The sequence below is a fragment of the Phenylobacterium sp. genome, from assembly GCF_041920015.1.
GTDB lineage: Bacteria > Pseudomonadota > Alphaproteobacteria > Caulobacterales > Caulobacteraceae > Phenylobacterium.
The window spans coordinates 1-55612 of sequence record NZ_JAYRST010000007.1 but is presented as its reverse complement, the minus strand read 5'-3'; the positions used below and the strand labels follow the sequence as shown (position 1 = coordinate 55612).

The window sequence follows — 55612 nt, the reverse complement described above, 5'->3', positions numbered from 1 at the left end:
CGCTGACCGGGCCGAAGAACCCGGACGGCCCTGCCGACCCGATCATCGTCCACCCGGACGTGCGGCGGATGCTGATGGACTCGCGAGCCCTGGTCGAGGGCGGCCGCGCCTTCCTGTTCTGGACCGCGCTGCAAGGCGACCTGGCCCACGCTCATCCGGACGAAGCCATCCGCCAGAAGGGCGCCGACTACATGGCGCTGATGACCCCGGTGGTGAAAGGCTACCTGACCGACAAGGGGCTGCAGGTCTGCTCCAACGCCGTCCAGGTGCACGGCGGCTCGGGCTTCACCGAGCATTTCCCGGTCAGCCAGTACATGCGCGACGTGCGCATCGCCCTGATCTACGAGGGCACGAACGGCGTCCAGGCGCTGGACCTGGTCGGGCGCAAGCTGGCGGCCCAGGGCGGCCGGGCGGTGATGAGCTTCTTCGCCGAGATCGACGCCTTCGTCGAGGCCAACGGCGCCGATGCGGACCTCAAGCCGTTCGTGGAGGGCCTGTCCGACGCCAAGGGCAAGCTGCAGGAGGCGACCATGTGGCTGATGCAGAACGGCCTGATGAACCCCGACAACGCCGGAGCGGCCTCGAGCGACTACATGCACCTCTTCGGCCTAACGGCGCTCGCCTATATGTGGGCGCTGATCGCCAAGACCGCGAACGCGAAGATCGCGGCGGGCGACGCCGACCCCTTCTACGCGAGCAAGCTGGTGGTCGGCCGCTATTTCGTCGAGCGGCTGCTGCCCGACGCCGGCGCGCACCTGGCCAAGCTGAAGACCGGATCGGAATTGATGATGGCCCTGCCGGCCGAGGCGTTCTGATGGCCAGCTACACCGCCGACATCGCCTGGGCCCTTCGCGACGGCGAGGACTTCGCCAAGGGCCGTTACAGCCGCGGCCACGTGATCAGCTTCGACGGCGGCCTGATCGTGCCGGCCTCGGCCTCGCCGCACGTGGTCGGCAAGTGGGCGGTCGAGGAGGCGGTGGACCCCGAGGAGATGTTCGTCGCCGCGCTCTCCAACTGCCACATGCTGACTTTCCTGCACAAGGCGCGGCTGGCGGGCTTCGTCGCCGTCGCCTACCGCGACCACGCCAGCGGGACGATGGAGGAGGTCGCCCCCGGCCGCATGGCGGTGACCCGGGTCACGCTTTCTCCGCAGATCGAATGGCGGGGCGAGGCGCCCGACGCCGACCAACTGGCCGACCTGCACCACCAGGCCCACGAAGAGTGCTTCATCGCCAATTCGGTGAAGACACAGGTGACGGTGGCCGCCAGACCCTCCTCCACTCGTCCCGACGAAAGCCGGGATCCAAGCAGCAGCTCCGGCCTCGCTTAGCCGCTCGAGTCAGCCTGGGTCCCGGCTTTCGCCGGGGTGACCGGGTGTTGCGCCAGCATCCCCTCCAGCCGCGCCGTCAGCGCCGCCGCGTCCTTAAGGTCGCATTCCCAGATCGTCTCGACCCGCCAGCCGGCGGCGGTCAGTTCGGCGGCGGTGCGCGCGTCCCGGGCCGCGTTGCGGGCGACCTTGGCGGTCCAGTACTCGCGGTTGGCCTTGGGCACGCGCGACCCTCGCGCGCAGTCATGACCGTGCCAGAAGCAGCCGTGGACGAAGATCGCCAGCCGCCGACCGGCCATGACGATGTCGGGCGTGCCGGGCAGGTCCTTCCGGTTCAGCCGATAGCGCGCGCCCAGCGCCGTCAGCGCCTTGCGCACCTTCAACTCGGGCGAGGTGTCCCTGCCCTTCACCCGGCGCATCACCGCCGAGCGCTTCTCCCGCGTGAAGACGTCGGTCAAAGCCCGTCGAACAGAGCGGTCGAGAGGTAGCGCTCGGCGAAGCTGGGGATGATGGTCACGATCAGCTTGCCGGCGTATTCGTCGCGCGAGGCGAGGTCGAAGGCCGCGGTCAGGGCCGCTCCCGACGAAATGCCGACCGGAATCCCCTCCTCCTTGGCGAGGCGTCGCGCCATGGCGAAGCTGTCGTCGTTGGAGACCTGGACGATCTCGTCGATCACGCCGCGGTCGAGGATCGAGGGCACGAAGCCCGCGCCGATGCCCTGGATCTTGTGCGGCGCCGGCTGGCCGCCCGACAGCACCGCCGAGGCTTCCGGCTCGACCGCGACCATCTTCACGCCCGGCTTGCGGGCCTTCAGCACCTGGCCAATGCCAGTGATGGTGCCGCCGGTGCCGACGCCGGAGACCACCGCATCGACCTTGCCAGCGGTGTCGTTCCAGATTTCCTCGGCGGTCGAGACCCGGTGGATCAGGGGATTGGCCTCGTTGTCGAACTGCTGGGGCATGACCGCGCCGGGGATCGCCTCGACCAGCTCCCGGGCGCGGGCGACCGCGCCGGCCATGCCGCGTTCGGCCGGGGTCAGCTCGAGCTTGGCGCCCAGGATGACCAGCATCTTGCGCCGTTCTATCGACATGCTCTCGGGCATGACCAGAGTGATCGGATAGCCCTTGGCGGCGGCCACGAAAGCCAGCGCGATGCCGGTGTTGCCGCTGGTCGGCTCGACGATGGAGCCGCCGGGCTTCAGGCGGCCGGTGGCCTCCAGCCATTCGACCATGGCCACGCCGATGCGGTCCTTCACCGAGGCCAGCGGGTTGAAGAACTCCAGCTTGGCGACGACCTCGCCCTTGGGCTTCAGCGCGGCGGTCAGGCGCGGCAGGCGCACGATCGGCGTGTCGCCGATCAGGTCCAGGACCGAGTCGAAGATCTTCCCGCGGCCCGAACGCTGGTAGCGGGCGGCGTCGTAGCTGGCTTCGGTCATGGCGTCCTTCCGTCTTGGCTGGCCAGTTCGGGCTGATCTTCTTTGAGCTGGCTTGCGCGCTAACCTATTCACCCGCACCGGATTTGGAAGCGCACTTCTTCTGACCGAAGGCCCAGCCCCTCTATTCGGCCGCCGCTGCGACGGGCGGGGCGAGCAGCGGCTCGAGAATCTGGGCGGCCAGCCAGCGCACCACAGGGACCGCGACCCCGTCGCCCACCACATGCAGGGCGCCGGTCGCCGCACGCGGCAGGCGGTAGTCTTCCGGTAGGCCCATCAGCCGCGCGCCTTCCCGCGGCGAGACCAGGCGCGAGCGGACGCGGCCGTCCTCGATCACCACCAGGGTCTGGCGCGAGGAGCCGCCGCGCGGCGTGCGCAGGCAACCAGCCAAGCCGTCGAACCGCACCTCCGCCCGCTGGACGCGGACTCCGGTCTCGACCCGCATGCGCCGGAAGACCGCGCCGACCCGCCGCTCGCCGGCCGCCCGCGCCGCTTCGATGCGCGCCAGATGCTGCGGCGCCATCAGCGCCAGCAGAGCGCGGGTGCGCGCCTCGTCGTTCCAGACGACCGCTTCGTCCGGCTCCAGCAGGCTGGCGAGGTCGGCGTTGCGCGCCGGCGGCGCCTCACCGCGCCACCAGACCCACCGCCGCGCCAGGTCGCCCGGCAGCCGCGCCTGCGCCTCGCGAACCGCGCGGGTATGAAAAGGGCTCTCGCCGGTCAGGCCGGGCGTAGGAGGGATTCGGCTGGCCACCACGAAGACCCGTGGGCGCGATTGCGGGACGAACCGGGCCGCATCGATTTCCAGCGCCCCGAACACATAGCCCTCGTCGGCCAGGGCCTGGCAGAGGGCCGTGAAATCCGCCCCGCCGTGCGAGGTGAGCAGGCCGCTCACGTTCTCGATCACCACCAGCCGCGGCGCCGCCGGCCCCAGGGCCTGGATCAGCCGCCAGAACCCGAAGAAGGCCGAGGAGCGCCCGCCCGCCAGGCCGGCCCGGCCGCCGGCGAGGCTGAAATCCTGGCAGGGTGACGACGCCCAGGCGAGATCGGCGTAAGGCGCCAGGCGGGCGGGTTCGACCGCCCAGACGTCGCCCTCGTGCAGATGCGTCTCGGCGTCTTCGAAATTGGTGCGATAGGTCGCCGCCTTCAGCGGGTCGAAATCGTTGGCGAAGGCGCAGCTCCAGCCTTCGCCCAGGCCGATGCGGGCCATGCCGCCGCCGGCGAAGAATTCGTAGAAGGTGCGGCCGCGACTCATGGCGCGGCAAGTCTACCCGCCGCGCCGGAGCGCGCCAGACCTGCCTGGGGGAAAGGGCGGGACGGAACCGCCCGTCTGCTCTATCCGTATGCGCCGGGTCTAGCTTCGGAGACGCCCAGATGCGCGCATCGATCCTCATCGCCGCCCTGGCGCTGGCCGCCTGCCAGCCGCAGGCGCCGGATGGCTCGCTGGCCCAGCCGCCGGCCGATGCGCCGCCGCTTCCAGCCGAGCCGGCGCCCCCGCCCGCAACGCCCGCCGCCTTCCAGGGCGACATCGACGCCCATGGGACCGAGCCGTTCTGGGCGGTCGAGATTCGCCAGACTCAGATCAGCTTCAAGACGTCCGACGCCAGCATCGTCTTCCCGGCGGGCGGCATGGCGGTGGCCGATGGCGCAGCGGTCTGGGAGAGCACGGCCGGAGACAAGCCGATCAAGATCACCCTGCGCGAGCAGCCCGGCTGTTCGGACGGGATGTCGGACCTGAAGTATCCGCTGGCCGCCGAGGTCGCCCTGGGCGGCACGACCTACAAGGGTTGCGCCGCCAAGACGTCGGAAAAGCCCAGGGAAGGCGGCTGACCCTTCCGTAACGGCGCCCTTGACCCGCCCGCGGCCGGAGGCGGCTAATCCCGCCCGACCGACGACGACCCAGGAGGCTGCGATGGAACGGGCCCATGATCTCGTGATCCGAGGCGCGACGCTGGTGGACGGGTCCGGCGCGCCGCCACGCGAAGCCGACGTGGCGGTCAAGGACGGCAAGATCGCCGCCGTCGGCAAGGTCGCCGGCCGCGGGACCGAGGAGATCGACGCCCGAGGCATGCTGGTCACGCCCGGCTTCGTCGACATCCACACCCACTACGATGGCCAGGCGACCTGGGACCAGCGGATGCAGCCGTCCTCCTGGCATGGCGTCACCACCGTGGTGATGGGCAATTGCGGAGTCGGTTTCGCACCATGCCGCCCGGAGGACCACGATCGGCTGGTGCGGCTGATGGAAGGGGTCGAGGACATTCCATTCCCGGTGCTTTCCGAGGGCCTGCCCTGGAACTGGCGAAGCTTTCCCGACTATCTGGGCAGCCTGGCCGGGCGGGCGTTCGATGTCGACATCGGCGCCCAGTTGCCTCACGCCGCCCTGCGGGTGTTCGTGATGGGCGAGCGCGGCGCCAACCGCGAGGAGGCGAGCGCGCAGGACATCGCCGCCATGGCCGCGATCGCCCAGGAGGCGGTCGAGGCCGGCGCCTTGGGGTTTTCCACCTCGCGCACCCTCAACCATCGCACCAGCGACGGCCAGCCGACCCCGACCCTGACCGCCTCGGAGGACGAGTTGACCGGCATCGCCATGAGCCTGGCCGCCGCCGGCAAGGGCGCACTGCAGTTCGTTTCCGACTTCGCCGACCCGGAGGCCGAGTTCGCCATGTTGCGGCGGATCGTCGAGCGTTCGCGCCGGCCGCTGTCGTTCTCGCTGGTCCAGAGCCCGGTCCAGCCAAATCAGTGGCGGCTGCTGCTGGAACGGCTGGGCGAGGCTGCGCAGGCTGGCCTGCCGATGAAGGCCCAGGTGTGCGGACGCCCGGTCGGGGTGCTGTTCGGCCTGGAGCTGACCCTCAATCCCTTCAGCCACCATCCGGCCTATCGCGAGATCGCCGCCGAGCCCCTGGCCCGCCGGGTCGCGGCCCTGCGCGATCCGGATTTCCGCGCCCGCCTGCTGGCGGACAGCGGCGAGGCGACGCCCGCCTTCGCCGCCAACATGACCCGCAACTGGAAGGTCATGTTCCTGATGGGCGAAAACCCGGACTACGAGCAGACGCCCGACCGCACGGTGCTGGCGCTCGCCAACGCCCGTGGCATGGACCCTGCGGAGCTGGCGCTCGACCACATGCTGACGGACGACGGGCGCGGCATGCTCTACCTGCCGTTCCTCAACTATGCGGACGGCAGCCTCGATCCGTCCCATGCCATGCTGAGCGATCCGAACACCGTGCCGGGCCTGTCGGACGGCGGCGCTCATGTCGGCATGATCTGCGACGGCTCGTTCCCCACCTCGAACCTCACCCACTGGACGCGCGACCGCACGCGCGGCGCGCGCTTGCCGCTGGAGGCCATGGTGCGGATGCAAAGCCACGACACCGCCCAGACGCTCGGCCTTTTTGACCGCGGCCTGGTCGCGCCGGGCTACCGCGCCGATCTCAACGTCATCGACTACGACCGGCTGTCGCTGCACGCCCCCAGCGTCGCCTACGACCTGCCTGCGGGCGGGCGACGGCTGATTCAGCGGGCGGAGGGCTATGTGGCGACCATCGTCGCGGGCCATGTCACCTATCGCGACGGTGAGCCGACGGGCGCTCTGCCGGGCCGCCTGCTACGCGGCGCCCAGGCCGCACCCGCGGCGATCGCGGCCGAATAGCGCCTTCACCCCTGTCCCGACGCAGGCCATAAGCGGGGAATGGCCGCCTCCCTCGCGCCTCAAGCCTCTTTCGACGACGCGCCGGACCTGGAACGGGCGCGCGAAATCCTGCGCCGCACCTTCGGGCACGCCGATTTCCGGGGCCGGCAGGCCGAGGTGATCACCGAGGTGCTGGCCGGACGCAGCGCCATGGCCGTGCTGCCGACCGGCGGCGGCAAGAGCGTCTGCTACCAGATCCCGGCCATGCTGCGGCCGGGGCTCGGCCTGGTGGTCTCGCCGCTGATCGCCCTGATGACCGACCAGGTGGCCGGGCTGCAGCAGCTCGGCGTCGCCGCCGCCAAGCTCGATTCGACCGGCGATCCGGCCGAACGCGCCCAGACCTGGGAGAAGATCGAGCGCGGCGAACTGGACCTGCTCTATGTGTCGCCCGAGGGCCTGATGCAGCCGTGGATGCTGGAGCGGCTGGCCCAGGTTCCGCTAGCGCTGATCGCCATCGACGAAGCCCACTGCGTCAGCCAGTGGGGTCACGATTTCCGGCCCGAATACCGGATGCTGGGACGCCTGGCCGACATCTTCCCCGGCGTGCCGCGGCTGGCGGTCACCGCCACCGCAGACACCCGCACGCGCGAGGACATCCGCGCCGAGCTAAGGCTGCAGGAGAGCTGCGAGTTCGTCGCCAGCTTCGCACGACCCGAACTGGCCCTCAGCGCCGAGCGCAAGCGCGGCGCCGGCCATAAGCGGGTGCTGGAGCTGGTCGCCGCACGGCCAGGCCGCTCGGGCGTGGTCTATGCCGGCTCGCGCGACGGGGTGGACAAGCTGGCCCAGGCCCTGCGCGACGAGGGCGTGCCGGCGCTCGCCTATCACGCCGGCCTCGACAAGGCGGTGCGCGCGCAGCGGCTGGAGAAGTTCCTCGAGGCCGACGAGGCGGTGATGGTCGCGACCATCGCCTTCGGCATGGGCGTCGACAAGCCGGACGTCCGCTATGTGATCCACGCCGATCCGCCCGCCTCGGTCGAGGCCTATTGGCAGGAGATCGGCCGCGCCGGCCGCGACGGCGAGCCGGCCGAAGGCCTCACCCTCTATGGCGCGGCCGACATGGCCTGGGCGCTGCGCCGTCTGGACAGCCGCGACGTGGACGAGGGCGTCAAGCAGGTGCAGGCGCGCAAGGTTCGCCAGCTTTACGCCATGCTGGACGGCACCACCTGCCGATCCGCCGCCGTGCGCCGTTATTTCGGCGAGGAGGGCGTCCAGGCCTGCGGCCAGTGCGACATCTGCCTGGGCGAGGTCGAGACCATCGACGCGACGCGCCCGGCCCAGATGGCGCTCTCGGCCGTGCACCGGATGGGCGGCCGCTACGGCCGCGGGCGCATCGTCGACCACCTGCTGGGCAAGACCAAGGACCCGTCGGACTTCGAGGCCGGCCTGACCACCTTCGGCATCGGCGGAGACCTGAGCGCCGTCGCCTGGCGCGACCTGATCGACCAGCTGCTGTTCGACGGCCTGTTGCGCGAAGATCCCAATGACGGCCGCCCGCTGATCGGCCTGGGCGACGCCGAAGGCGTGAAAGCGGTCTATCGGGGCGAGCGCCAGGTGGCCCTGCGCAAGCCGGCCGAACCGGCTCCGTCCTCGCGCACGCGCAGTTCGCGCCGCAAGGGCCGCGACGCCGCCCCGCCGGTGGGGCCGCACGACGTCCCGGTGTTCGAGGCCCTGCGCGCCTGGCGCCGCGACGAGGCCGCGCGCCAGCATGTGCCGCCCTATGTGATCTTCCACGACCGCACCCTGGCCGAGATCGCCACGCGCAAGCCGGCCGGCCTGCGCGACCTGGCCGCGCTCTCCGGCGTGGGAGAGGGCAAGCTGGAGCGCTATGGCGTGGCGGTGCTGCAGGTGCTGCGGTCGATGGAGACCTGACGCGGCGCCGGCCGTAATCACCGCTTAACCTTGGCGGCGATAGCTTGATCCTCCTTCTTACGGGGCGAAGGACATGGCCAGCCGGGGCGCGATCCAGTCCATCCTGACCGAACCGGATTCCACGGTTGCGCTCGCGCCCGCCGTCCCGGCGCTGTTGCCTGTCGCCCGCCCGTCGCTCCCTCGCTTCGAGGCTCTGGCCCCCTATCTGCGGCGAATCGACGAGGGACGCTGGTATTCCAATTTCGGGCCGCTGCTGAACGCGTTCGAGGCTCGCCTGGCCGACCGCTTCGGCCACGGCGCGCAAGTAGTCACCGTGGTCAATGCGACCCAGGCCCTGACCCTCACCCTGCTGGCGCTCGACCTGCCCCGCGGCGCGCTGTGCATGGTCCCGTCCTACACCTTCGTGGCCACCGCCCATGCGGTGGTCGCCGCTGGACTGACGCCCTGGTTCGTGGACGTCGATCCGGCCGACTGGATGCTCTCGCCCGGCGCGGCCCGCGACCTGCTGGCCGCGGCGCCCGGCGAAGTACGCGCCGTCGTTCCGGTCGCCGCCTTCGGCGCCGCGCCCGACATCGCCGGCTGGAAGGCCTTGCGTGAGGAGACCGGGATCGAGGTGGTGATCGACGCGGCCGCCGCCTTCGACACCGCCTGCGACTGCGCCCTGCCCACCATCGTCAGTCTGCACGCCACCAAGGCGTTGGGCGTCGGCGAAGGCGGCTTCCTGGCCACGAACGACGTGGGCCTGGCCGAGCGCGTGCGCCGCCTGACCACCTTCGGCTTCCATGGCGAGCGGCTGGCCCTGGTTCCGGCCACCAACGCCAAGCTATCGGAATACGCCGCCGCCGTCGGGCTGGCGGCGCTGGACGACTGGCCCACCACACGGCTGCGCTACCTGCGGGCCAGCCAGTTCATGCGCATGGCCCTGTCGCAGACCAAGATCGGCTTCCAGCCCGGCTGGGGCGCCGACTGGATCACCAGCGTCTGCGTCGTGCGCCTGCCCGCCGGCGCCCGCGCTGCCGAAGTCGAGGCCCGCCTGGAGGCGGACAGCGTACAGACCCGCCGCTGGTGGGGCGAGGGATGCCACGCCAACCCCGCGTTCCGGAGCCATCCGCACGCCGACCTGACCGCGACCGAGGCCCTGGCCGCCTCCGTGCTGGGCCTGCCCTTCGCCGTCGATCTCGATGCGCATGAAGCCTCGCGCATCGCCCTGGCCCTCGAGCGCGCGCTGGACGCCGGTCGCGGCTGATCGGCCAAGCGTCCGTGACCGCGCCGCATCCCTATCTCAATCCCCGCTATGTCGCGGCTCTGGAGGACGGCCTGCCCGCGCTGGCTGTGCCCGAATGGCGATCCTGGGCGATCCCGCGGCTGGTCCCAGGAGGCGGCCAGGACGCCACGGGCGTCTATCCGATGACGCCGCTGGCGGCCGACGCCGACCTGGAGGACGGCCTCGCGCGCTGCCGCGCCGCGGGCCTGGTCTCGCTGGTGATGGTTCCCGATCCGCTGGCCGCCCCCGATCCGGCTGCGCTTCAGCGGGCCTTTCCGATCTGCCGCCCGTTCAAGACCCACTACCTGATCGACCGTTCCACGCCCTTCGCGCCCAGTCGCCACCACCGCGAGCGCATCCGGCGGGGCCAGAGGCGATGCCGGATCGAGCTGACCTCGCTGGACCGCCACATGGATGGCTGGCGGGCGCTCTATGCGGAGCTGTCGGCAAAACGGGAGATCGCCGGAACCGCCGCCTTCCGGCCAGACTATTTCGAGGCTCTGGCCGCCGATCCAGCCATCTGCGCCTTCGCCGCCTTCGTCGGCGACGACCTGGCCGGCATGACCCTGTGGTTCGAGCATGACGGCGTGGTCTACAACCACCTCACCGCCTCGAACGCCGCCGGCTACGCCAATGGTGCGAACTTCGCCCTCTACGCCGCCGCCGTGGAGCATTTCACCAGCGGCGTCGTCAACCTGGGCGGGCCGGCCGGCATGAGTGACGCCGACGACGGCCTGGCGCAGTTCAAGGCGGGCTTCGCCAACGCCCGCACCCAGGCCTGGCTGTGCGGCGCGGTGCTCGACACCGAGCGCTACGAGCGCCTCGCCGCCGGGCGTGAGACGAGCGCCTATTTCCCGGCCTATCGCGCCCCGGCCTGAACCTGGCGGACGGCGCGCACGACTCGCGCCATGTCCTCCTCGCCGTAACGATGATCGCAGGGCAGCGACACCAGCCGCCGCGCGAGGTCGTGCGCCGGCCCGAACCTCTCCGGCGAAGGCAGGTCCGCCCAGTGGCGGGCGCAGAAGACGCCCTGCGCCGCCATCCCGCGCACGAAGGCCGCGGCGTCGGCGACCAGGATCGGAAAGGCCAGGGGCGGCCAGTTCGGCGGCTCCGGCCACAGGGCGATATCGGCCAAGGCGGCCGCCAGACAGCCGGCGTTGCGCCGACGCGCGGCGATCAAGGGTTCGGCGAGACAGCCGCGCAGCGCCTGCGCCGTCCGCGGCGACATCGCCGCAGCATCGACCGTGAACGCCGCCTCCTGGGCCTGGAAGGCGGGAAACCAGGTCTCCGGCGCCTGGCCGTCGGGGTCGCCAGCGCGGGCCGCCTGGGCCCCGGCTTCGGTTCGCGAGGGCGGCGCGGACGGTTGGAGAAGCTTCGTCTCGGCCACCAGCAACCCGCCGTCGCCGACCCCGATCAGCTTGCGCGGGCTGAAGAGCCGCACCGCACCCCAGGCCGGCCCCGGCGCCAGGGCCTGGGCGCGATCCTCGATCCACAGGACGTCGGGCCGCGCGCGGACCAGGGCCTGGAAATCCTCGCTCGGCGACCGGCCGAAATAGGCGATCCCGACCACCGCATCGCCCGACCGCACCGATTGCAGATCTTGGAGCCGCGGCTCCAGCCGCTCGTCCACCGCGTACCAGGCCGCCTGTCGCCGGCCCGCTATAGCGCCCTCCATCAGGGCGGGGCAGGCATAGGCCGGCAGCCAGACCCGGCGCACCTCCCTGTCGGCCAGCAGCGCCGCCAGGGCGCTGCGCGCCGAGGAATAGGCCGCCCAGTTCGCACCGGCGGTCCAGAAATCCCAAAGGCTCTGGCCAGAAACTTCGTCCGTAGACGGAAGAGGCAGGACGCTTCCGATCGTCCTCACGCCAGCCAACGCGCGAACATGGCGCGATAGGCCGCTTCCAGCCGGCGGGCGAACCCGGCCTCGTCGCGATAGGCCGAGGCGTCGAAGCCCTGCCGGGTCCGCGCCCGCAAGGCGTCGAGGGCGGCATGGTCGGCGGTCAGGTCCAACGCCCGCGCCACATAGTCGTCCCAGCTTTCGGCCACCAATTCGGGCAGGCCGCATGGCAGCACCGCAGGCAGGCCGATCCGCGAATAGAAGTCGTCGCCCTTCAGGGTCAGCACCGGCACGCCGTTGGCCAGGGCGTCGCAGGTGGTGGTTCCCCCCGGACAGGGCGAAGGATCGAGCGCCAGGTCGATGTCCTGAAATTCCCTCAGATAGTCGAGGCCGCTAGTGTGGCCGCGGAACTCGAGCTGATCGGGGTCCGCGCCCCAGCCGGCGAAGCGGGCGCGCGTCGCGCGTTGCAGCACCGGATCGACGAAATAGCTGTATTTCAGCACCAGCCGGTCCCTCGGCCGCGCCCGCAGGATCTTCGCCCAGGCCTCGACCGTCGCATCGCTGAGCTTGGCCGGGTTGTTGAACGAGCCGTAGACCACATGGCCGCGCGCCAGGGCCGGGGTCGGAACCAGGTCCGGGCGGTTCGCCGGCGGGCGATAGGGGACCATGATCTCCCCGAGATTCCAGATTTCCTCGCAGAACGCCTCTGCGGTGCCGGGCGCATCCATCGACTGTGCGTGCAGCACATAGTCGATGCACGCGAGCCCCGTGGTTTGGACGAAGTTGATCCAGGCGACCTGGATCGGCGCCGGACGGCGCGCAAAGACCGGCAGGCGACCGCCCGCATTGTGCCCCCAGATGTCGACCAGGATGTCGATGCGGTCGGCGCGGATCATCGCCGCGGCCGCCTCGTCGTCCAGCGCGCCGATCGCCCGGGCGGTGCAATGGCCGGGCAAGGCCGCTTCGAAGGCCGGATCGACGCAATAGAGGAACACCTCCACCGCCTGCGGATCATGAGCTTCCAGCACCGGACCGATGAACTGGGCCACCTGGTTGCGGGTGAAGCTCGGCCCGAGATAGCCGACGCGCAGGCGCCGGTCGGCCCGGCGCTCGACCGCGAAATCCGGCGACGGGAAGGCGGCCGTATCGGCGTAGAGCTGGCCCCAGCGGCGCCCCTCCGCCAGCACCCGTTGCAGTCGGTCCTCTGCATGGAACAGCGCATAGAGCAGGAATTCATGCGCCTCGGCGTCGGAGAACACCTCGGACACTGCGGTGAAGACGTCGGTCGCCTCCTTCATCCGTCCCTGGTGCTGCAGGGCCAGGCCGTAGGCGATGAAGTTCTCCGGCTCCAGGTTGTCGAAGTCGAGCCCTCGGCCCAGGCAGACGCTGGCCGCGGCCATCAGCTTGGCGGCGTAGAACTTCATGCCGATCTCGCGGCAATAGGCCTTGTCCCCACGCAGGCGCGCCATGTCGGCCCCCGCCGCCCGAATCGCCGCCGTGCCGTGCAGGTTGCGGGCGTCGTCCAGCGTCTGGGCCGCGAGCGCCGGCTCCCCCGCCGCCGTCAAGGCGCTGGAGAGCCAGTAGCGCGACTCCCAATCGACGGGATCGGCCTGGGCCGCTTCGTGAAAGAGGTTGGCGGCCTGGACGGGATCGCCGGCGGCCAGGGCCGCGCGGCCCTGCGCCATGCGGTCGCGGGGAATTGGGTCTAGGGCAGCGGACACGAAGGGCTCCAGCCGGATTTGCGCCACCTTCGGCCGCCCCGCTTTCCAGATTGTTAACCATAAGCTTCGACCTTCGCCGCTGGGCCTTTGCGAGGCGTCTCTTGGTCGAAACCATCCTGGTCTTTCCCGCCGGCTTGCCCGACGCCCAGCGCTTTCGCGCCGAGGCGCAGGGGCGCGGCGCGTGCGTCATCGGCGCCTCGTCACTGGGATTCGACGCCGCCGCCGCCGACTACGAGGCCTGGGAAACCCTGCCCTATGTCCACGAGGACGGTTTCGCCCAGGCCCTGGGCGAGGCGGTGCGCCGGCGCGGCGTGCAGGCGGTGTTCTCGCCGCATGAGGTCGTCTCGGGCGTCCTGACCGACGTGCTGGAGACCGTGGCGCCGGGCGTGCGGCTCATCGCCCCCAATCCCGCCCTGGCGACCGAGCGGGCCTATGAGGCCCTGGCGGCGCGCGCCGAGAATTGCGAATCGCGCTGGTTCGCCCTCTCGGACGGCCATCCGCCGCTGACGAGGATCGAACGGGCGGGCCTGCTGCGGCTGCTCGACACCATTCCAGGCATGTCCGACCTCGACAAGGCGGCCGCCCTGATCGGCGCCATGCGCCATGCGCCCGAGGGGGACGTGGTCGAGATCGGCTCATGGTGGGGGCGCTCGGCCGCCCTGCTGGTGATGCTGGCCAGGCGCTGGGACATCGGGCCGGTGCTGTGCGTCGATCCATGGGCCAACAGCCACCTGGACCAGGGCGTGGCCGTGCTCGACCAGGCCAGCGCCCGGATCGACGCCGAGGCCGCCTTCCGCATCTTCCAGATCAATCTCGCCCCGCTGGCCGGCGGACGGCTCAACTATCTGCGGGCGCCTTCGACCGAGGCCGCCCGGGCCTATCGGTCCGGCCTGACGGTAAGGACCGAGACCTTCGGGACGACGACCTACGAAGGCCGCATCAGCCTGCTGCACATCGACGGCAACCATGCCTATGAGAGCGTCGCCGCCGATGCCGAGGCCTGGGTTCCCAAGGTCAAGCCCGGCGGGTGGATCGTCTTCGACGACTATGTCTGGGCCTTCGGCGACGGGCCGCGCCGGGTGGGCGACGCCTGGCTCCAGCGGCTGGGCGACAAGGTCGCGCTCTCCTTCGTCATCGGCACCGCCCTGTTCGTGAAGCTGGCCCCATGACCCTGTCCGACGCCTGCCCCCTTCCCGCCATCGACGAGGCCGAGTTCGACCGCCTGATCGCCACGCGCGGCTGGGTGCGGTTCCCCGGCGTCCTGGACGAGGCCCAGCTCGCCGCCCTGCGCGAAGACGCCGAACAGGTCTATCACCGCCGCCGGGCCGTACAGGTCGCCAACGGCGTGGCCGCCGGCATGGAGGGCACGGCTCATCATCTGCTCGGCGAGGGAACCAGCCTGGACGCCTTCGTCGCCGACCTGCCGCTGTGGCCGTTCGTCGAGCGGCGCTTCGGCGGCAAGTTCATCCTGCTGAACTTCGGAGCGGCTCTCAATCTCCCGGGCGGCGGCGCCTATACGCTCAAGCCGCATCGTGACGTGCGGGCCTATACCGCCAGCTATCCCTTGTCGCTGAACATGCTGGTCATGCTGGACGACTTCACCGCGCAGAACGGCGCGACCCTGATGCTGCCCGGATCTCAGCACGTTGAAGCCATGCCGAGCCACGCCCATTTCCAGGCTCACGCGGAACACGCGGTCGGCCGGGCCGGCGACATCCTGCTGTTCGACAGCCTGCTGGTCCACGCCGCCGCGCCGAACCGCAGCGACCGGCCGCGCCGCGCGCTGACCCTCTGCTTCGGGCGGCCCTTCATGAAACCGCAGATGGACTGGCCGCGGTTCCTGGCTCCGCTGCGGGCGGAGGACCATGGGCCCAAGGCCCGGCAATTGCTGGGCTACGACGCGCGCGTGGCGGCCAGCCTCGACGAATATTACCAGCCGCCCGAGCGCTGGACCTTCAAGCCGGATCAGAGATGACGCCACTGGACACCGCCGCCGAACAGGAAAGGCTCGACGCCGCCCTGGCCTCCTACGGCGAGACGGCCGCCCCCTTCGACGCGGCGATGCGCGGCTATATGATGCGGACCTTCGAGCCGTTCTGGCGCGAGGGGGCCTGCCTGCAGGTCGGCTGCGCCCACGGCGACCAGACCAGCCTCCTCGCCGCCCGTTTTGCGGACCTGACGGTGCTGGAGCCCACTGCGGCCTTCATCGCCGAAACCCGCCGCCGGGTCGGCGACGCCGTGCGGTTCGAGCAGGCCTTCATCGAGACCTACGCGACCGAGCGCCGGTTCGACACCATCGTCTTCTCGCACGTACTGGAGCACGTCGAGGACGCTGCCGCCTGCCTGGCCAGGCTCGCGGCCCTGCTGACCCCGACCGGCCGGCTGTTCACCGTCGTACCGAACGCCGAGGCGCCCTCGCGCCGGATCGCCGTGAAGATGGGCGTGCTCTCGCACCTCGAGGCGCTGAGCGCCGACGACATCGCCGCCGGCCATCGCCGCGTCTATCGGCTGGACACCCTGGCCCGCGACGTACGCGCAGCCGGTCTGCCGATCGTCCATACCGGCGGCATCTTCTACAAGCCCCTGGCGAACTTTCAGTTCGACGCCCTGATCGGCGGGCCGCTGGTGGGCGAGGCCTTCATGGAAGGATGCTATCAGCTCGGCCGCGAGGACGCGGCCGCCTGCGCCAGCATCTATGTCATCGCCGAGGCGCCCAGATGAGCATTCCCGGACGCAAGGTGCGCCTGCGCGCCGTGGAGGAGGCGGATCTGCCGCAACTGCAGGCCTGGGCCAATGACGAGGTGCTGTGGTCCAACCTAGGCGGCTGGCGCTTCCCGACCAGCTTCGATTCGATCCGCACCTGGTTCTCGGGGCTCAAGAGCGACCCGGCCAGCCTGCGGCTCGTCATCGAAGGGCTGGAGGACGGCGCCCTGCTCGGCACGGCCAACCTCGTGGACATCGACTGGAAGAACCGCCACGCGACCCACGGCGTCATGCTGGGCGATCCCGCCGTGCGTGGGCGAGGCTATGGCTTCGACACCGTCATGGCGGTGATGCGCTACGCCTTCGAGGAGCTGAATCTCGAACGGCTGGACAGCGACATCATCGAATACAACCAGGCGTCCTACCGCCTCTATGTCGGCAAGTGCGGCTGGAAGGAAGAAGGCCGCCAGCGGCGCTGGCATTTCCGCCAGGGCCGCTATTGGGACAGGATCATCATCGGCGTCACCCGCGACGACTACGCCGCCGTGGGGCTGGAAAAACTTGGGCGACACCCGCGACGCCTCCGCCGCGGGGGTCGGTCCCGGGGTTTACTGGACCTGACCCGACCGCCGGTCAGGAGGAGAGTTCCAGCCCTTCCAGCCGGTCGGCCGCGCGCCAGTCTTCGAGGATCTTCACGAAGGCGATCGACCCCTTGCCATAGGAGCCGTTGCGCGCCGCCAGCTCCGAGGGCTGGCCCTCGTTGTTGTAGTAGCCGGGGGTGCATTCCTCGGCGAACTTGGCGCGTTGCAGGGCCGAGGAGATGATCTCCTGCACCCAGGCGTCCTCGGCGTCCTTGGACGCTTCAACCACCGTCACGCCGCGATCCTCGCAGGTCTTGAGGATGTAGGCGATGTGCTTGGCCTGCTCGTTGATCATGTGCGGGAAGTTCACCGTGAACCCCGACTGGGCGTTACTCATGATGAAGCAGTTGGGGAAGCCGCGGCTGTGCAGGCCGTGCAGGGTGGAAATGCCCTCCGCCCACTTCTGCGTCAGGGTGACGCCGTCCTTGCCCTCGATCTCGTAGCCCGCCCGGCGCGCATAGGAGGTGCCGACCTCGAAGCCGGTGGCGAAGATCAGGCAGTCCAGCTCGTATTCGACGCCGTCGACCACCACGCCCTTCTCGGTGATCGCCTCCACGCCGCGGCCGGCGGTGTCGACCAGGGTGACGTTCGGCCGGTTGAAGGTGGCGAGGTATTCGTCGTGGAAGCAGGGCCGCTTGCAGAACTGGTTGTAATAGGGCTTCAGCGCCTCGGCGGTGGCCTGGTCCTGGATCACCGAATCCACGCGGGCGCGGATCTGCTCCATCTTCTGGAAGTCGGCGAGCTGGACCAGGGCGGCCGGGTCCTGCACCCCCTGGTTGGCCGCCTTGTTGCGGGCGATCATGCCGAGGTTGCGGATGATGTCGGTCCAGCCGTCGGCGACCAGGTCCTCCTCGGCGAAGCCGCCGCTGACCAGGACGTTGAAGTTGTCCATCCGGGCCTGCTGCCAGCCCGGCTCAAGGCTCGCGGCCCATTCCGGATCGGTCGGACGGTTGTTGCGCACGTCGATCGAGGACGGCGTGCGTTGGAAGACGAACAGTTCCTTGGCGCCCGCCCCCAGGTGCGGCACGCACTGCACCGCCGTCGCCCCGGTGCCGATGATGCCGACGCGCTTGCCGGCCAGGCCGGTCAGGCCGCCGTTCGAATCCCCGCCGGTATAGTCATAGTCCCAGCGGCTGGTGTGGAAGGTGTGGCCCTTGAAGCTCTCCACGCCCGGAATGCCGGGTAGCTTCGGCCGATGCAGCGGGCCGTTGGCCATGCAGATGAACCGCGCCTTCATGGCGTCGCCGCGGTTGGTGGAGACGATCCAGCGATGGGCGGCCTCGTCCCACTTCAGGCCGGTGACCTCGGTCTGCAGGCAGGCGTTGGAATAGAGATCGTACTGCTTGGCGATCGCCCGGCAGTGGGCGAGGATCTCCGGCGCGCGGGTATATTTCTCGACCGGCATGTAGCCGGTCTCCTCCAGCAGCGGCAGATAGACGTAGCTTTCGACGTCGCAGGCCGCGCCCGGATAGCGGTTCCAGTACCAGGTGCCGCCGAAGTCGCCGCCCTTTTCGATGATGCGGATGTCCTTGACCCCGGCCTCGCGCAGGCGCGCGCCGGTCAACAGGCCGCCGAAGCCGCCGCCGATCACCACCACCTCGACCTCGTCGGTCAGCGGCTCGCGGGTGAAACCCGGCTCGATATAGGGGTCTTCGAGATAGTGGGCGAAGCGGCCCTTCATCTCGACATACTGCTCGTTGCCGTCGCCCCGCAGGCGCTTGTCACGCTCGGCGCGATACTTCTCGCGCAGCTTGACCGGGTCGAAGCCCAGGCCGTCGACCGTCGCCGCCTCTGCTGAATCCGCCATGGCTTCCTCCCAAAACATACCGTTTTATCTAAAATCTCTATGCCGTGGCGGAAGGCAAAGGGAAAGCCGTTTTCGCACGCAAAGGTGTTACAGGCTGCGCCCGCCGGTCCCGCCTAGCGGCGAAGGCGCCGACCGATGGCGGCCCACGGGTCTTCGGTTCGCCATGCCGCCCTTCCCCTAGGGAAACCCAAACCGACGGGCGCCGCACCGAATTCCGCTCGTAGCGTCTAGCTTACGGTATGCGGCCATGCCTAAGCTGGCCGCATGAACCCGCGTATCTTCGTTCTGACCATGGTGACGTTCGCGTTCGGGTCGGGCGCCTTCATCTTCGCCGGCCTGCTCGAGACGCTGGCGGCCGACCTGGGCGTAACGACGGCCGTCGCCGGCCAGTTGCAGACGGTCTTCGTCCTGACCTCGGCGGTGCTGGGCCCGGTCGCGGCCTGGCTGTTCGGCCGGGTCGACCGCAAGTTCATGGTCATAGCCGGCCTGTCGCTCGGCCTTGCGCTGCACATCGCCTGCGCCCTGACGCCGAACTTCGAGGTCCTGATGGTGCTGCGGGCCCTGGCGGGCCTGGCCGGAGCGATGTCGGGGCCGGCGGCCAGCGTCGCGGCCGCCTCGCTGGCGCCGCCGGAGCGGCGCGGCTCGGCGCTGGCCATGGTCTCGGGCGGCATGACGCTCGCCTTCGTGGTCGGCATCCCGATCGGCAGCGTGGTCGGCGACATCTTCGGCTGGCGCGCCACCTTCCTGACCGCGGCCACCCTGTCGGCCATCGCCCTGGCCGGCGTGCTGCTGTTCCTGCCGCGCGTGCCGGCGCCGCCGAAGCGGGCCGGCGGAACCATGGACCTGCCGGCGATCTGGCCGCTCTACCTGACCACCTTCCTGGCCTTCGCCGCCAACATGACCCTCAACCTCTACATCGCCCCCATCGTGCGGGTCGGGGCGGGCGTCACCGGCGCCGGCGTCGCCGCCTTCCAGTCGATGATCGGTTTCGGATCCATCGCCGGCCTGTGGCTGGGCGCGCGGGCGGCCAACCGCGACATGGGCCGGAGCTGGATCCTGATCGGCTTCATGATCCAGGCCACGGCGATGAGCATCCACCTGGCCGCCACCAATCACGTCGCGCCCGCCGGCTGGCCCAGCGCGGCGATGGTCGGCCTGGGCATCTTCGTCGCGGCCACGGCGCTGTTCTCGATCACCCCGGTGATCCAGGCGCGGCTGATCGACATGACCGGCGGCGCGCCGGTCGCCCTGGCCCTGAACGGCTCGGTGATCTCGGTCGGCCAGGCGCTGGGCTCGGCCATGGGCGGGCTGGCCCTGGCGACCTACGGCGTGCCGGCGATTCCGGCCGCGGCGCTCGGCATGTCGCTGGCGGCGCTGACCACCCTGGCCTTCGTGTTCCCGAGGCCGCGTGCGGCGCCGGCCGAGCAGGCCGCCCCGTGAGGTCGGACGCCGTTCGAGGAGCGCCGAACGGCCTGACCCCTACTGATTAGTAGGGATGACGGGTCCCTCCGCCTCCCTTAGCCCCGCCGACACACTGCTGTTCGATGAAGGTGGGGCTTTAATGAGCAAGACGACAACCATGCTGGGCGCGCTGGCCGCCCTGGCGCTTTCCGCAACCCCGGCGCTGGCCGCGACCCTGGTGACGCCCGATGTCGCCAACAACGGCAACGACGGAGTGATGTTCGACGTGAAGGTCGGCGGCGTCGACGTGACGTTCGAGAGCCTGACCACGACCCTTTGGGGCCGCAGCGCGCGCAATGTCGGCTATGAGATCTACACCTATGACGGCGGCCTTTCCGGCCATACCGACAGCCTCGCAGGCTGGACGCTGCGCTATTCGTCGCTGGTCCGCATCCCGGACGGCCAAGGCGACCGGACCTTGGACTTCAACGATTTCACGGCGGCGGCCGACAGCACGGTCGGCTTCTACATCCTGGCCCTGGACCGGGTTTACGGGTCAGTGATGTTCGCCGACACGCCCGGCGACGCGGTCGGAGCGGTGCGCGCCGGCGACAGCGCCATCACCCTGCTCAGCGGCTACGGGGTCGGGAAGTGGGGCCTCAACACCGGCAAGAGCTTCGTCGGCTCGATCACCTATACCGCCGCGGTCAGCGCCGTGCCGGAACCGGCCGCCTGGGCGATGATGATCGTCGGATTCGGAACCGCGGGCGCGCTGCTGCGCCGCCGACCGGAAGCCGTATCGGCAGCCTAAAGCCCTGCGTCGCCGGCGTCAGACGTCCACCTCGGCGTCCAGGGCGTTGTCCTGGATGAACTCGCGGCGCGGTTCGACCAGGTCGCCCATCAGGCGGGTGAACATGTCGTCGGCGTCGTCGGCATGGGTCACCTTGACCTGCAGCAGGGTGCGGGCGTCGGCGTCCAGGGTGGTTTCCCAGAGCTGGTCTGGATTCATCTCGCCCAGCCCCTTGTAGCGCTGGATCGACAGGCCCCGGCGGCCGGAGTCCATCACCGCATTGAACAGGTCCAGCGGGCCGCGGACCGTCGTGGTCTTGTCCTTGCGGGTGAAGGCGGCCACGCCTTCGAAGGTCTCGGCCATGGTCATGGCTCGTTCCGACAGGCGGCGCGCATCGGCCGCCTGCAGCAGCAGGTCGTCCAGCACGATGCGCTCGGACACGCCGCGGCGGATGCGCGAGAAGGCGTAACCGCCGGTCGCCGCCGCCTCGCCGGTCCAGGCGCCGTCGCCTTCCTCGGCATAGAGGTCGAGGCGGGCGGCGGCCTTGGCGAGGTCTCCGCCGCCGTCCTGCAACAGGCCGGCCAGGGCCGCCTGTTCGATGGCGAAGGCCGGGGCGCGGGCGGCCAGCCGTTCGATATTGGCCTTGGCGCCGCGGGCCGCCTGGACCAGGGCCAGCAGGTCGGCGCCGAGCAGGCGCTCGCCGCTGGCGAGGTCGAGGGTCGCCCCGTCGACGCCCTCGTCCATCAGATAGGCTTCCAGCTCGGCGTCGTCCTTCAGATAGCGCGACTGGCGGCTCTTGGTCGCCTTATAGAGCGGCGGCTGGGCGATATAGAGATAGCCGCGCTCGATCACCTCCGGCATCTGCCGGTAGAAGAAGGTCAGCAGCAGGGTCCGGATGTGGGCGCCGTCGACGTCGGCGTCGGTCATGATGACGATCTTGTGGTAGCGCAGCTTGTCGATGTTGAAGTCGTCGCGGCCGATCCCGGCGCCGAGCGCGGTGATCAGGGTGCCGACCTGGTCGGATGACAGCATCTTGTCGAAACGCGCGCGCTCGACGTTCAGAATCTTGCCGCGCAGGGGCAGGATCGCCTGGTTCTCGCGATTGCGCGCCTGCTTGGCCGAGCCGCCGGCGGAGTCGCCCTCGACCAGGAAGATCTCGGACTTGGCCGGGTCCTTCTCGGAACAGTCGGCCAGCTTGCCGGGCAGCGAGGTGATGTCGAGCGCCGACTTGCGGCGGGTCAGCTCGCGTGCCTTGCGCGCCGCCTCCCGCGCTGCTGCGGCCTCGGCGATCTTCTGGACGATCAGCTTGCCTTCGTTCGGATGCTCCTCGAACCAGGCGCCGACCCCTTCGCCGACCAGGCTTTCCACCGCCGGCCGCACCTCTGACGAGACCAGCTTGTCCTTGGTCTGGGACGAGAATTTCGGGTCGGGCACCTTGACCGACAGCACGCAGGTCAAGCCTTCGCGCGCGTCCTCGCCCGACAGCGAGACCTTCTCGCGCTTGGTCGCGCCGGAGCTCTCGGCATAGCTGGTGATGATGCGGGTCATCGCCGAGCGGAACGCCGCCAGGTGGGTGCCGCCGTCCTTCTGCGGGATGTTGTTCGTGAAGCAGAGGACGTTCTCGTGGTAGCCGTCGTTCCACCACAAGGCCAGGTCCAGCTCGACATTGTCCTTGCGGCCGCGGACCACGATCGGGGCCTTGACCAGCGGGGTCTTGGCCTTGTCGAGGTGGCGCACGAAGGCCTCGATGCCGCCTTCGTAGGACATGACCTCCTCGAACGGCTCGGCCTCGCGGTGGTCCTTCAGCCAGATGGTCACGCCGGAGTTCAGGAACGCCAGTTCGCGCAGACGGTGTTCGAGCGTCTTGCGGTCGAACTCGATGAACGCGAAGGTTTCGGTCGAGGGCAGGAAGGTGACCTCGGTGCCCGACAGCGGCTCGCCGTTCGGCCGCAGCGGCGCATCGCCCACCACCTTCAGCGGAGAGACCGCATCGCCGCGGCGGAACTCCATCTCGTGGGCCTTGCCGTCGCGATAGATCTTCAGGCGCAGCCAGTCCGACAGCGCGTTCACCACCGAGACACCGACGCCGTGCAGGCCGCCGGACACCTTGTAGGAATTCTGGTCGAACTTACCGCCGGCGTGCAGTTGGGTCATGATGACCTCGGCCGCCGAGACCCCCTCGCCCTCGTGGATGCCCACCGGAATGCCGCGGCCGTCGTCGGTGACGGTGCAGGACCCGTCGGCGTTCAGGATCACCTCGACGCGGCTGGCCCAGCCGGCCAGGGTCTCGTCGATGGCGTTGTCGACCACCTCGTAGACCATGTGGTGCAGGCCCGAGCCGTCATCGGTGTCGCCGATGTACATGCCGGGGCGCTTGCGCACCGCATCCAGGCCCTTCAGGACCTTGATGGACTCCGCGCCATATTCGGCCTGGCCATTGGTTTCCGGGCCGTGGTTTTCGCCTTGGGTCTCGTCGGTCATTCGGTGTCCAGAATCGCCAGGCCCGAGGCGTCCACATGGACGCCCTGGGCGCGGCCCTTCAAATCCTCGAAGAGATGCTCGTCGGTGCCGGTCAGGAACGCCTGCAGCCTGAGCGCCTCGATTTCGTCGAAGAGCGCGGCCCGCCGGCGGCGGTCCAGATGCGCTGCGACTTCATCCAGCAATAATATAGGGTTCGGAGCCGATTCTGCACGCGAAAGACGCGCCGCCTGGCCCAAAACCAGGTTCAAAATCAGGGCTTTCTGCTCGCCGGTAGAGCATTCGGCGGCTGGGCGGTCCTTTTCGGCGTGAACGACCGCCAGATCGCCCCGGTGCGGCCCGGTCAGGGAACGTCCAGCGGCGGCGTCACGCTCACGCGCGGCGGCCAGGGCGCGGGCCAGCCGAGCCTCGATCTCAGCGAGATCCACCCCCTGCGCGGCCATCCGCTCCCAGTCGCCGGTGAGCGTCAGTTTCGCCTGCGGGAATGGGCGGTCGCCGCGGCTGTCGATCTCCTCCTGCAGCGCCGCCAGGGTGCGGGCGCGAGCCTCGGCCATCAGGGTTCCGGCCTGGGCCATCCGCGCCTCCAGGGCCGAAAGCCAAGCCGGGTCGAGCGGGCCGTCGGTCAGCAGGCGCAGGCGTTCGCGCTGGGCTTTCTCGTAGGCGCTGGCGTGGACCGCGTGGCCGGGTTCGGCGGCGAACACCAGCCGGTCGAAGAACCGGCGCCGGTCGCTGGCCGCTTCGAGAAACAACCTGTCCTGGGCCGGGGTCAGCCAGACCTGGCGCTGGTGCTCGGCCAGACGGCCGGGCGGGACGGGCTCGCCCTCCAGGCGCACGCTGCGGCGAGCCGCGCCCGGGGTTTCGACACCGGTCCCCACGCGGATCGGCTCGCCCTTCTCCTCGATCACCGCAGCGACCGCCCAGGCGCGGCCCTGGTTCTCGCCAGGCTGCCGCCGGCCGAGCTCGGCGCTGGCTGCGCCGCGCAGGCCGCGGCCCGGAGTCAGCAGACTGACCGCCTCCAGGAGATTGGTCTTGCCCGCGCCGTTCGGCCCGATCAGGAACACCGGCCGGCCGTCGAGGGCCAGGTCGGCCCGCGCATAGGAGCGGAAGTCCGTCAGGGACAGGCGGGTGAGAACGGTCGTCACCGGCGCGTCATAGCGGGTTTCGCCGGGCAGGGCGAAGGGCCTCGCGTCGCGCCCGGACCCGGAGCGGTCGGCAAAGGGATTCCACTTTACCGAGCGGGCCTCTAGGCTCACTCAGGGGTGCGTATGGCTTTCAAGACGATCACAGGCCTGGCGGCGGCGAGCTGGGTGGCGGCCGCGGCGGCCAGCGCTGCGCCGGCGCCGTCCGTCGTGGTCAACCCGGACTGGCTCGAACAGCCGAACGGGGCGGACGTCGCGGCGCTCTATCCCGAGCCGGCCCTGACCTTGCGGATCGAGGGCCGCAGCGCGGTGGCCTGCAACGTCGATCCCTATGGCGCGCTGACCGATTGCCGGCTCGACGGCGAGAGCCCCGGCGGGCTGGGCTTCGGCGAGGCCGCCCTGGCCCTGACGAAGAAGTTTCGGATGAAGCCGAAGATGGTCGACGGCCGGGCGGTGGCCGGCGGCTCGGTGCGCATCCCGGTCCGCTTCGCTCTGCCGCCCGAGGCCGCGCCCACCCCCGAAGCGGCGGGCGCGCCTCCGCCCGCTCCGGCCCGCAACGCCGCCGCCCGGCTGGTGGCGGCGATGGGCGGCGTGGAGGCGTTTCGCCGCGAAGCCAACGCCAAGGCGTGGAACAGTCCTGGCGTCGCCAGGGAAACCGTCGAGGCCGCGCACAAGGCCCTGGCCGATCGCGCGCCGGACGCGCTGCGCGTCCTGGAGGACGGCCTGGCCCAAAGCCTGGCCACGAACTTCTCTCCCGCCGAGCTCGCCGGCCTCGACGCCTTCCTGGCGCGCCCGACGGGCGAGGCGGCGGTCCGCGACCTGGGGCCCGAGCGGCGCCTCGGCGCCATTGTCGCCATGGCGGGGTCGGAGGTGGTGAACCTGGCGCGTGCGGCCTTCTGCAAGGCTCGAAATTGCGACCTGGCGCCCAGCGTGGCCCTGCTGAGGGAACTGGACGCCGGCCCCAAGCCGACCATCGAGGCCCCGAAATGGAGCGAGACCCCGACCCTGGCCCAGGCCTGGGCCGCGCAGCCGGGGGCGTCGAAGGCGCTACGGATTTCCGGCTGGAGCCTCCTGACCTGCAAGGTCGGGGCGATGGGGTTCGTCGAGGACTGCTCGTCCCGCGCCGAGCATCCGAAGGGCCTCGGCTTTTCGGATGCGGCCCTGTCGCTGACGGGACGCTGGCGGCTGGACGCCGAGCAGATGGCCCAGGGCGCGGCCGGGGAGACGGTGGCGGTCTGGACCGCCTTTCCCAGTCCGCCGCCGCCCGATCCGGCGCCGATGGCGCAGCCTGGTTCGCCCGCAGCCCTGGCCGCGGCGCGCCTGCTGGTCGACGCCGACCGCGAGGTGGTCCTCGCCAGCGGTCATGCGGCCCTGGAACAGATGATCGCCATGGTCGGCGCCTCGCCCGAGGCGGCGGAGGCTCTGCGGGCGGCCTATGAGGCGTGGAAACCCAGCCTGCTGGAGCGGTTGGCCGCCGACTACGCCGCGGCCTATTCCGAGGCCGAACTGCGCGAGCTGGCCGCGTTCCGCCGAAGCGACGCCGGCCGCGCCTGGGCGGCCAGACAGGGCAAGGTCATGTCGGACATGAGCCGCCAGATCGCCGCGGGCAGCCAGGAGATCGTACGCGCCGCGGCCCGCGACTTCTGCAAGGGCCGCGGCTGCACGCCGCGCTGAGGGTTACACCCGCAGCGGCATCAGGACGTACTGGACGTCCGCATCGACCGGGTCGAGCACCAGGGCCGGATCGTTGGGGCCGCCGAAGCGGAACTCGGCCGTCTCGCCGGCGATCTGGTCGGTCACATCGAGCAGGTAGCGGGCGTTGAAGCTGAGCTCGAACGCCTCGCCAGCATAGTCGACTTCGAGTTCCTCGACCGCCTGGCCGGCTTCCATGTTGCGCACCGTCAGGATGATCCGGCCCGGCTCGATGGCCATGCGCACCGAGCGGCTCTTCTCGGCCGAGATGGTGGCGACGCGGTCCACCGCCTTGGCGAACAGCTTGTTGTCGACCAGCATCACCCGGTCGTTGTCCTTGGGGATCACGCGGCTGTAGTCGGGGAACGAGCCGTCGATGACCTTGGAGGTCAGGGCCGCGCCGTTGAAGTCCAGGCGGATCTTCTGCGGGCTGACCTGCAGGTCGACGTTCTCGCCAGCGTCTTCGAGCAGGCGGCGGGCCTCGCCGATGGTCTTGCGCGGCACGATGACGCCGGGCGCGCCGGCCGCGCCTTCGGGCGCGATCATTTCGGCGAGGGCCAGGCGATGGCCGTCGGTGGCCACGGCGCGCAGCTTCTGGGTCCCGCCGTCGACGACCGTGTGCAGGTAGAGGCCGTTCAGATAGTAGCGCGTCTCCTCGGTGGAGATGGCGAAGCGGGTCTTGTCGATCAGGCGGATCAGGTCGCCCACATCGACGCCGACGCGGCTGGAAAGGCCTTCCGACGACATGACCGGGAAGTCGCCCGCCGGCAGAACCGGCAGGTTGAACCGCGAGCGGCCGGCCGCGACGGTCAGGCGCGGATCCTCGCCGGTGAAGCTGAGCGAGACGTCCGCGCCCTCGGGCAGCTTGCGGACGATCTCGTAAAGCGTATGGGCCGGAGCGGTGATCTGGCCCGGCTGGTCGACCTGGGCCATGGCCTCGTCGATGATCTCCATGTCGAGGTCGGTGGCCGAGAAAGTCAGGCGGTCGCGCTCGGCCGAGAGCAGGACGTTCGAGAGGATCGGGATGGTGTTCCGGCGCTCGACGGCGCTCTGCACGTGCCCCAGCGCCTTCATCAGCGCCGCCCGTTCGATCGTAAGCTTCATGTCCAGGTCCGCAATCTTTCCGCCCCCCGCCGACGCCGCGCGGGGCTAGGGACATTAGCCGAAAAGCCGCCGGGTTAAAGAGGGGGCCGCCAATCTTGACCGCCAGGAGGCGCAAAGCCTTCAGGCGTCGGCGATATCGAAACGGACGGCCGAGCGGCCGAAGTCGACGGCCACGGTCTCGAACTGGGTCAGGAGGTCGATGCCCAGCATGATCGTCGGCGTCTCGTGCAGGTTCCACAACCGGAAGACCGGCATGTCGGCGAACACGACCGGCACGTTTCCCAGATTGAGGCCGCCCAGCCGCATGAAGGGCAGATAGAGCTGTTCGCCCTGGAACGACTCCCCGGCGATGGAGATCAAGCCGACCTTGGTCGCGCGGCTGCGGGCGGTGGGGTCCTGGCGCTCGATCAGGCGGCGCAGGGCGCCGTTGCCGAGCGAGAACTGCGAGCCGGAATCGATCATCGCGCTGATGTCGCGGCCGTTGAGGTCGGCGTCGACGATGGTGAGCTGGCCGGACTTGCGGCGCGCCGGCACCACCACCCGGCCGCGGGCGCTGTCCTCGTGCCGCGACCTGGTGATTTCCAGGGTGGAGCCGGCGAATCCCATCACCAGGCGCTGGCCCTTCAGCCAGTCGATCCCGAGCACGCCGTCGATCGCGAAGGCCTGCATCGGCAGGACCGGCGCCTGAACGTGGCGGCGCTTGCGCTCGCCGATGTCGAGCCGGTCGACCACCACGCTGGGGCGGCTTCGCTTGCCGACGATGGTGTGGACCTGAAGTTCGCGGCCGCGCGGCAGGTCGAGCCTGTCGGCCAGGGCCTGGGAGACGCAGGAGACGTTGGCGCCGGTGTCGACCATGAAGCTGAACGGGCCCTGGCCGTTGATCATCACCGGAGCGCTGATCTGGTCGAAGACCTGCCGGGAAATGGCGACGGAGGTGGGATTATCGTCAGGTTCCGGACCCGGACTCTCAGGAATCTGCCCGAAGGCGAATCCGGGCGCCGACGCGAGGAGGCCGCCGGCGGCCATCCGGCTGAGCATGAGGCGGCGAGTCTGTGACCCGGCCAGCAATTGCGGCTCCCTGTTCCTGCCAGGCCAAGCCTAGGCCCCGATCGGGAAGCTGTCCATTTCAGGCCCTGGAATGAACCCGGAAGGCCGATCGGCAGGTTCGGCCGCGAACCTGCCGATAGGGTCCAGAAAGGCGCCGCTTACGCCTTGGTGTCGACCGAGCCGCCGGCCTCGTCGTCGTGCGGCGCATAGGGATTGGCGGCGGGATGCGGCTCGACGGCCGGTTCGCCGGTGGAGCCCTTGGCCGCGACCACGACCATGGCCGGGCGGATCAGGCGGCCCAGCAGCTCGTAGCCCGGCTGCAACACCTGAATCACGCCGCCGGCGCCGACCTCGGCCGAGGGCTGCTCCATCATCGCCTGGTGCTGGTGGGGGTCGAACTTCTCGCCCCTGGGCGGGTCGATCTTGCGCAGGCCGTTGTTCTCGAAGGCGGTCATGAGCGACTTGTGGGTCATCTCCATGCCGACCACGAAGGTCTTGACCGCGGGGTCGTCGACGGGCGTGGCCAGGGCGCGGTCGAGGGTGTCGGCGACGGCGAGCAGGTCGCGGCCGAACTTCTGGATGGCGTAGGCGCGCGCGTCGTTGGCCTCGCGCTCGGCCCGGCGCTTGGTGTTCTCGGCGTCGGCGGCGACGCGCAGCACCTGGTCCTTCAGGGCCTGGACCTCGGCCTTGAGAGCGATGATTTCGTCGGCCGCCGCATCGGCGACTTCGTTGAAGTCTTCGGCCGGCGTTTGATCGTCGGACATGTTTCTTCCAGTTCCTCTACGCGTTCGTCACCTGGGACAGCACCCGGGCGGTATAGTCCACCAGCGGGATCACCCGGGCATAGTTCAGACGGGCCGGGCCGATCACGCCGATGGCGCCGAGCACCTTCTGCCGGCCCGTCATATAGGGCGCGGCGATCACGGCGGAACCCGAAAGGGAAAAGAGTCGCGTTTCCGCGCCGATATAGATGCGCACGCCCTGGGCCTCGCGCACGTCATCCAGCAAACCGATGAGCTGTTCCTTTTGTTCGAGATCGTCGAACAGCATGCGCACGCGCTCGAGGTCGTCGAGGGTGTCGCGGTCGGCCAGCAGGTTGGCGCGGCCGCGCACGATGAGCGCCCGCTCGGCTCCCTCTCCGCCCGACCAGGCGGCCATGCCGTCCTCGACCAGGCGCGCGGCCGCCTCGTTGAGCTGGCGGCGGGCGGCGTCGAGCTCGCGGCGCACCTCCTGCCCGGCCTCGGCCAGGGTGTGCCCCCGCAGCCGGGCGTTCATGAAGTTCGAGGCTTCCTGCAGCGAGGACGGGGTGACGCCGGCGGCCAGGCGCATGAGCCGGTTCTCGACCACCCCGTCCTCGAACACCATCACCGCCAGGGCCTGGTCGGCCGAGAGGGCGACGAACTCCACGTGCTTGACGCCCGCGTCGCGCACCGGCGTCACGACGATGCCCGCGCCGCCGGCCAGGCCCGAAAGGATGGCCGAAGCCTCGTTCAGCGCCTCGTCGAAATTGCGGCCCTTGGTGGACAGCCGCGCCTCGATGGCCCGGCGGTCCTCCTCGGCCACGTCGCCGACCTCGAGCAGGCCGTCGACGAACAGGCGCAGGCCCGCATGGGTCGGCACCCGACCGGCGCTGACGTGCGGCGCGCCCAGCAGGCCGAGCTGGGTCAAGTCCTGCATGGTGTTGCGGATCGAGGCCGGGGACAGATGGACCCCGCCCTTGGAGAGCGTGCGCGAGCCGACCGGCTCGCCGGTCTCCAGATAGCCTTCGACCACCCGGCGGAAGATGTCGCGGGCGCGCTCGTCGAGTTCGGCGAGCGAAGGCGCGGGCGAAAGCAGCGGACTGGTCACGACGGGCGGCGGTGCTCGGTCAGGGCCATGGACGGAACCTCTCTCATCTAGGATAAGCCGCCCGACGCAAGACGCCAGACCCCCCGGCTTTCAAAGGACTCCCATGCGACCTTCCGACCGCACGCCCGACATGCTCCGCCCCGTCGTCCTGGAAACCGGGGTCAACCGCTATGCGGAGGGCTCATGCCTGGCGAGCTTCGGCCACACCAAGGTCCTGGTCACGGCCAGCGTGGAGGAGCGGGTGCCCGGCTTCATGCGCGGGCGCGGGGTCGGCTGGGTGACGGCCGAGTACGGCATGCTGCCGCGCGCGACCCACACCCGCGGCCGGCGCGAGGCCTCCGAGGGCAAGCAGTCGGGCCGCACTCAGGAAATCCAGCGGCTGATCGGCCGTTCGATGCGCGCGGTGGTCGATCCCGCGGCCCTGGGCGAGCGGCAGATCTCCATCGACTGCGACGTGATCCAGGCCGACGGCGGCACGCGCACGGCGGCGATCACCGGCGCCTGGGTCGCCCTGCGGCTGGCGACCCGCTACCTGCTGGATGAGGGCGTGATCAAGGTCGACCCGATCCTCGACCAGGTGGCGGCGATCTCCTGCGGGGTCTTCAACGACGTCCCGGTGCTGGACCTGGAATACGAAGAGGACTCCAACGCCGAGGCCGACGCCAACTTCGTGCTGACCGGCAAGGGCGACATCGTCGAGATCCAGGCGACCGGCGAGAAGCGCGGCTTCACCCAGGACGAGTTCGAGGCGCTGTTCGGCCTGGCCCGCAAGGGCATCGGCGAGCTCTGCGCCCTGCAACGGGCCGCGGTCGGGGGCTGAGGCCGGGAGGTCGCCCGATCAGGGTCGCCGGATTTCGAAGTAGGTCTTTGCGTCCCGTTCGAAACCGGCGTCCTGGTAGAAGCGCAGGGTGGAGTCCCGCTTGGAGCCGGTCGCCAGCAGGACCTTGTAGCAATTCGCCGCCCACGCCTTGGCGAGAGCGGCGTGGAGGACGGCGCGGCCCAGGCCCCTTTGCCGGTGGGCAGCGTCGGTCACGACGTTTTCGATAACCCCGTAGGGGCGGGCGCCGCGCGACAGGTTCGGCACGATCGCCAAGGTGCAGGACGACACCAGGCGTCCCCCGACATCGGCCACGAAGGGCGTGGTCAGGCCGCAGGTCAGCAACGCCTCCCACACGCTCTGGACGGCGGCGGGATCGAGGACGGGATCGTCGGGATTGAGCTGACGATAGAGGCTGAGGACGCCGCGCAGATCGGCCGGGGTCGCGGGGCGAATCTCAAGCTCGGACATGGGCCGAAGCTAAGCGGCTAAGCGGCGCTCCGGAATCAAAAACGCCGCTCCGGGGGAGGACCGGAGCGGCGTTCAGGATCAGCGCCCCCAGGTGGGGGAGGATCGGGGACGCGGAATATCAGAAGCCGTTCAGCAGATAGCGGAACGACGAGGCCGGCATACGGGCCAGTTCGCGGGCGAAGGGCCCGACCAGCCAGTCGATGAAGCGTTCGAAGGCGCGAACCATGTCCATCTCCTTATGTTGCGCCGCACAAAATGCTGCAGTGCATATAGGCCGCGGCGCGACCGACCGCAAGGGATGAATGACATTTTTCGCGTCAATGGCGTTTGATTGAGATCAAAGGCGCAATTTTTCCGCTATCTCGGCATTCCTGAACCGGAATGCTGCGCAGCATTTGCAAATCTTTTGCGTTATCTGCCGAGATCGTCGTCCAGGCCCTCGTCGTCGGGGCCGGGCTCGTAGACCAGGAGGTCGCCCGGCTGGCAGTCGAGCTCGCGGCAGAGGGCGGCGAGGGTGGTGAAGCGCACGGCGCGGGCCTTGCCGGTCTTGAGGATCGAGAGGTTGGCGATGGTCACGCCGACCCGGTCGGCCAGTTCGGTCAGGGACATCCGCCGCTGGAGCAGCACCCGGTCGAGATTCACGCGGATCGGCATGGCTAGATCGTCAGCTCGGCTTCACGGCGCAGGCGCGCGCCTTCGCGGAAGATTTCGGCCAGGACGAAGACCACCAGCACCGAGAACCAGGCGGTGGGGCTGAATTCGGGTCGGGTGATCTCCGCCCCCGGCAAGGCCCACATGCCGACGCCGTAGACGACGTAGCGGCCGATCTCCAGGCCGGCCAGGACGAGGCCGATGACCCGCAGGCGGCGGACGTTCTCCGGGTGGAAGGGATCGCCCGCCGTCAGGGTGGCGAAGATGCGGCGCAGGCGCTCGACGATCACCAGCACGCCGCCGAGATAGAGCCCGGCCGCCGCCAGGCCGCCCAGCAGCACCGGGCCGCCGGCCTGGATCTCGTTGCTGCCGGTGCGGATGGTGATGTCGTCGATCAGTTGCGGATTGAACGAGAAGAGGATGGCCGCAAGCATCATCAGGGCCACGGCGCCCAGGCCGATCCACAGGGCGATGAAGACCACGTCGAGGATGATCTTCAGGAAGCTCGACACCGAGCCCGGCCCCAAGGCGCGCATCGCCATCCTCCGTAACTCCGCTGCCTCTCGACGTCTTTTAAGCGAAAGCGCCGCCCGCCACCAAGGCGGCGATCGGGAGGGCGGCCATCACAACCGCGGCGATCATCAGGGTGCGGTCGAGACCGTTCATCATGGACACAAACATGGAGACATTCCTTTTCTTCTTATGTGCGGGCCGCACTGGGCTTCGCCCAATGTTGCAGCGCAACATAGGTGGTGCGCCCGCTGGGTTGTTCAATAGGCCCGCATCGCTTTTCGATCAAACGAAACATCGAAAAACGATATTAAACTTTTGCAATGCAACATGGCGGCCGCGGCTCTATGGTCCGCCGGTCCCGATCCAACGGCAGGTTTCCCCATGGCCCTGAAGCTCGAACCCGGCGCCAAGCTGGTGGTCGCCACCCACAATCCCGGCAAGGCGCGCGAACTGGCCGCGATCCTCGACAACCGCTTCGAACTGGTCACCGCCGGCGAACTGGGCCTTGGCGAGCCCGAGGAAACCGAGGCGACGTTCGAAGGCAATGCGCTGCTGAAGGCGCGCGCCGCGGCCCAGGCCAGCGGGCTGATCGCCCTGGCCGACGATTCTGGCCTGTCGGTGGCGGCGCTGGACGGCGCGCCGGGCATCTATTCGGCGCGCTGGGGCGGGCCGGACAAGGACTTCAAGGGCGCGATGCAGAAGGTCGAGCAGCGTCTGGAGGAGGCCGGCGCCGAGGACTTCTCGGCCTGGTTCACCTGTGCGCTCGCGGTCGCCTGGCCGGACGGGCCGGCGGTGGTGGTCGAGGGCCGGGTCGACGGGACGCTGGTGTTTCCCGGCCGCGGCGAGCGCGGCCATGGCTACGACCCGATCTTCGTCGCCCAGGGGCGCGAGATCACCTTCGGCGAGATGGACCCGGTGGAAAAGGACCAGATCAGCCATCGCGCCCTGGCCTTCGCCAAGCTCAAGGCCGCCCTGCTTTGACGGGGGCGGCGTCCGCAGGCGCCGATGGAAGTCACCCCGGTTTGCGAAGCAAGACCGGGGCCTATGAACACAGGCGGATCGGAACATGTCCCGACAGCACAAGATCCTGAAATATCAGGCGTTCATGGATCCCGGACAAGCGCTGCGCGCTTTCCGGGACGACACCAGCTTGTGCACAATGAGGGAGGAAATTTGCGCCCGCGCCATATGAGTCGGCCCCCCGCGCCGCTCGGGGTCTATATCCACTGGCCCTACTGCGCGAAGATCTGCCCCTATTGCGATTTCAACGTCTATCGCGACCGCGGACGGCGCGAGGAGCAGGCCGCCCTGGCCCGCGCCATCGCCGCCGACCTGGAGGCCCAGGCGGCCCTGACCGGGGAGCGGGAGCTGGTCTCGATCTTCCTGGGCGGGGGCACGCCCTCGCTGATGGACCCGGAGTGGGCCGGCGAGCTGATCGCCCTGGCGCGGCGGCTGTGGCGGCCGTTCGGCGAGGTGGAGGTGACGCTGGAGGCCAATCCGACCGACGCCGAGGCCGGGCGCTTTGCGGCCTTCGCCGCGGCGGGGGTCAATCGGTTGTCGCTGGGCCTGCAGGCGCTGGACGATGCGAGCCTGGCCCTGCTGGGCCGCAATCACGACGCGGCCGCGGCGCGGCGGGCGGCGGCGCAGGGCGCCAGGAGCTTCGCGCGGCTGTCGGTCGACATGATCTACGCTCGGCCCGGCCAGACGCCGCAGGCCTGGGCCGAGGAGCTGGGCCAGGCGCTGGACCTAGGCGCCGAGCATGTCTCGCCCTACCAGTTGACCATCGAGGCGGGCACGGCGTTCGAGCGGGCTGTGCGGCGCGGGCGCATAGTCCCCCCCGGCGACGAGGCCGGGGCGGCGCTGTTCGAGACCACCCAGGCGGTTCTGGAAAAGGCGGGGTTCGAGGCCTACGAGGTCTCCAACCACGCGCGGGGCGAGGCGGCGCGTTCGCGTCACAACCTCGTCTACTGGACCGGGGCGGACTATGTGGGGGCCGGCCCGGGCGCGCATGGGCGGCTGACCCTGGACGGCGCGCGGACGGCGACCTTCGCCCATGCCCGGCCCGCCGACTATATCGCCGCCGCCCGGACGGCCGGCGGCGGATTTTCCACGCGCGAGACCCTGACGGCCCGCGAGGCGGCGCAGGAGCGGGTGCTGGCGGGCCTGCGGATCGATGCGGGCGTCGGCTATGAGGAGGTGGCGGCGCTGGGCCTCTCGCCCGACCATCCGCTGGTGGCCGAACTGACTGCGGCGGGGCTGCTGGCGGACGACCGGCGGCGGCTGCGCGCCACCCGCGCCGGGCGGCTGGTGCTGGACCACGTGACGTCCAGGCTTGCGGCCTGAGCGATTACCGGCGAAGCCTTGGCCATGTCGCGACACCCTCCCCCGCCGGCCCTTTCCGATGCTCCTCTGGCGCCCGGGCTCTATGTCGTGGCCACGCCGATCGGCAATCTGCGCGACATCACCTTGCGGGCGCTGGACGTGCTGGCCGCCGCGGACCTGGTGCTGGCCGAGGATACCCGGGTGGCGGCCAAGCTATTGTCCGCCTACGGACTATCGAAGAAGGTCGAGCGTTACGACGAGCATTCGGCCGAGCGCAGCGGGCCGCGGGCGCTGGCGGCGCTGGCCGAGGGCGCGCGGGTGGCTCTGGTCTCCGACGCCGGCACGCCGCTGGTTTCCGACCCGGGATTTCGGCTGGTGCGCGAGGCGGTGGCGCAGGGGAGCGCGGTGCATCCGATCCCCGGCGCCTCGGCCCTGCTGGCCGGGCTGTCGGTCGCGGGCCTGCCGACCGATCGCTTCCTGTTCGCCGGCTTTCCGCCGCCCAAGAGCGCGGGCCGGCGCGCCTTCTTCGAGGAACTGGCGGGCATCCGTGCGACGCTGGTGTTCTTCGAGGGCGGGTCGCGGCTGGCCTCCAGCCTCGCCGACATGGCCGCCGTGTTCGGCCCGCGCGAGGCGACAGTGGCGCGCGAACTGACCAAGCTCTACGAGACCGTGACCCGCGGCCCGCTGGACGCGCTGGCCGCCGATCCGGCGATGGACTTTCCCAAGGGCGAGCTGGTGGTGCTGGTGGCGCCCGGCCGGGAGGAAGCGGCCAGCGCCGCCGACGCCGACGCGGCCCTGGCCGACGCCCTGACCCGGCTGAAGCCGGCCGAGGCGGCGGCGGAGGTGGCCAAGGCGCTGGGCCTGCCGCGGCGCGACCTCTATCGGCGGGCCATGGAGCTGAAGGGCCGATGAGCCGGCGCGAGACCGGCGCGCGGGCGCGGCTGTCGGGACGGCGGGCGGAAATCTGGGCCGCGGCCTGGCTGATGGCCAAGGGCTACCGCATCCTGGGCTTTCGGCTGCGCACGCCGCAGGGGGAGATCGACCTGCTGGCCCAGCGCGGCGGCGTGCTGGCCGTGGTCGAGGTCAAGCAGCGCGCGACCCTGGAGGCGGCGCTGGAAGCTGTGTCCCAGGCGCAACGCGAGCGGCTGCGCAGGGCGGGGCGCGCAATCGCCGCACGCCGGCCAAGCTTGCAAAACCTGGCGGTTCGGCTCGATCTGATCGCGCTGGCGCCGGGGCGCTGGCCGATGCACAGCCCGGACGCCTGGAAGGGCGCTTGAGGAGACATGACCCAGAGCGAAGCCGAGAGCGTGCTGCGCGAGGCCGGCCAGGCGGGGGACGGCGCCTTTCCCCTGCTGGAGGCGGCGGTCGCCTGCGCGATCCACGAGGACCCGGCGCGCGACGCTCAGGCGGCTCTGGACCTCGCGCGCCATGGGGTCGAGCGGCTGTCGGAACGGCTGGGGCGCGAGAGCCCGGAGGAGGCGCTGGCCGAGACCCTGGCCGGCGACCTCGGCCTGACCGGCGATCTCTTCACCTACGAACACCCGGACAACGCCTGCGTGGTGGCCGTGGCGCAGCGGCGGCGGGGGCTGCCGGTGGCGCTAGGGGTCTTCTATCTGCACGTGGCGCAGCGCTGCGGCCTGAACGTGCAGGGCGTCGACTTCCCGGGCCACTTCCTGCTGCGGATCGAGACGCGGGAAGGGCCGCTGGCGCTCGACCCGTTCAGCGAGGGGCGCGTGGTGCTGCCCTCGGAGCTGACCCGCCGCGCCCTGCATGCGGGGCTGACGCCCAATGTGGCCGACCGGCTGGACCGGCTGATGGCGCCGGCCAGCGACCGGGCGGTGCTGATCCGGCTGCAGAACAACATCTTCGCCCGCGCGGTGGCGGCGGCCGATTACAGCCGGGCCGAGCGCGCGGCCCTGCGCCGGGCGCTGCTGGACCCGCTGGACCACCGCCCCTGGCTGGACGTGGCGAGCGCGCGCGAGGGCCAGGGCGCCCTGGCCGGCGCGCTGGAAGCCCTGGCGAGAGCCAGCGCCCTGGACGGCGGCGCGGCCCTGGCCGCCCGCGCCCAGCGCGAGCGTGTGAGGCTGCGATTGAACTAAGCTGCTGGCGCTCCCCCGCCGCACGGCCTATCTCAGACACCTTGGCTGCAAGAGGGAGTTCGTCATGCATCTGAAGGTCGCCGTCCAGATGGACCCGCTCGAGGCCATCAAGATCGAAGGCGACACGACCTTCCTGATGATGCTGACCGCCCAGGCGCGCGGGCATTCGCTGTTCGTCTACACTCCCGACCGGCTCTCGCTGGAGGAGGGCCGCGTGCTGGCCCGCGGCCGTAGCGTCAGCGTCAACGACGTGAAGGGCGACCACGCCCGCTTCGGCGACTGGGAGTTGCGGGACCTTTCGGAGTTCGACGTGGTGCTGCTGCGCCAGGACCCGCCGTTCGACATGGCCTACATCACCTCGACCCACTTCCTGGACGTGGTGCATCCGGGGACCCTGGTGGTGAACAATCCGGCCGAGGTGCGCAATGCGCCGGAAAAGCTGTTCGTCACCGGCTTCCCCGGCGTGCAGCCGCCGACCCTGATCACTTCGGACGTCGAGGCGATCTACGACTTCCGCGCCCGGCATGGGGACATCGTGCTCAAGCCGCTCTATGGCGGCGGCGGCTCGGGGGTGGCGCGGCTGCTGGCCGACGATCCGAACCTGGACGCCCTGCTCGACCTGCACCGGATGATCGGCCGCGAGCCCGTGATCGCCCAGAAGTTCATCCCCGCGGTCAGCAAGGGCGACAAGCGCATCCTGCTGGTGGACGGCGAACCGGTTGGGGCGGTCAACCGCGTGCCCAATCCCGGCCAGATCCGCTCCAACCTGGCGGTCGGCGGCCGGGCCGAAGCGGTGGAGCTGACCGCGCGCGACAAGGAGCTGTGCGCGATCATCGGCCCGGAGCTGAAGCAGCGCGGCCTGATGTTCGTAGGCATAGACGTGATCGGCGACTACCTGACCGAAATCAACGTGACCTCGCCGACCGGCGCGCGGGCGCTGGAACGGTTCACCGGGATCAACGCGGCGGCGATTCTCTGGGACGCTATTGAGGCGAAACGGGCCACAGCTTAGGTTGGACTGCAAGAGACGCGCGCAAGTCGCGGAAACGGCTCACCTTCTCGATAAGTTCTATTTTTGTTCTTGATCCGGCCCGCCGGACATGCTGGACTTGTGGATAAGTCGAGCAGTTTCCGGGGGTTGGATATGGCGTCGCGCGTCGTGACGGTGGCCTTCCAGGGCGTGGAGGCTCGTCGCGTGGACGTGGAGGTTCAGCTTACCTCCGGCGAGGTCCGCTTCATGCTGGTGGGGCTGGGCGACAAGGCTGTGGCCGAGAGCCGCGAGCGCGTGCGCGCCGCCTTCGCAGGGCTCGGCCTGGCCATGCCCAGCCGGCGGATCATCGCCAACCTGGCGCCCGCCGACCTGCCCAAGGAAGGCAGCCACTACGACCTGCCCATCGCCCTGGCGGTGATGGCTTCCATGGGGGTGCTGCCGCCAGACGCCCTGGCCGAATGGGCGGCGATGGGGGAGCTGTCGCTGGACGGACGGATCGTCGGCGCGGCCGGCGCCCTGCCCGCCGCGGTGGCGGCCGGGGCGATGGGGCTGGGCCTGATCTGTCCCGAGGCCAGCGGCGCGGAGGCCGCCTGGGCGGGCGACGTGCGCATCCTGGCCGCACCCTCGCTGGTGGCGGTGGTGAACCATTTCCGCGGAACCCAGGTGCTGTCGCCGCCGAAGCCGGGGCCGATGACCGAGGGCGAGCGCGCGCCCGACCTGCGCGACGTGAAGGGCCAGGAGCACGCCAAGCGGGCGCTGGAGATCGCCGCGGCCGGCGGCCACAACCTGCTGTTCACCGGTCCGCCGGGCTCTGGCAAGTCGATGATGGCCGCGCGCCTGCCGGGCCTGCTTCCGCCGCTGTCGCCGGCGGAGCTGCTGGAGACCTCGATGGTCCATTCGGTGGCCGGGCTGATCGCCAGGGGCGAACTGACCCGCACGCGCCCGTTCCGCACCCCGCACCACTCGGCCAGCATGGCCGCCCTGACCGGCGGCGGCCTGCGTGTGAAGCCGGGCGAGGTCTCCCTGGCGCACAATGGGGTGCTGTTCCTCGACGAGCTGCCGGAATTCTCGGCCCAGGCGCTGGACTCGCTGCGTCAGCCGCTGGAGACCGGCGAGGTGACGGTCGCCCGCGCCAACGCCCATGTGCGTTATCCGGCGCGCTTCCAGCTCGTGGCCGCGCAGAACCCCTGCAAGTGCGGCCTGGGCGGCGCCGGCCGCGGCGCCTGCGGGCGCGCGCCGCGCTGTCAGGTCGACTATCAGATGAAGGTCTCCGGGCCGTTCATGGACCGCATCGACCTGCAGGTGGACGTGCCGCCGGTGACCGCCGCCGATCTCGCCCTGCCCCCGCCGGCCGAGGGGACCGCGGAAGCCGCCGCCCGGGTGACGGCGGCGCGGGCGCTGCAGGCCGAGCGCGCCGGCGCCGACGGCGCGGCGTTCAACGCCCGCGCCGAGGGCGATTTCCTGGAGAAGATCGCCGAACTGGACCCGACCGCCCGCGCCCTGCTGGCCAAGGCGGCGGAGGCCGGCGGCCTGACCGCCCGCGGCTGGACCCGCACCCTGCGCCTGGCCCGCACCATCGCCGACCTGGAGGGCGCAGGCCCCGTGCGGCGCGTGCATGTGGCCGAGGCCCTGGCCTATCGCCGGACCGGCGCGGCCCCTGCGGGGGTCATGGCCTGACGAGGCGCCGCGCGGCGACCCTGGCGTGCAGGTGCGCCCCCACCGCGAAGGTGATCAGCACCAGATAGCTCCAGAGGATCAGGGCGGTGATATAGGCGCGGGCGCGCACGCCAGGGTCGGCGATGATGGCGGCGTGGGTGACGACCAGCAGCAGTTGGAAAGCCGCCGCCGGCATGATCCAGGTGCGCGTGGACTTGACGACCAGAACCAGCAGCACGCCGAGAAAGACGACATCGACTGCGAACACCGCCCATTGTGGATCGACCCAATTGGTGCGGTCCTGGAACGCGCTCGTCGCAATCCAGGCCATGATGTTGGTCACCGCCACGACCCGTTCGACCCAGCCGCCTCGCCACCATGCGTAGGCGGACACCGCGAACATCGCGACCGCCCAGATCTGTTCCGACGCCGAACTGAGCACGAAAAAGGGCCCTCAAGGATCTGAGGGCCCCGATAGTGCGGCTTCCGCCGCAGGATGCAATCGCCGCTGAGATCAGCTCGCCACGGCGCGCAGCGGGCGATGGGCGACGGAGGCGGTCGGCGGCTTTTCCATGCCGCCGTACATCACTGCGCCGAGCCCGATCTGGGTCTTGGCGACGTCGAGCTCCTTGTGGGTCTCGCAGATCGCGCGGCGGGCCTGGGCGAGCAGGGCGATGGCCTCGCTGGCCCGCTCCACCGCGTTCTGGCCGATCAGGGCCGAGAGGCCCGCATCGGCGCGCAGGCCCGGCATCACGCCGGCCAGGCCGGCCGTCTTCGCCAGGGCGGCGTCGATCGCCGCCTCGGCCTCGAACAAACTCGCCGCGACTTGATCGGCGATCATACGACGTTGCTTGAGCATGAGGTATCTCCTGGCGCGCGGCCAGACGCCGGCGCCTTCTGTGCTTGGGGAGTTTCGGGGAAGTAGGGCTAAGGCCCCGTTCGCGATTAGGATTAAATTAAGCTCTGGAGCGCGTGGAGCCCGGCGAGCAGCGCCCCGAAGGCCAGGGCCGCGACGATCGCGATCAGGCCCGTGAGCCCCAGGCGCGCCAGCGGGCCTAGGGGGCGGGCGGCTCCGGCTGAAAGCCCTCGTCCAACAAGGCCCAGCTCATACAGAGGATTTCCCGCAGGACCATTTCCGGCGGCTTGAACTGGGACATCTTGCGCAAGGCCGAAACCAGGTCCCTGGCCATGGCCGCCTTGGCCGGCGACTCCGCCAAATCCGCGAGCTGCCGTTCCAACTGAGCCCAGGTGAAGCCCGGCACGGTCTCGCCATGCTGCGGCGCCGGCCAGCGACGCTCGAAGGCCGCCACTTCCTCCCGCATCCGCAACGCCTGGCCCACCGCCGCCCGGCGCCCAGCCGTCCGCCGGTCCGGATGCAGTTCGACCACCTTGGCGTCGCCCAAATCTCTCAACCAGTCGCCCATCGGCCTCGCCTCCTTGTTGAGGCTCATCAGCCCACAGGACGGCGGCGGCGTCTGTCCCGATCGCGTCGTGTCCCGATCCAATCGGGACAAGGGTTTCGGCGTCGGCCAGGGCGCGGGCGGCGGCATAACGGTCGGAAACCCCGAGCTTGCGCCGGGCGCGGTCGCAATAGGTATCGACCGACGCCTTGGACATGCCCAGCTCGCGGGCGATCTGCTTGGAGGACAGGTGACGGTCGACCAGCCGCAGGCACTCGCGCTCCCGAGGGGTCAGGAGCTCGATCGGATCGGCGATGTCGGGCGACGCGCGCATAGCTTGAACAGGTTACCGACTCGCGTTGGCGGCCGTCTACTTGTTATGGTGTCGCTCACCTTAACGCCTGCGAAAGAAATTCGTGAAGGACAGGGAGACGGCCATGCCTCTCGACGACGCCCTGGGGCCCGATCCGGTCGATGTCGCCATCGGCGCGCGCATGCGCCTGCGCCGCAAGTCGCTGGGCATCAGCCAAGGCGTACTGTCCGAACGCGTCGGGGTCTCGTTCCAACAGATCCAGAAGTACGAGCGCGGCGCCAACCGGGTCTCGGGCTCGATGCTGGTGGCGATCGCCGCGGCGCTCGACACCACGGTCGGCTGGCTGGTCGGCGAGGAGGGCGGGCTGTCGGATGCGGCCGACGAGATCGTCGGCGCCCTGGCGATCACAGGGGCGGTCGATCTGCTGGAAGCCTTCGCCGCTATTCCAAAGGCCTCGGCCCGCGCGGCCCTGGTGACCCTGGCCCAGGAAATGGCCGACCGCTAGGCTCGCGTTAAGCGGTAGGCGGATAACCCTAGGGCGATGAGCCCGAAGACCGCCCAGGGCGCGCGTGTCAGCGCCGAACAGCTCGCTTCCCTGAGCCATGAATTCCGCACGCCGCTGAACGGGGTGCTGGGCATGGCCAGGCTGCTGGAGGGCACCGGGCTGACCGACGAGCAGCGGGCCTATGTCGTGGCCCTGCGGGAATCGGGCGAGCACCTGCTGGGCCTGGTCAACGACGTGCTGGATTTCGCGCGGCTGGGCGCCGACAAGATCGAGCTGCATCCGGCCGAGTTCGAGGTCGAGGCGCTGTTGCGCTCGGTGTGCGAACTGCTGTCGCCCCGCGCCCACGAGAAGGGCCTGGAGATCGCCTGGGCCACATCGGGCGATGTGGGGCGCGTGGTCGCCGACGAGGGCCGGCTGCGCCAGATTCTGCTGAACTTCGCCGGCAACGCGATCAAGTTCACGCCCGAGGGCGGGGTGCTGGTCACGGCCGCCGAGACGCCGCGCGGCCTGCGCCTGACGGTCGAGGATTCCGGGCCAGGCGTCAGCGAAGCGGCGCGGGAGACCATCTTCGAAGCCTTCGAGCAGGCCGACCCGCTGCGCGACGTGCAACTGGGCGGGGCGGGGCTGGGCCTGGCCATAGCCCGCAAGCTGGCCAGCGCCATGGACGGCACGGTCGGGGTGGAGACCGCCAGCCTTGGGGGGGCGGCCTTCTGGTTCGAGGCGGCCTTCGATCAGTCGCCCACAAGCGGCGCGCGGCCCCTGGCCCGCCGCACGGTGGCGATCGCCAGCGCCAATCCCGTCACCGCCGAAGCCGCCCGCCGGCAGGTGGAGGCGGCCGGCGGCCGGGCCGTGGCCGCGCAAACGCTGGAGGCGGCCCTGGCCATGACCAAGGCCGCGGACGTGGTGCTGGTCGACAGCGACCTGGCGGGCGCGGGCGCGCCGGCCGGCCGCACGGCCCTGGTCCTGCTGACCCCTGAGGAGCGCGGCCAGATCGAGGCGCACCGCGCGGCCGGCTACGCCGGCTACCTCATCAAGCCGCTGCGCCGGTCCTCATTGGCCGAACGGGTGCTGGCCTCGCGCCGCAAGGCCGAACGCGACGGCGCGGGCGCGGTGGACGACCGAGTCGCCCCCGCCGCGGCGCCCGGCCGCCGGGTGCTGCTGGTCGAGGACAATCCGATCAACGCGCTGCTGGCGCGGACGCTGCTGACCCGCGAGGGCTGCAGCGTCGACCAGGCCGGCGGCGGCGAGGAAGCCTTGGCCGCCCTGGCGGTCGGGGAATACGACCTGATCCTGATGGACATGCGCATGCCGGGCCTCTCGGGCGTCGAGACGGCGCGCCGCGCGCGGGCGCTGGGCGTGAAGACCCCGGTCGTGGCCCTGACCGCCAACACCTTCGAAGAGGATCGCCGCACCTGCCTGGCGGCGGGCATGGACGACTTCCTGGTCAAGCCGCTGACGCCGGATGCTCTGCGCGCGGCCCTGGCCCGCTGGGTCGCCGCGCCCGACTGGACGGCGCCGCCGGAGCGCGCCAAGTTCGGCTGACGCCGGGGGCCGTCCCCGCGAGAGCAGGGCGATCGCCGCAATGACCACCGAAAGCCAGGCTTCCGAGCCGGCCGCCGAGAAGCCTGGAACGCTCGCGGCGCTGGCCGTCTATCTGGAGCGCCGCTCGCTGGTGATGCTGGCCCTGGGCTTCGCCTCGGGCCTGCCGAACCTGCTGATCTTCGACACCCTGTCGGCCTGGCTGCGTGATGCCGGCCTGTCGCTGGAGGTGATCGCCTTCTTCGGCCTGGCCACCCTCGCCTATTCGCTGAAGTTCCTGTGGGCGCCGCTGGTCGACCGGGCGAGGATTCCATTGCTGACCAAGTGGCTGGGCCATCGGCGGTCGTGGATGCTGGCCTGCCAGGCGCTGATCGTCTTGGGCCTGTGGGCCATCGCCGGCGGCGATCCGGCGCGGGGGCTGGGGCTGATGGCCCTGTTTGCGGTGTTCGTCGGCTTCGTCTCGGCGACGCAGGACATCGTCATCGACGCCTGGCGGATCGAGGCTGCGGCGACCGAGAAACAAGGGGCCATGGCGGCGGCCTATCAGTGGGGCTATCGCATCGCGATGATCGTGGCCGGGGTCGTACCGCTGGCCCTGTCGGAATACGCCGGTTGGAACACCTCCTACGCCATCATGGCGGTGCTGATGCTGATCGGCGTCGCCGGGGTGCTGGGCGCGCCGCGCGAGGCCCAGCACGAGATCCGCGCCATCGACACCGGCGACATTCCCGCCGCGCCCGGCCGCGACCTGGCCGAATGGATCGTACGGCTGGCGCTGTTCGCGCTCGGCGCCCTGGTGCTGGGCTCGGGCCTGGCCGGCAATGCGGCCCTGCTGACGGCGGGGCTGAACGCCCTGGGCCTGCCTGGCGCGGGAGAACAGGTGGCCGCACTCTGGACGGCCAAGCCCTGGGGGGCCGCGGCCCAGATCGGCGGGGTCGTGCTGGGCGCGCTGGTGATCTATCTCGCCGCCCGCCCGGCGCCGGGGCTCAAGACCCGGCCGGGCCGTTATCTGAGCGTGGCGCTGGGCGCGCCGCTGGCCAATTTCTTCGCCCGCTACGGCCAGGCGGCGGGACTGATCCTGGCGCTGATCTGCGTCTATCGGCTGAGCGATTTCGTGCTCAACATCATGAACCCGTTCTATCTCGACATGGGCTTCTCCAAGCTGGAGATCGCCGAGGTGCGCAAGGTGCTGGGGGCGGTGATGTCGGTGCTGGGCGTGGGCCTGGGCGGCTTCAGCATCGCCCGGTTCGGCCTGATGCGCTCGATGGTCGCCGGCGCCTTCGCAGGGCCGATCTCCAACCTGGTCTTCGCCTGGCTGGCGACCCAGGGGCCGCAGCTCTGGGCGCTGTCGGCGGCGATCGGGATCGACAATGTGGCCTCGGGCTATTCGGGCACCTGCCTGATCGCCTACATGTCCAGCCTGACCGGCCAGGGGTTCACCGCGACGCAGTATGCGCTGTTCTCCTCGCTCTATGCGCTGCTGGGCAAGCTGATCGCCTCGCAATCGGGGCGGATCGTCGAGGGGGCGGCGGCCGCCGCCGACGCCGGGGGCCTGTTCGCCGCCTTCAAGCCGCTGTTTGCGAACCTGCCCGCCGAGACCTTCGCCAGCGCCATGGAGAAGTCGGGGGTTTCGGCCGCGGCCCTGGGCGCGGGCTATGTGACCTTCTTCATCTATTCGGCCCTAATCGGCCTGATCGGCATCGCGCTCGCCTTTGCGGTGGCCAGGCTGAACCCACAGCCGAAGACGTTATAGAGATCGCCTGTCGGAGCGGAGGGATGGAACGCGCCATTCGGCGCAGGCCTCTTGGCGGTCTTCGAGTCCTTCGCGGTCTTCGTATCCTACGTCCCTACGACGCCTTCAGGCAGATCACCTGGGCGACGCGCAGGTCGCGGCGCAGAGTGTCGGCGACGCGGCCGTAGTTGTCGACGGTGATCGGCTCGCCGACGGCGAACTTGGCGGCGCGCTGGTGGGTGGCGGCGAGGGCGCCGGCGACGGTCTCGGGCGCGGCGGTGTAGATGCGGCCCCGGCGGGGGCTTTCTGCGACCGTCACGCCGATCACCCGGCCGGCGCGGTCGAGCACCGGCGAACCGGAGAGGCCGGCCAGGGTGCCCTTCAGCCCGTCGGTGCGGCCGGTCTCGGCCCAGACCAGGACGGATTCGGTGCGCGCGCCCCGGCCGCGCACCTCCAGGTTCTCGCGGCCCAGCAGGCGCGAGGTCGCCTCCCCCGGTTCGCCCTGCGGATAGCCGGGATGGAAGGCGCGGTCGCCGCGGCGCAGGGTCTGGTCGAGGCCGAGCGGCAGGGGCGGGGCGCCGCCCTCGGTGACCAGGACGGCGGCCTCGCCGCGCGGGTCGATATGGACCTGGGCCTCCACGCCGCGGCCCTCGGCCACCACGATGGCGGTCTGGGTGCAGCCGTCGACCACGTGGCGGGCGGTGACCCAGACCCCGCTGTCGGAGACGGAGAATGCGGTGCCGATCCCCGGCTCGGCCTTGCCCGGCACATCGACCACCACCTGCGGGTCGAAGGGCGAGGCGGGCCCCAGCGGCAAGCCCTCGCCTCCCGCCACCGGCGGCGGGGGCGGCGGGGCGTCGGCCCGCTCCTGCCGGCCCACGGCGGCGATCAGCAGGGCCAGCACCACCGCCGCATAGACCAGCCAATCGGGGAGCTTGGGGAAGTGCATCGGCTCTGGGCCGTCACCCGGCCATGGCCGAGGCGATGATCAGGGCCGTGGCGAGCTTGGCCCCCACCAGCAGGGCGGCGGCGGCCACCTCGCCCTCGGCGATCCGCTGGGGCAGGCCGCGCAACAGGAGATCGACCAGGCGGAAGACCAGCAGTTGCAGGGCGACGCACGCCGCGCCCCACATGCCGATCTCCAGCGCCGAGGTCGACCCGGCCAGCGAGGCCGAAAGCGGGATGGCCAGGCCCACCAGCACTCCCCCCAGCGACAGGGCCGCGGCGGCATTGCCCTCGCGGATCAGGGCGATCTCGCGGTGCGGGGTCAGCAGGATGTAGATCAGCACGCCGGCGATGAGGATCGCCACCGTCACGCCGATATGCATCAGGGCGATCGGGAAGCCGTTGGCGAAGGCCTGGATTTCCGGCGATTGCAGCTCTGGCGGCATGGGCGTCCCGTCAGGAGGAAAGGTTACTGGGCCGAATGGTTAGCCGGGGCGTGCGGGCCTAGGCAATGGCCTCGCCGGCTTCGGCGGCCAGCTTGCGGCGGGCGCTGGCGCGCAGCTTCTCGCTCTCGCTCTTGAGCTGGCCGCAGGCGGCGAGGATGTCGCGGCCGCGCGGCGTGCGGATCGGCGAGGCGTAGCCGGCGCGGTTTAAGATGGCCGCAAAACTCTCGATCGCGCCCCAGTCCGAGCAGCCGTAGTTCGTGCCGGGCCAGGGATTGAACGGGATCAGGTTGATCTTGGCAGGAACGCCCTTGAGCAGCTTGACCAGGGCCTTGGCCTCGGCCGGGCTGTCGTTGACGTCCTTGAGCATCACGTACTCGAAAGTCACGCGGCGGGTGTTGGAGAGGCCCGGATAGCCGCGGACGCCCTCCATCAGGGTGGCGATGTCATATTTCTTGTTCAGCGGCACCAGCACGTCGCGCAGGTCGTCGTTGGTGGCGTGCAGCGAGATGGCCAGCATGGCCTGGGTGCGCTCGCCCAGGGCCTTCAGCTCGGGCACGACGCCGGAGGTCGAGACGGTGATGCGGCGGCGCGAGATGGCGATGCCCTCGCCGTCGGCGATGATGTCGATGGCGTCGGCGACGTTGTCGAGATTGTAGAGCGGCTCGCCCATGCCCATGAACACGATGTTCGAGAGCCGGCGGTCCTCCTTGGGCGAGGGCCATTCGGCCAGGTCGTCGCGGGCGATCTGCACCTGGGCGACGATCTCGGCGGCGGTCAGGTTGCGCACCAGGGCCTGGGTGCCGGTGTGGCAGAAGGTGCAGTTGAGCGTGCAGCCGACCTGGCTGGAGACGCAGAGCGCGCCCGAGCGGCCGACGTCGGGGATATAGACGGTCTCGACCTCGATGCCCGGGGCCATGCGGATCAGCCACTTGCGGGTGCCGTCCTTGGACACCTGGCGCTCGACCACCTCGGGGCGGTCGAGGACGAAGGCCTCGGCCAGGGCCGCGCGGGTCTCCTTGGCCACGTCGGTCATGGCGGCGAAGTCGGTGACGCCGTAGTGGTGGATCCAGCGCCAGAGCTGGCTGGCGCGCATCCTGGCCTTGTCCGGGCGCACGACCGCAGCGTCGATCAACGCTTGCGCCAAGGCCTTGCGGGTGAGGCCCGAGAGGTTCGGTTTCACGACGGCCGGCGCGGCCGCGCCGCGCGAAAGATCGAGGGTGACGCCCAAGGGATGCTCGCTGTCTGGAAGTCCGGGAATATAGGGCAGAGCGGCGCTTATTCAAAATGGCCGCAGCGCCGCGGCTCTGCATGGAACGGCCCGCGCGAACCGCGAGCGCCAATCAAACAAATGTTCGACACGCCCCTTCCTCCGGTCCTGCCCCTGCGCTAGCGTCCGCGCCAACTGGATTTAGAGACGCGGGAGAGCGACATGAAGGCGGTGCTGAGCAAGGTTGTCGGCGGGCCCGAAACCCTGGTGGTCGAGGACATTCCCGCGCCGGAGGCCAAGCCCGGCTATGCGGTGATTTCGGTCAAGGCGGTGGGCGTCAACTTCCCCGACGTGCTGATGATCGAGGACAAGTACCAGGCCAAGCCGCCGCGCCCGTTCTCGCCGGGCGGCGAGCTGTCGGGCGTGGTCAAGGCCGTCGGCGAGGGCGTGACCAACGTCAAGGTCGGCGACCGCATCCTGGCCAACACCGGCTCGGGCGGCATGGCCGAGGAGGTGCTGCTGCCGGCCAACCGCCTGTGGCACATCCCCGATGCGATGCCGCACGACATCGCCGCGGCCTTCATCCTGACCTATGGCACGAGCTGGCACGCCCTGAAGGACCGCGCCGACCTGAAGGCCGGCGAGACCCTGCTGGTGCTGGGCGCGGCCGGCGGGGTCGGCCTGGCGGCCGTCGAGCTGGGCAAGGCGATGGGCGCGCGGGTGATCGCCGCCTGCTCCAGCCAGGAGAAGGTCGACCTGGCCATCAAGCACGGCGCCGACGCCGGCGTGGTCTATGGCCGCGGCCCGTTCGACCGCGACGGCCAGAAGGCGCTGGGCGCCCTCTTCAAGGAAGCCGGCGGCGAAAACGGCTTCGACGTGATCTATGACGCCATCGGCGGCGACTACGCCGAGCCGGCCCTGCGCGCCATCGCCTGGGAAGGCCGCTACCTGGTGGTCGGCTTCGCGGCCGGCGACATCCCGAAGATTCCGCTGAACCTGACCCTGCTGAAGGGCTGCCAGATCGTTGGCGTGTTCTGGGGCACCTGGGCGGCGCGCAATCCCGAAGCCTTCGCCAAGAGCATCGACGAACTGCTGGAGCTCTACGCCCAGGGCAAGGTCAAGCCGCACGTCTCCGAGCGCTTCCCGCTGGAACGCGGCGCCGACGCCATCGCCCACCTGGGCAGCCGCAAGGCGATGGGCAAGGTGGTCGTCACGGTCGGGTGAACCTGCCGCGCCGGAGGGCCGCGCCCTCCGGCGCCGCGAACGCGCTCGACGCCGCCCGCCCCGCCCTCTAGTTATCGCCGATCACATAAGAAACGGGAGTGAAGCATGGCGGGACGTCTGGACGGCAAGGTGGCGGTGATCACCGGCGGCGCATCGGGGATCGGGCTGGGAACGGTCGAGCTGTTCGTCGCCGAAGGCGCGCAGGTCGTGGCCGCCGACATCCAGGACGACAAGGGCGCGATGCTGGAGAAGCGCTTTCCCGGCAAGGTCGCCTACGCCCACTGCGACGTCACCGACGAGGCGCAGATCGAAGCGGCCCTGAAGACGGCCAAGAGCGAATTCGGCGGGCTGGACATCCTGTTCAACAACGCCGGCATCTCCGACCGCATGACCTCCATTGCGGAGATCACCGCCGAGGGCTGGAGCTGGATCTTCGACGTCCTGGTGCGCGGCCCGGCCCTGGGCATGAAGCACGCCGTCCCGCTGATGCTGGAGCGCGGCGGCGGTTCGATCGTCAACACCGCCTCGATCGCCGGCCTGCAGGCGGGCTTCGGCCCCATCGCCTATTCGACCGCCAAGGCCGGGGTGATCCATATGAGCCGCGTGGCCGCGGCCCAGCTCTCGCCGCAGAAGATCCGCGTCAACGCCATCTGCCCCGGACTGATCGCCACCTCGATCTTCGGCGCCTCGTTCGGCCTGCCGCGGGAGGTCGCCGACCAGATGGCCGCGCGGGTGGCCGAGAACGCGGCCGGCGCCCAGCCGGTGCCGAAAGCCGGCCTGCCGGACGACATCGCCCAGGCGGCGCTCTACCTCGCCTCCGATGCGGCGGCCTTCGTCTCGGGCACGCATATCGTGGTCGACGGCGGCATCACGGTCGGCGGGCGCCATTCGTGGGACGCCAGCATGATCTCGCCCTTCGCCACCATCCTGGGCGACCTCACGCCGGTCCAGCCTTGAGCCTGGCGACAGGCGGCCTCTCGCTGGCGGGCGGGCTCGATCCCGAACGCCTGGCGGGCGCCTTTGCGCGCCACGGCCGCCTGCACCTGCCCGGCCTGCTGCCGAAGGCCCAGGCCAAGGCGGTAGGCCAGGCCCTGGCCGGGCCCACGCCCTGGCACAAGTCGATGCATGTCGGCGGCAAGAGCTACGACTTCGCGCTCGACACCCTGGAGGCCATGCCCGCCGACAAGCGCGCGGCCCTCGACGCCGCCTTCGTGGAGGGCGGCAAGAGCGGGTTCCAATACCAGTTCGACGCCTGGCGGCTGTCCGACATCGTCGAGAGCGGTCAGCGGAGCGGCGGCGCCCTCGCGCCGCTCGAAGCGGTCTACGATCTGCTGAACAGCCAGGCCTTCCTGGGTTTCATCGGCGCGGTCACGCGGGACGCCCGCCCCGCCTATGCCGACGCCCAGGCGACGCGCTATCGCCCCGGCGACTTCCTGACCGCCCACGACGACGACGTGGAAGGCAAGAACCGCCTGTTCGCCTATGTGATGAACTTCACCCCGGCCTGGCGGGCCGACTGGGGCGGCCTGCTGGCGTTCCACGACGCCGACGGTCATGTGGCCGAGGCCTATACGCCGACCTTCAACGCCCTCAACATCTTCCGCGTGCCGCAGGTGCATTCGGTGACCCAGGTCGCCAGCTTCGCCGCCGGCCCCCGCCTCTCGATCACCGGCTGGATCCGTGAGCGCAGATCCTAGGCCCGCCCGTCCGCCCCTGGATCGCAACGTCCACGGCGCGCTGTGGATGCTCGCCTCAGCATTGGGCTTCACGGCCATGACGACGCTGATCAAATTCCTGGGCGACGACTATTCGGCGGCGTTGCAGACCTTCTACCGCCAGATCGCCGGCTTCATCATCCTGCTGCCGATCATCGTGCGACGGCGCAGCGCCGCCTTCGCGACCACGCGGCCGGGCATCCTGATCTTCCGGTCGGCGGCCGGGACACTGGGGATGATCCTGTCGTTCTACGCCTTCCAGAAGATGCCGCTGGCCGACGCCAACGCCCTGTCGTTCACCCGGACCCTGTGGCTGGTGCCGCTGGCGGCCCTGGTGGTGCGCGAAACGGTCGGACCCTTGCGCATCGGCGCGGCGGTGGTCGGGTTCATCGGCGTGCTGATCATGCTGCGGCCGGGCGTCGGCGGCCAGTTCGCGGTCGGCTGGCCGGCCATCGCCATGCTAGCCTCGTCCTTCCTGTTCGCCCTCACCATCACCGGCATGAAGGTGATGACCAAGGACCACTCGCCCACCGTGCTGCTGGTCTGGTCGGCGACGCTCGGCCTGGTCATGGCCCTGCCCGGCGCCTTCCTCGACTGGCGCTGGCCCGAGCCGGTCGACCTCGCGCTGCTGGGCCTGATGGGCGTGCTGGGGACCATCACCCAGGGCTGCTACATCAAGGGCATGGCGATCGGAGACGCCGCCGCCATGGCCCCCATCGACTATACGCGGCTGGTCTTCACGGTGATCGTCGGCCTGACCCTGTTCCACGAGGTCCCCAGCGTCTGGACGGTGGCCGGCGCGGCCGTGGTCGTCGGCTCGACCCTCTTCATCACCTGGCGCGAGGCCCAGCTCGCCAAGGCGGCGCGGCAGGCGAAGCTGACCGAAGAGAGCGCCGGCTAGTCACCTTCGCGCGCCAGGCGCTCCAGGACCTCGCGGGCTTCCTGTCGGTGACGCGGCTTCAGGTGCCGGCCGACCAGGGCCAGCATGGCGGCGAACACCGCCGCATCGTCGGTAAAGCCGATGCCGGCCAGGACGTCGGGAATGGCGTCGGTGGGCAGGACGAAATAGGCCAGCCCGGCCATCATCAGCGCCTTGGCGCGGGCCGGAGTCTGCGGGTCCTTCGCACAGAACCACACCGAGAGCGCGTCGCTCGCGAACGGAACCTTGGCCGCCACGCGGCGGATCTTCGGCCAGAAGCCGCGGGCGACACGCCGCTCGTTCACCCGCGCGACCGCGGGAACCATGGCGCGCGAGGGATCGAGCTCGGCCTTCGCATCGAAAGCCTCGCCGTTGACGCGGGGTGACGCTTTTGAGTTCGCGCTCATCGGGCTAAGCCTTGGACCAACAAGACCCATTAGACGTGAACGGGAGCCAAGCGTCCATGAAACTCGATTCCTCCATCGCCGCGGTCGTGACCGGCGGCGCCTCGGGCCTCGGCGAGGCCACCGTCCGCGCCCTGGCCGCCCAGGGCGTGAAATGCGCGATCTTCGACATGAACGAAGCCAAGGGCGAGGCCGTGGCCAAGGAAGTCGGCGGCGTCTTCTGCAAGGTCAATGTCACCTCGGAAGAGGAAGTGGACGCAGCCTTCGCCAAGGCCCGCGCCGCCCACGGCCAGGAGCGCATCCTGGTCAACTGCGCCGGCACCGGCAACGCCATCAAGACCGCCAGCCGCGACAAGCAGACGGGCGAGGCCAAGCACTTCCCGCTCGACGCCTTCAACCTGATCATCCAGATCAACCTGGTCGGCACCTTCCGCTGCATCGCCAAGTCGGCGAAGGGCATGCTGGACCTGGCGCCGCTGGAAGACGGCGAGCGCGGCGCCATCGTCAACACCGCCTCGGTCGCGGCCGAGGACGGGCAGATGGGCCAGGCGGCCTATTCGGCCTCCAAGGGCGGCGTGGTCGGCATGACCCTGCCGATCGCCCGCGACCTGGCCGGCGACGGCATCCGCGTGAACACCATCCTGCCGGGCATCTTCAATACACCGCTGATGAACGCCGCCCCGCCGCAGGTGAAGGAAGCCCTGGCCGCCTCGGTGCCGTTCCCCAAGCGACTCGGGAACGCCGAGGACTATGCGTCCCTGGCCCTGCAGATGATCACCAACGGCTATTTCAACGGCGAGGACGTTCGCCTGGACGGCGCCATCCGTATGGCTCCGCGCTGATCGGACCCTCACGGACCTGACCAAAGGGGGCCGCGGGCGACCGCGGCCCCTTGCCGTTTGGCGCGCCCGCGCTTTACGGCGGCGCCGTTTGGGGGTTCGGTAAACGCGGGAAATTTCAGGGGAGGCTGATCGCGCCATGATGGGACGGTGGGCGCAGCGGTCGATCGCCGCTCTCGGACGTCCAACCGCCGCGGCCTTCGCCGTGCTCGGGTCCGTCGCGGTGGCCGCCCTCCTGCGCATCGGGCTGGAAGCGGGGCTGGGCGACATGATCGACCCGTTCCCCAACTACATGACCTTCTATCCCGCCGTGCTGCTGGCCACCCTGGCCGCCGGGGCCCGCGGCGGCATGCTGGCCACCCTGATGAGCACGGCCCTGGTCGCCGCGCTCTGGCCGACCCCGGCCTGGGCGATCTACACCACCCTCTTCCTGGCGACGGCCGGGGCCACCGTGCTGGTGGGCCGGGCGATCCGCACCGCCGTACTGCACGGGGCCGAGATCGAGACCCGCTTCAGGGTGTTCCAGGAACACGCCCTGGACGGCTTCATCATCCTCGAGCCCATCTGGCAGGAGGAGCGGCTGGCCGATTTCCGCTGCGTCTATGCGAACCCCGCCGCCGAGCGCATGGCGCCGGCGGGAACGGGCGCCTTCGCCGGCCGCGCCATCGGCGACATCCTGCCGCCGGACCTCGCCGAACTGATGATCGAGCGCCTGCGCCCGGTGTTCGACGCCGGCGCGGCCGACGATATCGAGGTGGCGCGCCGTATCGACGGGCAGATTCGGCATTTCCGCTCCAGCGCCATGCCCCTGCTGGACGGCCTGGCGGTGACCTTTCGCGACGTGACCGCCCAGCGCATCTCCGAAGACACCCTGCGGGCCGGCGAGGCGCGCGTCCGGGCGCTGGTCGACAGCCTGCCGCAACTGATCTGGTCGGCGCAGAGCGACGGAGCCTACGACTATCTGAGCCCGCAGTGGATCGCCTTCACCGGCGCCCCGGCCGAGGCGCACCGGGGGGAGGCCTGGCTGGAGGCGGTGCATCCGGAGGACCGCGACGCGGTCGCCCAGGCCTGGCGACAGGCGGTGAACGGCGGCCTGCCCTATGCGATCGAGCACCGGCTGCGGCGGGCCGACGGGGCATGGCGCTGGGTGCAGGCGCGCGCCAGCGCCATGCGCGGGCGAAACGGCGAGGTGCGCCGCTGGTTCGGCGCCTGCAGCGACGTCACCGAGATCATCGAGGCGCGGAGCCTGCTGGAGACCCGCGTGGCCGAACGCACCCGGGAGCTGGAACGGAGCATCGCCCAGCGCGTGGAGGCCGAGGCGGCCCTGGCCCAGGCCCAACGGCTGGAGACCGTGGGGCGGCTGACCGGCGGGGTCGCGCACGATTTCAACAACCTGCTGACCGTGGTGATCGGCGGGCTGGACATGATCCTGACCAATCCGCAGGACACCGCGCGGGTGACGCGGCTGGCCGAGGCGGCTTTGGCCGCCGGGCGGCGGGGCGAGCGCCTGACCCGCCAACTGCTGGCCTTTTCACGCCGCCAGGAACTGAAGCTGGAGGCGGTGGAGGTCCAGGCGCTGATCGAACAGATCGAACCGCTGGTGCGGCGGGCGATCGGCGAGGACGTGACCTTGAGCATCCGCTGCCCCGAGCCGGTCGGCGCCGGCCTGCTGGATTCGGCGCAGTTCGAGGCGGCCCTGCTGAACCTGGTGGTGAACGCCGTGGACGCGACGCCGCCCGGGCGCGGCGACATCGAGATCGCGGTCGAGCGCATGGCCCAGGCCGTGGACGAGGCGCCCGAGGCCCTGGCGGGCGACTTCGTGGTGGTGAGCGTCTCCGACAACGGCGCGGGGATGGAGCCGGCCACCCTGGAGCGGGCGTTCGAGCCGTTCTTCACCACCAAGGAGGTCGGCAAGGGGACCGGGCTGGGCCTGGCCCAGGTCTATGGCTTCGTGAAGCAGATCGGCGGGGCGGTGACCATCGACTCCTCGGTCGGGTTCGGGACCACCGTGCGGCTCTTCCTGCCCGCCGCGCCCGGCGGGACGAAGACCGAGGCGGCCGCCGCTCCGGGCGAGCTGGGCGACTGGGGCCGCGGCGTGCGCGTGCTGCTGGTCGAGGACGATGCGGCGGTGCGCGCGATGACCGAGAGCCTGCTGGCCGAGCTGGGCTGCCAGGTGGAGAGCGCGGCGGACGGGCCGGCCGCGCTGGAGCGCCTGCACGGCGGCGAGCGCTACGACCTGCTGATTTCCGACATCGTCATGCCCGGCGGCATGAGCGGGGTGGAACTGGCCCGCGCGGCCCACGCCCGCGACGCGCGCCTGCCCATCGTGCTGACCACCGGCTATGCGGGCGAGCGGCTTGCGCAAGGGGCGAGCGAACTGGCCTGGCCTCTGCTGCGCAAACCCTTCCGCGCCGAACAGCTCAGCCTGGCCATGCGCGAAGCGCTGGACCGCAACCGCGAGGCGGCCCTCTAACCCATCTCCACGCCGTCGCAGCGCAGGGTGCGGGCGACCAGGCCGCCGGCCGGGGTCGGCGCCAGCAACTCACGCTGCGGCCGCGAAAGGGTCAGCCAGTCCATGCCAGCCTGCGGGGCGAAGGTGACGATCTGGCGGTCGTGATAGGGAGCGATGTCCGGGCCGGGCGCGGTGGTCAGCAGCGAGAAGCAGCCGTCCTGGACGAGGCCCGCGATCCAGAACCAGTCTTCGCCGGCCCGGGTGAAGAGGTGGCGGTCCTTCAGCTTCACGCCCGCCGCCCGGGGCGCGGTGTATTCGAAGAAGCCGTCGGCCAGGACCAGCACCCGGTCGCTGCGCGAGAAGTCGCGCCCCTCCGAGCGGAAGTTGAACACCGACGCGCCGCGCGGACCCGGCCAGGCCCAGGTAAGCACGGCGCCCTCCAGCATGCCTTCCGCCAGCCGCACCACAAAGGCGCTGTCGCGGATGCGGATCGACGGCTGGGGGCCGAGGTTGGAGACCAGCCCCTGGCGCCAGCGAAAACGAGCCAGGCCGCGCCGGTCGAACGCCTCGATGGCGTCCTGAAGCTGCTTGTTGCGCTGGAACTCGTTGCACATGGGCGGTCAGGCTAAACGAAAAGGGGGGGGGGGGCCACCCACCCCCCCCA

At 70.4% G+C, this 55612-nt stretch carries 53 protein-coding genes and 2 pseudogenes (1 of these 55 cut by a window edge); 31 read left to right on the top strand and 24 right to left on the bottom strand.

What is annotated here, in order from left to right:
• On the top strand, positions 1–815 hold the 3' portion of the coding sequence (locus tag ACE3TL_RS03035) for an acyl-CoA dehydrogenase C-terminal domain-containing protein (RefSeq protein ID WP_374577213.1). The gene continues 973 nt to the left of window position 1, outside the view; 815 of the gene's 1788 nt are visible here — the last part of the coding sequence; the start codon falls outside the window, past its left edge; the stop codon is at positions 813–815.
• Positions 815–1330 carry an OsmC family protein gene (locus ACE3TL_RS03030; RefSeq protein ID WP_374577212.1) on the top strand — a complete coding sequence of 172 codons (516 nt, stop codon included), beginning with the start codon at positions 815–817 and terminating at the stop codon, positions 1328–1330. Before ACE3TL_RS03035 ends, ACE3TL_RS03030 begins: the two co-directional genes overlap by 1 nt.
• Here ACE3TL_RS03030 and ACE3TL_RS03025 read toward each other — a convergent pair.
• From ACE3TL_RS03025 to ACE3TL_RS03015, 3 genes are all read right to left on the bottom strand, one after another.
• Positions 1327–1785, bottom strand: a complete 459-nt coding sequence (locus ACE3TL_RS03025) for a very short patch repair endonuclease (protein ID WP_374577211.1) — start codon at positions 1783–1785, stop codon at positions 1327–1329. The two genes, ACE3TL_RS03030 and ACE3TL_RS03025, sit on opposite strands and share 4 nt — an antisense overlap.
• A complete protein-coding gene (cysK, locus tag ACE3TL_RS03020) occupies positions 1782–2762 on the bottom strand; it encodes a cysteine synthase A (RefSeq protein WP_374577209.1) in 981 nt (326 codons plus the stop codon). The genes ACE3TL_RS03025 and cysK overlap by 4 nt, the downstream gene beginning before the upstream one ends.
• Positions 2763–2883: 121 nt before the next feature.
• Positions 2884–4011, bottom strand: a complete 1128-nt coding sequence (locus ACE3TL_RS03015) for a DNA cytosine methyltransferase (RefSeq protein WP_374577208.1) — start codon at positions 4009–4011, stop codon at positions 2884–2886.
• Between the two features lie 119 nt (positions 4012–4130).
• On the opposite strand from ACE3TL_RS03015, the gene ACE3TL_RS03010 reads away from it, so the two are divergent.
• The 5 genes from ACE3TL_RS03010 to ACE3TL_RS02990 all read left to right on the top strand — a co-directional run bounded on the left by ACE3TL_RS03010 (position 4131) and on the right by ACE3TL_RS02990 (position 10458).
• A complete protein-coding gene (locus ACE3TL_RS03010; RefSeq protein WP_374577207.1) occupies positions 4131–4586 on the top strand; it encodes a COG3650 family protein in 456 nt (151 codons plus the stop codon).
• A gap of 82 nt (positions 4587–4668) precedes the next feature.
• A complete protein-coding gene (locus ACE3TL_RS03005) occupies positions 4669–6408 on the top strand; it encodes an amidohydrolase family protein (RefSeq protein ID WP_374577206.1) in 1740 nt (579 codons plus the stop codon).
• 39 nt (positions 6409–6447) lie between these two features.
• The gene (recQ, locus tag ACE3TL_RS03000) at positions 6448–8316 is read left to right on the top strand and encodes a DNA helicase RecQ (RefSeq protein WP_374577205.1); all 1869 of its coding nucleotides are present in this window, start codon (positions 6448–6450) and stop codon (positions 8314–8316) included.
• A 73-nt stretch (positions 8317–8389) separates the two neighbouring features.
• Positions 8390–9562: a DegT/DnrJ/EryC1/StrS family aminotransferase gene (locus tag ACE3TL_RS02995; protein ID WP_374577204.1), complete on the top strand. Its 1173-nt coding sequence runs from the start codon at positions 8390–8392 to the stop codon at positions 9560–9562.
• 14 nt (positions 9563–9576) lie between these two features.
• Entirely contained in the window at positions 9577–10458 is an 882-nt protein-coding gene (locus ACE3TL_RS02990) for a GNAT family N-acetyltransferase (protein WP_374577202.1), read from the top strand.
• Here the strand turns inward: ACE3TL_RS02990 and ACE3TL_RS02985 are convergent.
• Positions 10440–11444, bottom strand: coding sequence for a hypothetical protein (locus ACE3TL_RS02985; RefSeq protein WP_374577201.1), 1005 nt, complete (start codon positions 11442–11444; stop codon positions 10440–10442). The two genes, ACE3TL_RS02990 and ACE3TL_RS02985, sit on opposite strands and share 19 nt — an antisense overlap.
• Positions 11441–13138, bottom strand: a complete 1698-nt coding sequence (locus ACE3TL_RS02980; protein ID WP_374577199.1) for a tetratricopeptide repeat protein — start codon at positions 13136–13138, stop codon at positions 11441–11443. Before ACE3TL_RS02980 ends, ACE3TL_RS02985 begins: the two co-directional genes overlap by 4 nt.
• 101 nt (positions 13139–13239) lie before the next feature.
• Between ACE3TL_RS02980 and ACE3TL_RS02975 the strand changes: the two genes are divergently transcribed.
• From ACE3TL_RS02975 to ACE3TL_RS02960, 4 genes and pseudogenes are all read left to right on the top strand, one after another.
• The gene (locus tag ACE3TL_RS02975; RefSeq protein ID WP_374577197.1) at positions 13240–14307 is read left to right on the top strand and encodes a class I SAM-dependent methyltransferase; all 1068 of its coding nucleotides are present in this window, start codon (positions 13240–13242) and stop codon (positions 14305–14307) included.
• Entirely contained in the window at positions 14304–15113 is an 810-nt protein-coding gene (locus tag ACE3TL_RS02970) for a phytanoyl-CoA dioxygenase family protein (RefSeq protein WP_374577195.1), read from the top strand. The genes ACE3TL_RS02975 and ACE3TL_RS02970 overlap by 4 nt, the downstream gene beginning before the upstream one ends.
• Entirely contained in the window at positions 15110–15859 is a 750-nt protein-coding gene (locus ACE3TL_RS02965; protein WP_374577194.1) for a class I SAM-dependent methyltransferase, read from the top strand. The genes ACE3TL_RS02970 and ACE3TL_RS02965 overlap by 4 nt, the downstream gene beginning before the upstream one ends.
• Positions 15787–16293: pseudogene (locus ACE3TL_RS02960) on the top strand (GNAT family N-acetyltransferase); the annotation flags it as partial. The gene ACE3TL_RS02965 and the pseudogene ACE3TL_RS02960, both read left to right, overlap by 73 nt.
• A 181-nt stretch (positions 16294–16474) precedes the next feature.
• On the opposite strand, the gene ACE3TL_RS02955 reads toward ACE3TL_RS02960, so the two are convergent.
• On the bottom strand, positions 16475–18289 hold the full coding sequence (locus ACE3TL_RS02955) for a flavin-containing monooxygenase (RefSeq protein WP_374577193.1): 1815 nt from the start codon (positions 18287–18289) through the stop codon (positions 16475–16477).
• 264 nt (positions 18290–18553) lie between these two features.
• Here ACE3TL_RS02955 and ACE3TL_RS02950 point away from each other — a divergent pair, with 264 nt between their 5' ends.
• Complete coding sequence (locus tag ACE3TL_RS02950) at positions 18554–19729, top strand: MFS transporter (RefSeq protein ID WP_374577192.1); 1176 nt, start codon at positions 18554–18556, stop codon at positions 19727–19729.
• Between the two features lie 121 nt (positions 19730–19850).
• Complete coding sequence (locus tag ACE3TL_RS02945; protein WP_374577191.1) at positions 19851–20501, top strand: PEPxxWA-CTERM sorting domain-containing protein; 651 nt, start codon at positions 19851–19853, stop codon at positions 20499–20501.
• Positions 20502–20519: 18 nt separating this feature from the next.
• Here the strand turns inward: ACE3TL_RS02945 and gyrB are convergent, their stop codons facing one another.
• Positions 20520–22961 (bottom strand): DNA topoisomerase (ATP-hydrolyzing) subunit B, encoded by a 2442-nt coding sequence (gene gyrB / locus ACE3TL_RS02940; RefSeq protein ID WP_374577190.1) that lies wholly within the window; start codon positions 22959–22961, stop codon positions 20520–20522.
• A complete protein-coding gene (gene recF, locus ACE3TL_RS02935; RefSeq protein ID WP_374577188.1) occupies positions 22958–24100 on the bottom strand; it encodes a DNA replication/repair protein RecF in 1143 nt (380 codons plus the stop codon). The genes gyrB and recF overlap by 4 nt, the downstream gene beginning before the upstream one ends.
• A 123-nt stretch (positions 24101–24223) precedes the next feature.
• On the opposite strand from recF, the gene ACE3TL_RS02930 reads away from it, so the two are divergent.
• Positions 24224–25771, top strand: a complete 1548-nt coding sequence (locus ACE3TL_RS02930) for a TonB family protein (protein ID WP_374577187.1) — start codon at positions 24224–24226, stop codon at positions 25769–25771.
• 3 nt (positions 25772–25774) lie between these two features.
• Here the strand turns inward: ACE3TL_RS02930 and dnaN are convergent, their stop codons facing one another.
• From dnaN to hrcA, 4 genes are all read right to left on the bottom strand, one after another.
• Positions 25775–26893, bottom strand: a complete 1119-nt coding sequence (dnaN, locus tag ACE3TL_RS02925; RefSeq protein ID WP_374577185.1) for a DNA polymerase III subunit beta — start codon at positions 26891–26893, stop codon at positions 25775–25777.
• A gap of 120 nt (positions 26894–27013) precedes the next feature.
• Positions 27014–27778 (bottom strand): retroviral-like aspartic protease family protein, encoded by a 765-nt coding sequence (locus ACE3TL_RS02920; protein ID WP_374577184.1) that lies wholly within the window; start codon positions 27776–27778, stop codon positions 27014–27016.
• A 320-nt stretch (positions 27779–28098) separates the two neighbouring features.
• On the bottom strand, positions 28099–28704 hold the full coding sequence (gene grpE, locus ACE3TL_RS02915) for a nucleotide exchange factor GrpE (RefSeq protein WP_374577183.1): 606 nt from the start codon (positions 28702–28704) through the stop codon (positions 28099–28101).
• Positions 28705–28720: 16 nt separating this feature from the next.
• Positions 28721–29788 carry a heat-inducible transcriptional repressor HrcA gene (gene hrcA, locus ACE3TL_RS02910; protein ID WP_374577181.1) on the bottom strand — a complete coding sequence of 356 codons (1068 nt, stop codon included), beginning with the start codon at positions 29786–29788 and terminating at the stop codon, positions 28721–28723.
• Positions 29789–29891: 103 nt separating this feature from the next.
• On the opposite strand from hrcA, the gene rph reads away from it, so the two are divergent.
• Positions 29892–30608 (top strand): ribonuclease PH, encoded by a 717-nt coding sequence (rph, locus tag ACE3TL_RS02905; RefSeq protein WP_374577180.1) that lies wholly within the window; start codon positions 29892–29894, stop codon positions 30606–30608.
• Positions 30609–30626: 18 nt separating this feature from the next.
• Here the strand turns inward: rph and ACE3TL_RS02900 are convergent, their stop codons facing one another.
• The 3 genes from ACE3TL_RS02900 to ACE3TL_RS02890 form a co-directional block, all read right to left on the bottom strand.
• A complete protein-coding gene (locus tag ACE3TL_RS02900; RefSeq protein WP_374577178.1) occupies positions 30627–31076 on the bottom strand; it encodes a GNAT family N-acetyltransferase in 450 nt (149 codons plus the stop codon).
• Between the two features lie 411 nt (positions 31077–31487).
• Positions 31488–31730, bottom strand: a complete 243-nt coding sequence (locus ACE3TL_RS02895; RefSeq protein ID WP_374577177.1) for a helix-turn-helix domain-containing protein — start codon at positions 31728–31730, stop codon at positions 31488–31490.
• Positions 31731–31732: 2 nt separating this feature from the next.
• Complete coding sequence (locus tag ACE3TL_RS02890) at positions 31733–32263, bottom strand: DUF2975 domain-containing protein (RefSeq protein WP_374577226.1); 531 nt, start codon at positions 32261–32263, stop codon at positions 31733–31735.
• 358 nt (positions 32264–32621) lie between these two features.
• Here ACE3TL_RS02890 and rdgB point away from each other — a divergent pair, with 358 nt between their 5' ends.
• From rdgB to ACE3TL_RS02855, 7 genes are all read left to right on the top strand, one after another.
• On the top strand, positions 32622–33221 hold the full coding sequence (rdgB, locus tag ACE3TL_RS02885) for an RdgB/HAM1 family non-canonical purine NTP pyrophosphatase (protein WP_374577176.1): 600 nt from the start codon (positions 32622–32624) through the stop codon (positions 33219–33221).
• 207 nt (positions 33222–33428) lie between these two features.
• Positions 33429–34583, top strand: coding sequence for a radical SAM family heme chaperone HemW (gene hemW / locus ACE3TL_RS02880; protein WP_374577175.1), 1155 nt, complete (start codon positions 33429–33431; stop codon positions 34581–34583).
• A 24-nt stretch (positions 34584–34607) separates the two neighbouring features.
• On the top strand, positions 34608–35474 hold the full coding sequence (rsmI, locus tag ACE3TL_RS02875; RefSeq protein ID WP_374577174.1) for a 16S rRNA (cytidine(1402)-2'-O)-methyltransferase: 867 nt from the start codon (positions 34608–34610) through the stop codon (positions 35472–35474).
• The gene (locus ACE3TL_RS02870) at positions 35471–35839 is read left to right on the top strand and encodes a YraN family protein (protein WP_374577173.1); all 369 of its coding nucleotides are present in this window, start codon (positions 35471–35473) and stop codon (positions 35837–35839) included. The genes rsmI and ACE3TL_RS02870 overlap by 4 nt, the downstream gene beginning before the upstream one ends.
• A gap of 6 nt (positions 35840–35845) precedes the next feature.
• Entirely contained in the window at positions 35846–36661 is an 816-nt protein-coding gene (locus tag ACE3TL_RS02865) for a transglutaminase family protein (protein WP_374577172.1), read from the top strand.
• A 64-nt stretch (positions 36662–36725) separates the two neighbouring features.
• The gene (gene gshB / locus ACE3TL_RS02860; RefSeq protein WP_374577170.1) at positions 36726–37673 is read left to right on the top strand and encodes a glutathione synthase; all 948 of its coding nucleotides are present in this window, start codon (positions 36726–36728) and stop codon (positions 37671–37673) included.
• A gap of 132 nt (positions 37674–37805) precedes the next feature.
• On the top strand, positions 37806–39329 hold the full coding sequence (locus ACE3TL_RS02855; protein ID WP_374577169.1) for a YifB family Mg chelatase-like AAA ATPase: 1524 nt from the start codon (positions 37806–37808) through the stop codon (positions 39327–39329).
• Here the strand turns inward: ACE3TL_RS02855 and ACE3TL_RS02850 are convergent.
• From ACE3TL_RS02850 to ACE3TL_RS02835, 4 genes and pseudogenes are all read right to left on the bottom strand, one after another.
• Positions 39319–39711 (bottom strand): hypothetical protein, encoded by a 393-nt coding sequence (locus ACE3TL_RS02850; protein ID WP_374577168.1) that lies wholly within the window; start codon positions 39709–39711, stop codon positions 39319–39321. The two genes, ACE3TL_RS02855 and ACE3TL_RS02850, sit on opposite strands and share 11 nt — an antisense overlap.
• Positions 39712–39822: 111 nt before the next feature.
• On the bottom strand, positions 39823–40167 hold the full coding sequence (locus ACE3TL_RS02845) for a hypothetical protein (protein ID WP_374577166.1): 345 nt from the start codon (positions 40165–40167) through the stop codon (positions 39823–39825).
• Between the two features lie 196 nt (positions 40168–40363).
• On the bottom strand, positions 40364–40732 hold the full coding sequence (locus ACE3TL_RS02840) for a hypothetical protein (RefSeq protein ID WP_374577164.1): 369 nt from the start codon (positions 40730–40732) through the stop codon (positions 40364–40366).
• Positions 40733–40856: 124 nt separating this feature from the next.
• Positions 40857–41042 (bottom strand): annotated as a pseudogene (locus ACE3TL_RS02835) (response regulator transcription factor); the annotation flags it as partial.
• Positions 41043–41145: 103 nt separating this feature from the next.
• Here ACE3TL_RS02835 and ACE3TL_RS02830 point away from each other — a divergent pair.
• The 3 genes from ACE3TL_RS02830 to ACE3TL_RS02820 are packed head-to-tail and all read left to right on the top strand — an operon-like array spanning position 41146 to position 44818.
• Complete coding sequence (locus tag ACE3TL_RS02830; RefSeq protein ID WP_374577163.1) at positions 41146–41526, top strand: helix-turn-helix domain-containing protein; 381 nt, start codon at positions 41146–41148, stop codon at positions 41524–41526.
• Between the two features lie 36 nt (positions 41527–41562).
• A complete protein-coding gene (locus tag ACE3TL_RS02825; RefSeq protein WP_374577161.1) occupies positions 41563–43068 on the top strand; it encodes a response regulator in 1506 nt (501 codons plus the stop codon).
• Positions 43069–43108: 40 nt separating this feature from the next.
• Positions 43109–44818, top strand: a complete 1710-nt coding sequence (locus tag ACE3TL_RS02820; protein WP_374577159.1) for an MFS transporter — start codon at positions 43109–43111, stop codon at positions 44816–44818.
• A 94-nt stretch (positions 44819–44912) separates the two neighbouring features.
• Here ACE3TL_RS02820 and ACE3TL_RS02815 read toward each other — a convergent pair whose 3' ends face one another.
• Genes ACE3TL_RS02815 through rlmN form a run of 3 tightly spaced genes read right to left on the bottom strand, consistent with a single transcriptional unit; the run spans position 44913 to position 47416 of the window.
• A complete protein-coding gene (locus ACE3TL_RS02815; protein ID WP_374577158.1) occupies positions 44913–45746 on the bottom strand; it encodes a serine protease in 834 nt (277 codons plus the stop codon).
• A gap of 13 nt (positions 45747–45759) precedes the next feature.
• Positions 45760–46188 carry a DUF350 domain-containing protein gene (locus ACE3TL_RS02810; RefSeq protein WP_374577157.1) on the bottom strand — a complete coding sequence of 143 codons (429 nt, stop codon included), beginning with the start codon at positions 46186–46188 and terminating at the stop codon, positions 45760–45762.
• A 58-nt stretch (positions 46189–46246) separates the two neighbouring features.
• Positions 46247–47416: a 23S rRNA (adenine(2503)-C(2))-methyltransferase RlmN gene (rlmN, locus tag ACE3TL_RS02805; RefSeq protein WP_374577156.1), complete on the bottom strand. Its 1170-nt coding sequence runs from the start codon at positions 47414–47416 to the stop codon at positions 46247–46249.
• A gap of 201 nt (positions 47417–47617) precedes the next feature.
• Between rlmN and ACE3TL_RS02800 the strand changes: the two genes are divergently transcribed.
• From ACE3TL_RS02800 to ACE3TL_RS02785, 4 genes are all read left to right on the top strand, one after another.
• A complete protein-coding gene (locus tag ACE3TL_RS02800) occupies positions 47618–48619 on the top strand; it encodes an NADPH:quinone oxidoreductase family protein (protein WP_374577155.1) in 1002 nt (333 codons plus the stop codon).
• Positions 48620–48724: 105 nt separating this feature from the next.
• Positions 48725–49576 carry an SDR family NAD(P)-dependent oxidoreductase gene (locus ACE3TL_RS02795; RefSeq protein ID WP_374577154.1) on the top strand — a complete coding sequence of 284 codons (852 nt, stop codon included), beginning with the start codon at positions 48725–48727 and terminating at the stop codon, positions 49574–49576.
• The gene (locus tag ACE3TL_RS02790) at positions 49573–50316 is read left to right on the top strand and encodes a 2OG-Fe(II) oxygenase family protein (protein WP_374577153.1); all 744 of its coding nucleotides are present in this window, start codon (positions 49573–49575) and stop codon (positions 50314–50316) included. The genes ACE3TL_RS02795 and ACE3TL_RS02790 overlap by 4 nt, the downstream gene beginning before the upstream one ends.
• Before the next feature lie 46 nt (positions 50317–50362).
• Complete coding sequence (locus tag ACE3TL_RS02785) at positions 50363–51235, top strand: DMT family transporter (protein WP_374577225.1); 873 nt, start codon at positions 50363–50365, stop codon at positions 51233–51235.
• On the opposite strand, the gene ACE3TL_RS02780 is transcribed toward ACE3TL_RS02785, so the two are convergent.
• Positions 51232–51660, bottom strand: coding sequence for a YkvA family protein (locus tag ACE3TL_RS02780; protein WP_374577151.1), 429 nt, complete (start codon positions 51658–51660; stop codon positions 51232–51234). The genes ACE3TL_RS02785 and ACE3TL_RS02780 overlap by 4 nt on opposite strands.
• A 56-nt stretch (positions 51661–51716) precedes the next feature.
• Between ACE3TL_RS02780 and ACE3TL_RS02775 the strand changes: the two genes are divergently transcribed.
• On the top strand, positions 51717–52499 hold the full coding sequence (locus tag ACE3TL_RS02775; protein ID WP_374577150.1) for an SDR family NAD(P)-dependent oxidoreductase: 783 nt from the start codon (positions 51717–51719) through the stop codon (positions 52497–52499).
• Positions 52500–52701: 202 nt separating this feature from the next.
• Complete coding sequence (locus ACE3TL_RS02770) at positions 52702–54969, top strand: PAS domain-containing protein (protein ID WP_374577148.1); 2268 nt, start codon at positions 52702–52704, stop codon at positions 54967–54969.
• On the opposite strand, the gene ACE3TL_RS02765 is transcribed toward ACE3TL_RS02770, so the two are convergent.
• Positions 54966–55562, bottom strand: a complete 597-nt coding sequence (locus ACE3TL_RS02765; RefSeq protein WP_374577147.1) for an SOS response-associated peptidase family protein — start codon at positions 55560–55562, stop codon at positions 54966–54968. The genes ACE3TL_RS02770 and ACE3TL_RS02765 overlap by 4 nt on opposite strands.
• Between the last annotated feature and the right edge of the window lie 50 nt (positions 55563–55612).

Coding starts and splice junctions, on each gene's coding strand:
- ACE3TL_RS02780 (WP_374577151.1), bottom strand. CDS start 51,660: ATGAGCGCGAACTCAAAAGCGTCACCCCGCGTCAACGGCGAGGCTTTC.
- ACE3TL_RS02775 (WP_374577150.1), top strand. CDS start 51,717: ATGAAACTCGATTCCTCCATCGCCGCGGTCGTGACCGGCGGCGCCTCG.
- ACE3TL_RS02795 (WP_374577154.1), top strand. CDS start 48,725: ATGGCGGGACGTCTGGACGGCAAGGTGGCGGTGATCACCGGCGGCGCA.
- gshB (WP_374577170.1), top strand. CDS start 36,726: ATGCATCTGAAGGTCGCCGTCCAGATGGACCCGCTCGAGGCCATCAAG.
- ACE3TL_RS03015 (WP_374577208.1), bottom strand. CDS start 4,011: ATGAGTCGCGGCCGCACCTTCTACGAATTCTTCGCCGGCGGCGGCATG.
- ACE3TL_RS02945 (WP_374577191.1), top strand. CDS start 19,851: ATGAGCAAGACGACAACCATGCTGGGCGCGCTGGCCGCCCTGGCGCTT.
- ACE3TL_RS03030 (WP_374577212.1), top strand. CDS start 815: ATGGCCAGCTACACCGCCGACATCGCCTGGGCCCTTCGCGACGGCGAG.
- rph (WP_374577180.1), top strand. CDS start 29,892: ATGCGACCTTCCGACCGCACGCCCGACATGCTCCGCCCCGTCGTCCTG.
- ACE3TL_RS03010 (WP_374577207.1), top strand. CDS start 4,131: ATGCGCGCATCGATCCTCATCGCCGCCCTGGCGCTGGCCGCCTGCCAG.
- ACE3TL_RS02840 (WP_374577164.1), bottom strand. CDS start 40,732: ATGGGCGACTGGTTGAGAGATTTGGGCGACGCCAAGGTGGTCGAACTG.
- ACE3TL_RS02865 (WP_374577172.1), top strand. CDS start 35,846: ATGACCCAGAGCGAAGCCGAGAGCGTGCTGCGCGAGGCCGGCCAGGCG.
- dnaN (WP_374577185.1), bottom strand. CDS start 26,893: ATGAAGCTTACGATCGAACGGGCGGCGCTGATGAAGGCGCTGGGGCAC.
- ACE3TL_RS02900 (WP_374577178.1), bottom strand. CDS start 31,076: ATGTCCGAGCTTGAGATTCGCCCCGCGACCCCGGCCGATCTGCGCGGC.
- ACE3TL_RS02815 (WP_374577158.1), bottom strand. CDS start 45,746: ATGCACTTCCCCAAGCTCCCCGATTGGCTGGTCTATGCGGCGGTGGTG.
- hemW (WP_374577175.1), top strand. CDS start 33,429: ATGAGTCGGCCCCCCGCGCCGCTCGGGGTCTATATCCACTGGCCCTAC.
- ACE3TL_RS02810 (WP_374577157.1), bottom strand. CDS start 46,188: ATGCCGCCAGAGCTGCAATCGCCGGAAATCCAGGCCTTCGCCAACGGC.
- ACE3TL_RS02820 (WP_374577159.1), top strand. CDS start 43,109: ATGACCACCGAAAGCCAGGCTTCCGAGCCGGCCGCCGAGAAGCCTGGA.
- ACE3TL_RS02970 (WP_374577195.1), top strand. CDS start 14,304: ATGACCCTGTCCGACGCCTGCCCCCTTCCCGCCATCGACGAGGCCGAG.
- ACE3TL_RS02930 (WP_374577187.1), top strand. CDS start 24,224: ATGGCTTTCAAGACGATCACAGGCCTGGCGGCGGCGAGCTGGGTGGCG.
- ACE3TL_RS03005 (WP_374577206.1), top strand. CDS start 4,669: ATGGAACGGGCCCATGATCTCGTGATCCGAGGCGCGACGCTGGTGGAC.
- gyrB (WP_374577190.1), bottom strand. CDS start 22,961: ATGACCGACGAGACCCAAGGCGAAAACCACGGCCCGGAAACCAATGGC.
- recQ (WP_374577205.1), top strand. CDS start 6,448: ATGGCCGCCTCCCTCGCGCCTCAAGCCTCTTTCGACGACGCGCCGGAC.
- ACE3TL_RS02845 (WP_374577166.1), bottom strand. CDS start 40,167: ATGCTCAAGCAACGTCGTATGATCGCCGATCAAGTCGCGGCGAGTTTG.
- ACE3TL_RS02800 (WP_374577155.1), top strand. CDS start 47,618: ATGAAGGCGGTGCTGAGCAAGGTTGTCGGCGGGCCCGAAACCCTGGTG.
- ACE3TL_RS02855 (WP_374577169.1), top strand. CDS start 37,806: ATGGCGTCGCGCGTCGTGACGGTGGCCTTCCAGGGCGTGGAGGCTCGT.
- rsmI (WP_374577174.1), top strand. CDS start 34,608: ATGTCGCGACACCCTCCCCCGCCGGCCCTTTCCGATGCTCCTCTGGCG.
- ACE3TL_RS02830 (WP_374577163.1), top strand. CDS start 41,146: ATGCCTCTCGACGACGCCCTGGGGCCCGATCCGGTCGATGTCGCCATC.
- ACE3TL_RS02895 (WP_374577177.1), bottom strand. CDS start 31,730: ATGCCGATCCGCGTGAATCTCGACCGGGTGCTGCTCCAGCGGCGGATG.
- ACE3TL_RS02850 (WP_374577168.1), bottom strand. CDS start 39,711: ATGTTCGCGGTGTCCGCCTACGCATGGTGGCGAGGCGGCTGGGTCGAA.
- grpE (WP_374577183.1), bottom strand. CDS start 28,704: ATGTCCGACGATCAAACGCCGGCCGAAGACTTCAACGAAGTCGCCGAT.
- ACE3TL_RS02955 (WP_374577193.1), bottom strand. CDS start 18,289: ATGGCGGATTCAGCAGAGGCGGCGACGGTCGACGGCCTGGGCTTCGAC.
- ACE3TL_RS02995 (WP_374577204.1), top strand. CDS start 8,390: ATGGCCAGCCGGGGCGCGATCCAGTCCATCCTGACCGAACCGGATTCC.
- ACE3TL_RS02785 (WP_374577225.1), top strand. CDS start 50,363: ATGCTCGCCTCAGCATTGGGCTTCACGGCCATGACGACGCTGATCAAA.
- ACE3TL_RS02870 (WP_374577173.1), top strand. CDS start 35,471: ATGAGCCGGCGCGAGACCGGCGCGCGGGCGCGGCTGTCGGGACGGCGG.
- ACE3TL_RS02965 (WP_374577194.1), top strand. CDS start 15,110: ATGACGCCACTGGACACCGCCGCCGAACAGGAAAGGCTCGACGCCGCC.
- rdgB (WP_374577176.1), top strand. CDS start 32,622: ATGGCCCTGAAGCTCGAACCCGGCGCCAAGCTGGTGGTCGCCACCCAC.
- ACE3TL_RS02825 (WP_374577161.1), top strand. CDS start 41,563: ATGAGCCCGAAGACCGCCCAGGGCGCGCGTGTCAGCGCCGAACAGCTC.
- ACE3TL_RS02920 (WP_374577184.1), bottom strand. CDS start 27,778: ATGATCAACGGCCAGGGCCCGTTCAGCTTCATGGTCGACACCGGCGCC.
- ACE3TL_RS02890 (WP_374577226.1), bottom strand. CDS start 32,263: ATGCGCGCCTTGGGGCCGGGCTCGGTGTCGAGCTTCCTGAAGATCATC.
- ACE3TL_RS02765 (WP_374577147.1), bottom strand. CDS start 55,562: ATGTGCAACGAGTTCCAGCGCAACAAGCAGCTTCAGGACGCCATCGAG.
- ACE3TL_RS02950 (WP_374577192.1), top strand. CDS start 18,554: ATGAACCCGCGTATCTTCGTTCTGACCATGGTGACGTTCGCGTTCGGG.
- cysK (WP_374577209.1), bottom strand. CDS start 2,762: ATGACCGAAGCCAGCTACGACGCCGCCCGCTACCAGCGTTCGGGCCGC.